42 protein-coding genes, 2 tRNA genes and 3 rRNA genes (2 of these 47 only partly in view) are annotated in these 57,671 nt (G+C 37.2%); 24 read left to right on the plus strand and 23 right to left on the minus strand.

The genetic code is table 11. The annotated features are described in order from the left end of the window. The 5 genes from BUE84_RS02610 to BUE84_RS02630 all read right to left on the minus strand — a co-directional run. Positions 1–465 carry the beginning of a vitamin K epoxide reductase family protein gene (locus BUE84_RS02610; RefSeq protein WP_079240381.1) on the minus strand. 1,050 nt of this gene lie to the left of the window's left edge, so only the first 465 of its 1,515 coding nucleotides appear in the window; it begins with the start codon at positions 463–465; its stop codon lies off the left edge, out of view. 719 nt (positions 466–1,184) lie between these two features. Beyond that, entirely contained in the window at positions 1,185–2,246 is a 1,062-nt protein-coding gene (locus tag BUE84_RS02615) for a DUF3810 domain-containing protein (protein WP_079240382.1), read from the minus strand. After that, positions 2,236–3,681 carry an MFS transporter gene (locus BUE84_RS02620; protein ID WP_079240383.1) on the minus strand — a complete coding sequence of 482 codons (1,446 nt, stop codon included), beginning with the start codon at positions 3,679–3,681 and terminating at the stop codon, positions 2,236–2,238. The genes BUE84_RS02615 and BUE84_RS02620 overlap by 11 nt, the downstream gene beginning before the upstream one ends. Positions 3,682–3,711: 30 nt before the next feature. Beyond that, on the minus strand, positions 3,712–4,449 hold the full coding sequence (locus BUE84_RS02625) for a lysophospholipid acyltransferase family protein (RefSeq protein WP_079240384.1): 738 nt from the start codon (positions 4,447–4,449) through the stop codon (positions 3,712–3,714). A 3-nt stretch (positions 4,450–4,452) separates the two neighbouring features. After that, on the minus strand, positions 4,453–4,911 hold the full coding sequence (locus BUE84_RS02630; RefSeq protein ID WP_062672481.1) for a GtrA family protein: 459 nt from the start codon (positions 4,909–4,911) through the stop codon (positions 4,453–4,455). 364 nt (positions 4,912–5,275) lie between these two features. Here BUE84_RS02630 and BUE84_RS02635 point away from each other — a divergent pair, with 364 nt between their 5' ends. The 13 genes from BUE84_RS02635 to BUE84_RS02695 all read left to right on the plus strand — a co-directional run bounded on the left by BUE84_RS02635 (position 5,276) and on the right by BUE84_RS02695 (position 24,832). Further along, positions 5,276–5,539: a hypothetical protein gene (locus BUE84_RS02635; RefSeq protein ID WP_034695874.1), complete on the plus strand. Its 264-nt coding sequence runs from the start codon at positions 5,276–5,278 to the stop codon at positions 5,537–5,539. 85 nt (positions 5,540–5,624) lie between these two features. Further along, positions 5,625–6,476 carry an ATPase gene (locus BUE84_RS02640; RefSeq protein ID WP_062672485.1) on the plus strand — a complete coding sequence of 284 codons (852 nt, stop codon included), beginning with the start codon at positions 5,625–5,627 and terminating at the stop codon, positions 6,474–6,476. 16 nt (positions 6,477–6,492) lie between these two features. Beyond that, positions 6,493–8,778: an NADP-dependent malic enzyme gene (locus BUE84_RS02645; RefSeq protein WP_079240385.1), complete on the plus strand. Its 2,286-nt coding sequence runs from the start codon at positions 6,493–6,495 to the stop codon at positions 8,776–8,778. 228 nt (positions 8,779–9,006) lie between these two features. Next, positions 9,007–9,591, plus strand: coding sequence for a Holliday junction branch migration protein RuvA (gene ruvA, locus BUE84_RS02650; RefSeq protein WP_079240386.1), 585 nt, complete (start codon positions 9,007–9,009; stop codon positions 9,589–9,591). 57 nt (positions 9,592–9,648) lie between these two features. Next, a complete protein-coding gene (gene sprA / locus BUE84_RS02655) occupies positions 9,649–16,680 on the plus strand; it encodes a cell surface protein SprA (protein WP_079240387.1) in 7,032 nt (2,343 codons plus the stop codon). 107 nt (positions 16,681–16,787) lie between these two features. Further along, the gene (gcvH, locus tag BUE84_RS02660; protein ID WP_065401025.1) at positions 16,788–17,165 is read left to right on the plus strand and encodes a glycine cleavage system protein GcvH; all 378 of its coding nucleotides are present in this window, start codon (positions 16,788–16,790) and stop codon (positions 17,163–17,165) included. Continuing rightward, positions 17,140–17,517: a VanZ family protein gene (locus tag BUE84_RS02665; protein WP_079240388.1), complete on the plus strand. Its 378-nt coding sequence runs from the start codon at positions 17,140–17,142 to the stop codon at positions 17,515–17,517. Before gcvH ends, BUE84_RS02665 begins: the two co-directional genes overlap by 26 nt. Positions 17,518–18,957: 1,440 nt before the next feature. Continuing rightward, positions 18,958–20,474 (plus strand): 16S ribosomal RNA (locus BUE84_RS02670). Positions 20,475–20,666: 192 nt separating this feature from the next. After that, positions 20,667–20,740, plus strand: a tRNA-Ile gene (locus BUE84_RS02675). A gap of 82 nt (positions 20,741–20,822) precedes the next feature. Then, positions 20,823–20,896 (plus strand) — tRNA-Ala (locus tag BUE84_RS02680). 153 nt (positions 20,897–21,049) lie between these two features. Then, positions 21,050–23,806 (plus strand): 23S ribosomal RNA (locus tag BUE84_RS02685). Between the two features lie 126 nt (positions 23,807–23,932). Next, positions 23,933–24,040: ribosomal RNA gene (gene rrf, locus BUE84_RS02690) — 5S ribosomal RNA — on the plus strand. Together the 16S, 23S and 5S rRNA genes with 2 tRNA genes alongside form the textbook arrangement of a ribosomal RNA operon. A gap of 594 nt (positions 24,041–24,634) precedes the next feature. Continuing rightward, complete coding sequence (locus BUE84_RS02695; protein ID WP_079240389.1) at positions 24,635–24,832, plus strand: hypothetical protein; 198 nt, start codon at positions 24,635–24,637, stop codon at positions 24,830–24,832. Positions 24,833–24,914: 82 nt separating this feature from the next. Here the strand turns inward: BUE84_RS02695 and BUE84_RS02700 are convergent, their stop codons facing one another. Beyond that, on the minus strand, positions 24,915–26,543 hold the full coding sequence (locus BUE84_RS02700) for an acyl-CoA carboxylase subunit beta (protein WP_079240390.1): 1,629 nt from the start codon (positions 26,541–26,543) through the stop codon (positions 24,915–24,917). Positions 26,544–26,826: 283 nt separating this feature from the next. Further along, positions 26,827–27,348 carry a GNAT family N-acetyltransferase gene (locus BUE84_RS02705; protein WP_079240391.1) on the minus strand — a complete coding sequence of 174 codons (522 nt, stop codon included), beginning with the start codon at positions 27,346–27,348 and terminating at the stop codon, positions 26,827–26,829. A 171-nt stretch (positions 27,349–27,519) separates the two neighbouring features. On the opposite strand from BUE84_RS02705, the gene BUE84_RS02710 reads away from it, so the two are divergent. Genes BUE84_RS02710 through BUE84_RS02720 form a run of 3 tightly spaced genes read left to right on the plus strand, consistent with a single transcriptional unit; the run spans position 27,520 to position 30,248 of the window. After that, entirely contained in the window at positions 27,520–28,398 is an 879-nt protein-coding gene (locus BUE84_RS02710; RefSeq protein ID WP_079240392.1) for a DMT family transporter, read from the plus strand. 13 nt (positions 28,399–28,411) lie between these two features. After that, on the plus strand, positions 28,412–29,494 hold the full coding sequence (locus BUE84_RS02715; RefSeq protein WP_079240393.1) for a PorV/PorQ family protein: 1,083 nt from the start codon (positions 28,412–28,414) through the stop codon (positions 29,492–29,494). A gap of 10 nt (positions 29,495–29,504) precedes the next feature. Further along, positions 29,505–30,248 carry a hypothetical protein gene (locus BUE84_RS02720; RefSeq protein ID WP_079240394.1) on the plus strand — a complete coding sequence of 248 codons (744 nt, stop codon included), beginning with the start codon at positions 29,505–29,507 and terminating at the stop codon, positions 30,246–30,248. A gap of 385 nt (positions 30,249–30,633) precedes the next feature. Here BUE84_RS02720 and uvrC read toward each other — a convergent pair whose 3' ends face one another. Together uvrC and BUE84_RS02730 are read right to left on the minus strand one after the other, a co-directional pair. Then, the gene (uvrC, locus tag BUE84_RS02725) at positions 30,634–32,427 is read right to left on the minus strand and encodes an excinuclease ABC subunit UvrC (RefSeq protein ID WP_079240395.1); all 1,794 of its coding nucleotides are present in this window, start codon (positions 32,425–32,427) and stop codon (positions 30,634–30,636) included. Between the two features lie 86 nt (positions 32,428–32,513). Beyond that, complete coding sequence (locus BUE84_RS02730; RefSeq protein ID WP_099049828.1) at positions 32,514–33,275, minus strand: hypothetical protein; 762 nt, start codon at positions 33,273–33,275, stop codon at positions 32,514–32,516. 130 nt (positions 33,276–33,405) lie between these two features. Here BUE84_RS02730 and hutH point away from each other — a divergent pair, with 130 nt between their 5' ends. The 3 genes from hutH to BUE84_RS02745 all read left to right on the plus strand — a co-directional run bounded on the left by hutH (position 33,406) and on the right by BUE84_RS02745 (position 37,004). Then, positions 33,406–34,893 (plus strand): histidine ammonia-lyase, encoded by a 1,488-nt coding sequence (gene hutH, locus BUE84_RS02735; protein WP_079240396.1) that lies wholly within the window; start codon positions 33,406–33,408, stop codon positions 34,891–34,893. A 91-nt stretch (positions 34,894–34,984) separates the two neighbouring features. After that, positions 34,985–35,431, plus strand: a complete 447-nt coding sequence (locus tag BUE84_RS02740) for a GNAT family N-acetyltransferase (RefSeq protein WP_079240397.1) — start codon at positions 34,985–34,987, stop codon at positions 35,429–35,431. A 91-nt stretch (positions 35,432–35,522) separates the two neighbouring features. Beyond that, a complete protein-coding gene (locus BUE84_RS02745; protein ID WP_079240398.1) occupies positions 35,523–37,004 on the plus strand; it encodes a S8 family peptidase in 1,482 nt (493 codons plus the stop codon). Positions 37,005–37,079: 75 nt separating this feature from the next. Here BUE84_RS02745 and ygiD read toward each other — a convergent pair whose 3' ends face one another. Next, positions 37,080–37,907, minus strand: a complete 828-nt coding sequence (ygiD, locus tag BUE84_RS02750) for a 4,5-DOPA dioxygenase extradiol (protein WP_079240399.1) — start codon at positions 37,905–37,907, stop codon at positions 37,080–37,082. Positions 37,908–37,988: 81 nt separating this feature from the next. Further along, entirely contained in the window at positions 37,989–38,501 is a 513-nt protein-coding gene (locus BUE84_RS02755; protein ID WP_062675631.1) for a YceI family protein, read from the minus strand. A gap of 426 nt (positions 38,502–38,927) precedes the next feature. On the opposite strand from BUE84_RS02755, the gene BUE84_RS02760 reads away from it, so the two are divergent. Beyond that, positions 38,928–41,066, plus strand: coding sequence for a S9 family peptidase (locus tag BUE84_RS02760; protein WP_079240400.1), 2,139 nt, complete (start codon positions 38,928–38,930; stop codon positions 41,064–41,066). A 144-nt stretch (positions 41,067–41,210) separates the two neighbouring features. Here the strand turns inward: BUE84_RS02760 and BUE84_RS02765 are convergent, their stop codons facing one another. Then, on the minus strand, positions 41,211–41,585 hold the full coding sequence (locus BUE84_RS02765) for a hypothetical protein (protein ID WP_079240401.1): 375 nt from the start codon (positions 41,583–41,585) through the stop codon (positions 41,211–41,213). Positions 41,586–41,877: 292 nt separating this feature from the next. Between BUE84_RS02765 and BUE84_RS02770 the strand changes: the two genes are divergently transcribed. Next, positions 41,878–42,903, plus strand: a complete 1,026-nt coding sequence (locus BUE84_RS02770; protein WP_079240402.1) for an LLM class flavin-dependent oxidoreductase — start codon at positions 41,878–41,880, stop codon at positions 42,901–42,903. Positions 42,904–42,972: 69 nt separating this feature from the next. Here the strand turns inward: BUE84_RS02770 and BUE84_RS02775 are convergent, their stop codons facing one another. The 3 genes from BUE84_RS02775 to BUE84_RS24530 all read right to left on the minus strand — a co-directional run bounded on the left by BUE84_RS02775 (position 42,973) and on the right by BUE84_RS24530 (position 47,579). Beyond that, a complete protein-coding gene (locus tag BUE84_RS02775; protein WP_079240403.1) occupies positions 42,973–46,008 on the minus strand; it encodes an AAA family ATPase in 3,036 nt (1,011 codons plus the stop codon). Positions 46,009–46,011: 3 nt separating this feature from the next. Then, the gene (locus tag BUE84_RS02780; RefSeq protein WP_079240404.1) at positions 46,012–47,217 is read right to left on the minus strand and encodes an exonuclease SbcCD subunit D; all 1,206 of its coding nucleotides are present in this window, start codon (positions 47,215–47,217) and stop codon (positions 46,012–46,014) included. A gap of 209 nt (positions 47,218–47,426) precedes the next feature. After that, a complete protein-coding gene (locus tag BUE84_RS24530; RefSeq protein ID WP_167595378.1) occupies positions 47,427–47,579 on the minus strand; it encodes a hypothetical protein in 153 nt (50 codons plus the stop codon). A gap of 123 nt (positions 47,580–47,702) precedes the next feature. Between BUE84_RS24530 and BUE84_RS02785 the strand changes: the two genes are divergently transcribed. Together BUE84_RS02785 and BUE84_RS02790 are read left to right on the plus strand one after the other, a co-directional pair. Next, positions 47,703–47,951: a VF530 family DNA-binding protein gene (locus BUE84_RS02785; protein WP_079240405.1), complete on the plus strand. Its 249-nt coding sequence runs from the start codon at positions 47,703–47,705 to the stop codon at positions 47,949–47,951. A gap of 146 nt (positions 47,952–48,097) precedes the next feature. Beyond that, on the plus strand, positions 48,098–48,598 hold the full coding sequence (locus BUE84_RS02790; RefSeq protein WP_079240406.1) for a peptidylprolyl isomerase: 501 nt from the start codon (positions 48,098–48,100) through the stop codon (positions 48,596–48,598). Between the two features lie 219 nt (positions 48,599–48,817). Here the strand turns inward: BUE84_RS02790 and BUE84_RS02795 are convergent, their stop codons facing one another. Both BUE84_RS02795 and BUE84_RS02800 read right to left on the minus strand, forming a co-directional pair. Next, positions 48,818–49,195 carry a YchJ family protein gene (locus tag BUE84_RS02795; RefSeq protein ID WP_062675623.1) on the minus strand — a complete coding sequence of 126 codons (378 nt, stop codon included), beginning with the start codon at positions 49,193–49,195 and terminating at the stop codon, positions 48,818–48,820. 97 nt (positions 49,196–49,292) lie between these two features. Further along, the gene (locus BUE84_RS02800) at positions 49,293–51,434 is read right to left on the minus strand and encodes a M3 family metallopeptidase (RefSeq protein WP_079240407.1); all 2,142 of its coding nucleotides are present in this window, start codon (positions 51,432–51,434) and stop codon (positions 49,293–49,295) included. 258 nt (positions 51,435–51,692) lie between these two features. Between BUE84_RS02800 and BUE84_RS02805 the strand changes: the two genes are divergently transcribed. Beyond that, positions 51,693–52,520 carry a GIN domain-containing protein gene (locus BUE84_RS02805; RefSeq protein ID WP_079240408.1) on the plus strand — a complete coding sequence of 276 codons (828 nt, stop codon included), beginning with the start codon at positions 51,693–51,695 and terminating at the stop codon, positions 52,518–52,520. 1 nt (position 52,521) lies between these two features. Here BUE84_RS02805 and BUE84_RS02810 read toward each other — a convergent pair whose 3' ends face one another. From BUE84_RS02810 to BUE84_RS02835, 6 genes are all read right to left on the minus strand, one after another. Beyond that, positions 52,522–54,411: a monovalent cation:proton antiporter-2 (CPA2) family protein gene (locus BUE84_RS02810; RefSeq protein WP_079240409.1), complete on the minus strand. Its 1,890-nt coding sequence runs from the start codon at positions 54,409–54,411 to the stop codon at positions 52,522–52,524. Between the two features lie 3 nt (positions 54,412–54,414). Beyond that, on the minus strand, positions 54,415–54,936 hold the full coding sequence (locus tag BUE84_RS02815) for an NAD(P)H-dependent oxidoreductase (RefSeq protein ID WP_079240410.1): 522 nt from the start codon (positions 54,934–54,936) through the stop codon (positions 54,415–54,417). A 250-nt stretch (positions 54,937–55,186) separates the two neighbouring features. Next, positions 55,187–55,765, minus strand: a complete 579-nt coding sequence (locus BUE84_RS02820) for a hypothetical protein (RefSeq protein ID WP_079240411.1) — start codon at positions 55,763–55,765, stop codon at positions 55,187–55,189. A gap of 97 nt (positions 55,766–55,862) precedes the next feature. Further along, positions 55,863–56,675 (minus strand): TPM domain-containing protein, encoded by an 813-nt coding sequence (locus tag BUE84_RS02825; RefSeq protein ID WP_079240412.1) that lies wholly within the window; start codon positions 56,673–56,675, stop codon positions 55,863–55,865. After that, positions 56,656–57,084, minus strand: coding sequence for a TPM domain-containing protein (locus BUE84_RS02830; RefSeq protein ID WP_185117008.1), 429 nt, complete (start codon positions 57,082–57,084; stop codon positions 56,656–56,658). The genes BUE84_RS02825 and BUE84_RS02830 overlap by 20 nt, the downstream gene beginning before the upstream one ends. A 2-nt stretch (positions 57,085–57,086) precedes the next feature. Continuing rightward, positions 57,087–57,671 carry the 3' portion of a LemA family protein gene (locus BUE84_RS02835; RefSeq protein ID WP_034693337.1) on the minus strand. It continues 21 nt past the right edge of the window, so only the last 585 of its 606 coding nucleotides appear in the window; the start codon falls outside the window, past its right edge — the gene reads right to left on this strand; its stop codon occupies positions 57,087–57,089.

The raw sequence follows: 57,671 nt of genomic DNA on the forward strand, positions 1-57,671 counted from the left end.
AATATAAACTCCTGCTAAGGAAAGTACATTAAATAGAGCTTCGTAAATGGTTTGGCTAATAAAAGAATAGGCAAGAACAGTTGCAAAAATGAGATAAAGAACCGGTTTGAAATTAAAAGCCAGTTTACTTTCTGCATTTTCTGTTTTCTCAAACAGCAGTACAAAATCTGTTGATTTATTATAAAGTTCTTCTTTACCGAAGGTTTTTGCTTTTTCTGAATATACGGAATAATTGCTTCCTGACTTTTTTACCAGCGAAAATGAGTTCTCAACAATGGCAATAAATTCTTCCGGAAGTTCGTCCCAATATTCTTTGTCAAGTTCGTAAGCATCATTTTTTACTCCCATAAAGTTGAGTGTGTCACTAAATGCCAGTGCAGATGGATAATTGGGATGGGAGTTGAACTGGAAAATAAATTCCTGTTTATCGAGTTTTAGATGGTTAATTAGTTTGTCAAAAATCATATTAATATTTTTATCTAAAATACACAGATGTTTTAAATATACAAAAAAAATTTTCCTTTATTAGTGAGATATAAATGGGTGTTGGTAGATTTTATTTGATCCTCAGTATTTTATTGTATTGAATTTAGAGCTTTACAATATAGTATGGTATTGATACTAATAATAGATTCTCTTTTGAAGAAACAAGTTTTGATTTCAACAATCTGGTGTTTGAACGTTTTCAGGGTGAAGTATAGATTGAGTTTCCTCATGCAGGTAAAATATACTTGTTTTTAAATTAAAAACAGAATTAATAATCGCTACAAGAATGATAGATATATTTTAAATTTTTGAATTTGAAATTGTAGAAATATCCTATAGAATATAAGAGATAACTCCAATTTTTAAAACAGTGAAAACAGGATGAAATTGAAATGGTTTTTATCTAAACAAATGTTTGGTTTTTTGATTTTTTCATAACTTATATGACTTTTATCCTTGATTTGGTTGTGTAATGTCGCTGTTTTGTGTGATTTGTGACAAGACGGGATGAACTCAAAAAAACTTAAAAAATCATAAAGTTTTCATAAAGTTTTAAAAAAGGAGGGAAATGTTTTTGTATTTATAAAATATGTCGTACTTTTACATCGCCTTGAATGAGGGAACAAGTCAAGGTAATAAATTTTTTTTCATCATTTGTGTTTTTAGAATCGTATCGCCTGATACGATTCTTTTTTTATTTATGATTCATAATTTAAGAGCAGATCAATAAAGTAAGAATAGGTAACAGAACCTTCTTGTTGATTACTTTTCAGAAACAGGTTATTGGTAAATCCAAAGAAGTCATCCAGCCATCCCTGATGCTGAAAAACAAAACTTTTTTCATAGGCACGGTCTCTTTTCATGGCAGGAGAGTACTGATGAAGAATATTCTTTACAAACTGTGGGTCTTCCTCAACAATGAACCTTAAAAGACTTTTTAAAGTGAAAAATTCAGTACTGTATCTCAGTTCAGAGTTAGTAGAGTGAATACCTATCAGATATCCCACAAAATTAGCCTCCTGTTCTCTTGCAAAACCCAATTGATGAGAGCTTTCATGGGCTGTGGTGAAAGGGATGAATGTATGAGGTAATTCACTGTTATATTGAGCTTCAGCAGTAAAAGGATTGTAGTATCCCAAAATTCCTGTAAAGTTCATTACTTTTTTGAATAAACTGGGCTTGATATCCAGAATTTGAGTTGCTTTTTTATCTGAAATATAAGAAGGTAGTTTTGCCTGTTGGTGCAAGATTTCCTTTTGTATATCCGTAAGGTTGGTAATGATAAAAACTCCATTTTTATCCTCATGAACAGACTGTCTGGTTTGCTTACATCGTTCAAGATAGACAACGGCTAATTTTTTTGCCTTATTTATATTGGGATCCTCCTGGCTGGAAAGTTTTTTAATAATCGGAGTCTGGAAATACAGCATTCCCCAAAATATCTGATAAATGAGATAAAAAATATTAATGATGATCAGAATTCTGATTAAGGAATGATTTCTTTTCTCTTTCCTGAATAAAGAGATCACATAATACAGAAGGAAAGCTCCCAGTAGAATGTATATAAGATCTCCAACAGAAAATGTAATCCAGCTGAACAGCATCTGATGAATCCCTTTTTGAAATTCAAAAAAGCTTTCAAAAAAAGAAATCATCACTTTGGATTTTGAGAATCCATAGAACAAAAGAAATTGGGCAAGTAAAACACCTGCCCAAAATCTCTTTTTCTTATATATTTTTGTTGTTATATTAATGACCATTACCTTTAGATACTTTATCCAGATCAATGCCCTGAGCTTTCAGAATCCCACTTACACGGATCGCATAGAATGCAAGATAAGCAAAACAAATAACCCCTACGATATAACTGAAATGAATATTGGTAATATCTGCAATATAACCCTGTATAAAGCTTACAATACCTCCCCCCATAATCATCATAATAAGGTATCCTGAACCTTGGTTAGTGTGCTTTCCAAGTCCGTTGATAGCCAATGCGAAAATACAAGGCCATAAAGTAGAGCAGAAAAGTCCTACGCTGGTAAATGCATACACAGATACCATTCCTGTAGTAAACATACCGATAAGCAATGCAGTGATCCCTGCCAGAGAGAAGATTAGAAGCATTCTTGCCGGATTTCCTTTGCTTAAGATGTCACAGATAATCATTGCAACGATGATGAATCCATATACATAGAAAGGAGAAAGGTCATGCTTGGCAAGTGCATTCACGAATAAAAACACTCCAAACGCAAGATAAGGGGCTAAGAATCTTAAAATCTTTTTAAAGCCGGCATTCACGTCAAATGCTTCTACAGCACCTGTCCAACGGCCAATCATTAATGATGCCCAGTATAGAGAGATATAGGGAGCTACATCTTTTGTTTCAAATCCTAGATTTTTTTCCATATAGGCAGGAAGGTTACTTGCGGTAGAAACTTCCACACCTACATAAACGAAGATGGCAATCATTCCCATTACCAATTGAGGATACTGGAAAGCCGAAGTTCTGTGTTCTCCCGGAGTTGTATCATCTGTATTCTCAGTATTCGTGGGAGTTACCGCAGGAAGGGAAGAGAATTTAAGCATTAAAGCTACCAGAGCAAAAGCTGCTCCTAGTATAAGGTAAGGTACTTTTACACTTTCTATACTCGCTTCCGTATTACCGGCACTTGCAGAACCAAAAATAGCAAATGCAACGATAAGCGGTCCGATAGTCGTTCCTAAGTTGTTGATTCCTCCAGCCATTGTTAATCTCTGAGATCCCGTTTCTGTAGGACCTACTTCAATAGCAAGCGGATTAGCAACAATCTGCTGAAGAGAAAATCCTAAACCTACAATAAATAATCCGGAGATCATTAACGGGAAAGAATGCATATTAGCCGCCGGATAAAATAATAAAGTTCCCATTGCGGAAATCAAAAGTCCCACAATAAGACCGTTTTTGTACCCGATTTTGTTGATCAAATCCTGTTTCAGGCTCTTTGATACAAGCATATAAATTAAAGAACCTACAGTGTACGCTACATAGAAGCATATCTGTACCAGCATACTCTCGGTTTGAGATAAATTGAAGGCTTTTTGAAAAACTGGGATCAGAATATCATTACTGGCTGCTACAAATCCCCAAAAGAAGAATACAGTAACCAACGGAATGAATTGGGCCCAATTGGTTTGTTTAGAATAATTTGACATATTTATTATAGATTTCACAAACAAATATAACTATTTCCTTTCAACGGAATACCTGATTAAGGTTTTTTTTATTTTCTCATAAGCCTCTGCCTTTAAGTCTTTTGGCGAATCTGTAGGCTCAATGATTCCATTAAAATATACCTTTACTCTTCCGGGGAAGCCTTTTGAGTTTTCAAAAGGGAACATTTCCTTGAGTCCCACAAAGGTATAAACAGCTATTGGAGAATGGTGTTTTGAAGACAGCATAAATGCACCGTCCTTAAAATCATCCAGGATGATAGAAGTATCGTCAGGTACACCACCTTCCGGAAAAATGGCAATACTGTTACCTTCTTCCATCTTCTCTGCACATCTGCGGTATACATCTGCACGGCTTTTTGCGCTGGCTCTGTCTACCATTACACATATCCTTTTATATATGGTTCCGAAAATCGGAATTTTTACCAGCTCTTTTTTTCCTACAAAACAGATCGGATGATCTGGAAAGAGAATGCATACAAGCATAATATCCATAATGGACGTATGATTGGAGATAAAGACGTAAGGGGTATTCTTATCTTTTTTCTGTTCCGAAAGTTTAATCAGATCATATCTGAAGCCCATTCCGTAAAACATGCCAAAGCACCAGAGTCTGACAAGTTTGTAACCGTATTTATAATGCTTTTTATTAAAGGATAAAATGTAAACTGGGATTCCAATACTGACAGTCAGAAAAAATGCCAACAGAAGCAACCAGAATCTCCAGAGATAATTTAAAATTTTTGCCACAGCTTAACCGTTAAAAATTACTTTCTTCTTAATCGAATAATTTAGAATGGAAACCAGCAATATTGCTGCAATTTTGCTGATCATTTCCGGGCTCAAGGTATAAAAAAATAAATTGATATTATCTTTAAATATGAAACTATAGAATATTTGGAAAAAGCCTAAGCTGAGTAATGTTGAAAAAAAAGAGACCACCATAAAATAAGCAAACTCTTTTCTCTTTGAATGTTTTCCTCTTTCAAATACAAACCAGATGCTCAGAAAGTAATTGGTAATAATCCCGCAGCTTGTGGAAAAAATGTTACTTAAAGGATAGTGTACCCCATAGAAGTTGGTTTCCTTTACAAAGAAGTGCGGAAGATAGGTGCTGAAAATCTTAAAGCTTCCTATTTCTACAATGGCACTCAGTCCTCCTGCAATGATGAAGAACAAAACCTGTTTCTGGCGTAAGAGTATTTCTTTCATTTAATGAATATAAAACTAAAAATGTTTGTACATATTGGATAGCATACAGAGCAGATTTATATCTCAGCAGATAAACACCTTAGCGAATCCCTTCTGTTTATAGTGGTTTTGAAATTCCAATAATTACATTGCTTCACAATATGAATATGCAAATTTATAACTATATGTTAAACACTGAAAAAAGTTGTTAAAATATTTTTTTTAATAAAAATTATTTCTAATTTTAATATTCAGAATGATGTAATTAAGACCTGATAATAAATTCATTTTCAACTCCTTGTGTTGATGGTTTTTTCTATCTTGTAGTGCGCGGTTAAGCGCATATACTCCAACATTTTATGACCCAATTTTTAATAATATTTGTATGAAACGTCAAAACAAATACAGAAAATTCCAGCTTCAACAGAAAAATATTGAGGCTCTTGAGAAAGAAAATTCCCGCTTCAAAAGAGTGTATTCAGAATATGAAAATATGTCAAACGAATTGTGGAATCTTGAAAACTCCAGTGGAGAACCGGTACCTGATGATTTTATCAATGCAATGGTATTACAGACTTCCTATCTGGAAGATGAAATAGAAGATTGGCTTATACAATTCAACGAAAAGAAAACACAAATCAAGCATTAATGATTTTAGACAGCTTCCAGGTTGTTTTTAAACGCTAATTGAAGATAAATTCATAATTTAGCACCCTTAAATTAAAATCTAAAATATGGTTGCTATTGTAGATAGTGGTTCTACTAAATCGGATTGGGTAATACTTGATGACTTTAAGAAAGTTTTTCTGAAAACAGAAACAATCGGTTTCAATCCGAATTTTATCAACAGAGAACTTATCGCTCCTGAAATACAGAAGAATAGCAATCTGATATCGGTTAAAAATTCAATTACCAAAGTCTTTTTTTATGGTTCCGGATGCGGTGTGAAGAAAAACTGCGAGACCATAGAAGAAGAGCTGAAAAAGGTTTTTGGAAAAGCAGAGATTATTGTGAAGGAAGACCTGATGGCTGCAGCCTATGCGGCATACAGTGGGAAACCTGCTATCGTGTGCATTCTTGGCACAGGATCAAATTCCTGTTTTTTTGATGGTGAAAATGTAAAGATAGAACTGCCTTCACTAGGATTCCTGATTGGGGATGAAGGAAGTGGAAGTGCTATCGGAAAGCAATTGGTACGCAGATATTTTATGAAAAAACTGCCTGCAGATCTTCATAAAGAGTTTGAAGCAGATTATCAGCTTACCGTAGAAGATGCATTGAAAAACATGTATCATACTCCAAGACCAAACGCATATCTTGCGAATTTTACCAAATTTGTAATCGAAAGAAAAGATCATCCTTATTTCAAAGACATGGTTTTTGAGGAAATGAAAAGTTTCTTCGAATATCAGGTTCTTCCTTATGAAGAAGCGCATGATGCCGAAATCAATTTTATCGGTTCCATCGCTTATTATTATGAAAATACACTACGTTCTGTAGCTACAGAACTTAATTTAAATGTGGGACATGTTGTGCAGAAACCAATTGAAAGCTTAGTAGATTACCACATTAAATATATACTTTAACAAAAAACAAAATTTTATGTCAAGTAACAACAATCGTGACGAAAAGAACTTTAGCCAGGCAGCGCTAGATTATCATAAAGCAGAACCCAAAGGAAAAATTGAAGTTATCCCATCAAAGCCACACTCTTCTCAAAGAGATTTGTCATTGGCTTATTCTCCGGGAGTAGCAGTTCCTTGTATGGAAATTCATGATAAGCCGGAAACTGTATATGATTATACAGGAAAAGGAAACCTGGTAGCAGTAATTTCTAACGGTACTGCCGTACTTGGACTGGGAGATATCGGGGCTGAGGCTTCAAAACCGGTAATGGAAGGGAAAGGACTTTTATTCAAGATCTTTGCAGATATTAACGTTTTTGATATTGAGATCGACGAAAAAGATCCGGATAAATTTATTGAAATTGTAAAAGGTATTGCTCCTACTTTTGGAGGGATCAACCTGGAAGATATTAAAGCGCCTGAAGCTTTTTATATAGAACAAAGACTGAAAGAGGAATTGAATATTCCTTTGATGCACGATGACCAGCACGGAACAGCCATTATCTCAGCTGCTGCATTGATCAACTCTCTGCAGATTGCCAACAAGGATATTGATAAAGTGAAAATGGTGGTGAATGGAGCTGGTGCTGCAGCTATTGCATGTACCAAGCTTTATATTTCATTAGGATTGAAAAAAGAAAATGTCCTGATGTGTGACAGTAAAGGAGTAATTAATCATAAAAGAGAAAACCTTACTCCTGAAAAATTAGATTTCATCGCTCAGACAGATATCGAAACATTAGAAGATGCTGTAAAAGGATCTGATGTTTTTGTAGGATTGTCAAAAGGAAATGTAATGACTCCGGAAATGTTGTTGAGCATGAATGATAACCCTATCGTATTTGCTCTTGCTAACCCTGATCCGGAAATCGCTTATGATCTTGCTCTTGAAACCCGTAAAGATGTGATCATGGCAACAGGAAGAAGTGATTATCCTAACCAGGTAAACAATGTATTAGGATTTCCTTATATCTTCCGTGGAGCATTAGATGTACAGGCTACAGGAATTAATGAAGATATGAAACTGGCTGCCGTACACGCCATTGCTGATCTTGCAAAAGAACCAGTGCCGGAAGCTGTAATTTTAGCATACAACGTTCAGAATCTTCAGTTTGGAAGAGAATATTTCATCCCGAAACCGTTTGATAACAGATTGATCACAAAAGTATCAAGCGCTGTTGCTAAAGCAGCTATTGAAAGTGGTGTTGCCAGAAAAACCATTACGGATTTTGATGAATATGAGCACCAGCTTTTAGACAGAATGGGCAGAGATGAAAGATTGGTAAGAATGATGCAGAGTCGTGCAAAATCCAATCCGAAAAGAATCACCCTTGGAAATGCTGAAGAATACAATGTATTAAAAGCAGCCCAGATTCTTTATGAAGAAGGAATTGCTTACCCAAGTCTTTTAGGAGATAAAAAATACATCAAGGAGCAAATGGAGCGTTACGGAATTACCCTGGATGTTCCAATCATTGATCCAAGTGATGATGATCAGAAAGAAAACAGAAAGAAATACAGAGAAACCCTTTGGAAACTTCGTCAGAGAAAAGGAATGAACGAGTACAAAGCGAAAAGATATGTACGTCAGAGAGACTATTTCGGACCTTTGATGCTGAAGCATGGTGATACTGATGGACTTATCGTAGGATTCTCTAAAAATTATACTTCCGTTTTACGTCCTGTTTTAGAAGTGATCGAAAAAGATAAAGGAGTAGATAAAGTAGCGGCAATGATGATGATTCTGTCTGAAAAGAAACCTATTTTCTTCGCAGATACTTCCATCAACCAGAATCCTACTGCTGAAGATCTTGTGAATATTGCTAAAATGGCAGAATTTACAGTAAAATCTTTTGCTATCGAACCAAGAATTGCAATGCTTGGATTTGAAAACTTTGCTGCCATCTCTGAAACTTCTAAAAAAGTAGCAAAAGCAGTGAGCATCCTTCATGAGAAATTCCCTAAAATGGTTGTGGATGGTGAAATTCAGCCGGATTTTGCAATGAATGCAGATCACCTGAGCGATTATCCATTCTCCAAACTAGGAACTACACCTGCCAACACATTCATCTTCCCGAATCTGGAAAGTGCAAACCTTTCTTACAAAATCCTGAGAGGAATGAAAGTAGCGCAGGTAATCGGACCTATCTTAATGGGATTAAAGCAGCCGGTACACGTACTTCAGATGCGTTCAAGCGTTGATGAGATTGTAAACCTTGCTACCATTGCTGTTCTTGATGCTCAAAGAAGAGAGAAAAAATAATACCAAGAATTGAAGGATAACTGTAAAGCAGTAATCTTTTCCTCTTATTTAAAAAATGACACTGTAAACCGTGTTCAGATAGTAAAAAGACTCCATATTTTGGAGTCTTTTGTTTTTCTGTTAATTCCTTGAATTCTTATTTGAAATTTAAGTTAAAAGTCATTCGCGCGTTAAATGAAAACATTAATTAGTTTAAATTGCTATATTTGGGAGTTTTAAAAATTAATAATGATATTTTCTTTACAAGGCAATGTTCAAGAACTTACGCCTACCTACGCTGTCATCAATGTTCAAGGAGTTGGTTACTACGTGGGAATCAGTTTGATGACCTCACAGACGCTGGTTTTGAATCAGCAGACCTTTTTATTTATTCAGCAGATCATTCGTGAAGATGCTCATCTTCTCTTTGGATTTAACACACGTTCAGAAAAAGAAATGTTCAATCTGTTAATAAGCGTTAATGGAGTAGGAGCGGTTTCAGCCCTTATTCTGTTGTCAACATTGGGTCTTGATGAGATTGCTTCTGCTATACTTTCCGGAAACAGTGCACTGATCCAAAAAGCAAAAGGAATTGGTGCAAAAACTGCCGAAAGAATTATTGTAGATCTTAAAGATAAAGTACAGAAATACAGCGATCCCAACGCGAACATTTCTGTGATGGTGGATAATAAAATCAAGGAAGAATCGTTATCTGCATTAGAAGTTTTAGGCATTCCTAAACGAACGAGCGAGAAGATTGCGGATAAAATTATAAAACAAAATCCAAGCATCTCGGTAGAAGAATTGGTTAAACAAATCTTAAAAAACATTTAACATTTGGTGGCGAATATTAAGCATCTTAACATATTTTTGTTCCTGTCGTTCCTGTGTATGTCTGTCAGTGCTTTTGCACAGGCACAGAAAGATACAGCGATCATAAGAAAACAATATGAAGTGGCTGACCCTACGAGGTATGAAGCCTATTACGACATAAAAACCGGGATGTACTATGTGTATCCCAAAATTGGAAATACCATTACAGGTCCTCCCACAGCCATGTCTCCGGAAGAGTATAAAGAATATATGCTTGCCAGCCAGACCAGAGCTTACTATAAGGAGAAATCAGACAAGTACAATCTCCTTTTCAGAAAAGATAAATCAGATGCAAGGAGAAAAGGACTTATCCCTTCTGTGATGATCAATAACAGACTTTTTGAAACCATTTTCGGAGGTAACAAAATTGAAATCATCCCTTCAGGATATGCATCCCTGGATTTCGCAGGACTTTATCAGAAAATAGATAACCCAATGATCCTGCCCCAAAACAGGACTAGTTTTACCTTTGATATTGATCAGAGAATTCAGCTTGGTTTATTAGGGAAAGTAGGGGAGAACCTTCAGTTAAAAGCCAATTATGACACCCAGAGTGGTTTTGCTTTTGAAAACAGAATGAACCTTGTATGGCAGGCAAAAGGAAGCTGGAAAGATCTTCAGAGTAAAGGTCTTGGAAATGTAGATAAACCCAACGAAGGAGGAGAAGATAAAATCATCAAAAGAGTTGAATTTGGTAACGTAAACATGCCGCTTTCAACCAGCCTTATCCGTGGATCCCAATCACTATTCGGGGTGAAAACAGAATTTCAGTTAGGAAAAACATTTGGAACAGTAGTCCTTTCCCAGCAACAGGGGGAGGCACGTAATATTGTAGTACAGGGAGGTGGTGTGATGAACAACTTTAAAGTCAACGCCATTGACTATGAAGAAAACCAACACTTCTTTTTAGGACATTATTTCCTGAACAAATATGATGATGCCTTACTTAATTACCCGCAGATCAACTCAACCATCAATATTACCAGAATGGAAGTTTGGGTACTTGATCAAGGGAACAGTAACCTGGCTTATCAGAAAAGTATTATAGGGATCAGAGACCTTGGTGAAGGCCCTGGTGGAGTTACACTACCGGATAACTCTCTGAACGGTCTTTATGATGCTGTTTCATCCGTAGCAGGAACCAGAGAAGCAGGTAAAAACTATGGGACTATTTTCCAGGGACAAGTGCTTCCTGGTGATCCTACTCCTTATGATAACGGAGAACAATTCATATACAATACAAAAGCCAGAAAGCTGAACAGTAATGAATTTACTTTCCAACCGCAGTTGGGATATATTTCATTGAATCAAAAGCTTAATGACCAGCAGCTTTTAGCCGTTTCCTACTCATATACTGTGAACGGAAGTAATAAAGTATATAAAGTGGGGGAATTTTCTGAAGAAAGCCCTGTACTGATCACCAAAGTATTGAGAGTAAACAATAAGGTGAACACGCAGTCTCCAATGTGGGATCTGATGATGAAGAACGTTTATTCTATAGATGCAGGACAGGTATCTCCTGATGGCTTTATCCTTAATGTATATTACAGAGATCCAAAAACAGGAGGTAAAGTAAATTATCTTCCGGATACTCCTGTAAAAGATCAGAACTTACTGAAATTATTCAACTGGGACCGTCTTAATATGAACGGCGATATCCAGAACAATAAAGACGGAAGTAAAGGAGACGGTATTTTCGACTTTGTCAATGGGATTACCATCAGGCCGGAAACAGGAAGAGTTATCTTTACGAAAGTACAGCCCTTCGGTAAATATCTGGAATCGAAATTAGGGACAAGTGATCCTCAATATGTTTTTCAGGATCTTTATACCAAACAAAAACAACAGGCGATCTCCAGTAACCTTGCGCAAAGGTATACCATGGAAGGACGCTACAAAGGAGTTCAGGGACAAGGTATTTCTTTAGGTGCGGTAAATGTTCCTCAGGGATCAGTAAAAGTGGCAGCAAACGGAGTTCAGCTTACAGAAGGAGTTGACTATACGGTAGACTACATGCTTGGTACGGTTACAATCATTAATGAAAATATAAAACAGTCCGGACAGGCCATCAATATTTCACTGGAAAACCAGTTGACATTTAATACCCAAAGAAAGAGATTCTTAGGATTAAACTTAGAAAGAAGATTCAGTGAGAACTTTATCTTAGGAGGAACAGTAATTAATTACTCTGAATCTCCACTGACCCAGAAAGTAAACTTCGGGCAGGAAGCGGTAAACAATACCATGGCGGGGATCAACTTGATGTATAACAATCAGGCTCCTTACCTTACAAGATTGACAAATAAACTTCCTATGGTAAAAACCGAAGCTCCATCCAACTTAAACTTCAAGATGGAGGCGGCCTACTTATTACCTGGATTGAATAAAGGAACAAACAATCAGTCTTACATTGACGACTTTGAACAGACAACTTCTAAAATATCATTAAAAGAACCGGCAGCATGGAGCCTTGCTTCAAAACCGGAAAAAAATACATTGCCGCCATTTAATACAGTACCGGCAAATGACGATATTACAAGTGGATATGGAAGAGGATTATTAACATGGTATAATATCGACCCTAGATTTTGGAATGTTGGAGGAAAAGCACCTGCAGGAATTACACCACAGTCTGTATCCAACCACGCTTCCAGAAGAGTACAATACTCAGAGATCTATAATAACAGAGATTTCGTAGCAGGAGAACAAACCTTCACGAATACTTTCGATATCTCTTATTTCCCTAAGGAAAAAGGTCCATACAACGTAAACCCATTGGCAGAACAGGCACAAAGCAGATGGGCGGGGATTATGAGATCCATCAGTGTTCCGAATTTTGTTACTTCAAATATTGAATACGTTGAATTCTGGATGATGGACCCTTATGCAGATGGTAAAACACTGGGTACTGATCCAAAACTTTTACTTCACTTAGGAAACGTTTCTGAAGATGTTCTGAAAGATGGAAAAATGCAGTATGAAAACGGACTTCCAACTCCTGGCAATCCTTCTTCTACAACGAATTCAAACTGGGGAACTCAGCCAAAACAGCCACCAATTTTATATGCATTCTCTACAGAAGGAGATGAAAGAAAAACACAAGATGCCGGATATGATGGTCTTACTTCTGACCAGGAGGCAATGAGATTCGGAAATACATTTGTAAACCCGGTAACCAATATTGCTGACCCTGCAGTAGATGACTTCGTATTCTATCTTTCTGATAAATTTACAGGAAGCCAGGCTGCCTCTGTTGTAGAACGATACAAATATTTCAGAAACCCTGAAGGAAACTCAGAAGCAAACTCTCTGAATGTAGCTTCTCAAACTCCGGATGCTGAAGATATCAATAAAGATTACAACCTTGATCAGACTGAAAATTATAACCAATATGTTATTAAGCTTGACCAGCCAAGTTTGTCACTTGGATCGAATAATATTGTAGATGTAAAAACTGTAAAAGCAACTTTCCAGAACGGGCAGACTTCAGATGTTAAATGGTACTTGTTCAGAATTCCTGTGGCGAATTATGATCCAGCTGAAGGAACACACGAAGATGCAGTATTGAATAACGTAAGATTTGCAAGATTGATGCTGGCAGGATTTGATCAGACCTCTACTCTGAGATTCGGAACAATGGATCTTGTAAGATCAGACTGGAGAAAATATACAAGTAAAATCGCCAGTGTAAATGTTCCTAATTCCGACGAAGGAACAGGAACTGTGACAGATCCTAATTTTGAAATAGGAAGTGTAAATATTGAAGAAAATGCATTGAACCAACCTCCATATGTATTGCCTCCGGGAATTGACAGACAGGTATTGAGTGGAAATGCAGGTGCGCAGAGACAGAATGAAGCTTCACTTTACATGAAAGTGAAAGACCTTAAAACAGAAGCAAGAGGAGTATTCAAAAATACAACATTGGATATGAGAAGATACAAAAAGCTGAAGCTGTTTGTACACGCTCACGATCCTTTGAACAGAGTGATTGGATTGGATGAGAATACCAAATTCTTTATTCGTTTCGGAAGCGATGCCACTGATAACTATTACGAGTATGAATCATCTTTAAGAATGACTCCTACAACAGCAACAGCTCCGATGGAGATCTGGCCAATGGAAAACGAAGTTGATTTTGATGTTCAGAACTTTGTAGATGCTAAAATCAGAAGAGACAAATCTGGTGTTGCTATTACGAATAGAACAGTTGATACCGGATATCAGGAACCTTATAAAAATATTTATATTAAAGGTAGACCAAGTTTAGGAAATATTACCACCATTATGATTGGGGTAAGAAATGCAGATCCAAGAACAAACTCTACCATAACAAGAGTTATGTGGGTTAACGAAATCCGTCTTTCTGAAATTGAGAATGATGGTGGATATGCAGGAAATGCCAGCTTGAACTTTAATATGGGAGACCTTGCAACCGTGAATGCCAATGCCTCTTATACATCAGTTGGTTTCGGAAATATTGATTCAAAACCTGCGGAAAGAACACAATCTACTCAGTCGGCATTCAGTATTAATACTGCGATCAATGTAGATAAATTCCTTCCGGAAAAGACAGGGGTGAAAATTCCTTTAAATTATTCTTACTCGCAGACTATTGAAGATCCAAAGTACAACCCTCTGGATACCGACGTAGAATTCAATAAGGCACCGAACAAAGACCAATTGAAAAAAGTAGCGAGAACCTATACTCAGCAGAGAAGTATAGGTGTAGTTAATATGCACAAAGAAAGAGTAAATCCAAATAAAAAGCCTAAGTTTTATGATATTGAAAACGTATCAGTAACTGCTGTTTATAACGATGACTATTTCAGAGACATCTATACCAAGAGAAATTACAGACAGTATCTGAGAGGATATATTGATTATAATTATACGTTTAAACCGTGGGTGCTGAAACCTTTCAACAAGATGATCAGTGATACGGCAAAATCTACGAAGTATCTGAGATGGGTGAAGGAATTCAATATTAATCCAATTCCTACAAGAATCTCATTCAGAACTGAAATCGACAGAAACTACAACGAGCTTGAGTTCAGAAATGTGGAAGCAATCCTGAACGGAGACATGAATAATAATTTCGATGCTATCAGAAACAGAAACTTTTTCTTTGGATGGCAGTATGGATTAGGATTCAATTTCACAAAATCATTAAAACTGGAAATCAACTCCGCAACCAGAACGTTGAATGACAATCTGGATGTAAATTCGATGGATAGCAAATCGATTTTCGGAAATGTATTCAGAGCCGGAAGACCGGTATTGTATAATCACAGAGCACAGCTGAATTATAAACTGCCGTTCCAGTATCTGCCTTATCTAGATTTCATTGATGCAGAAGTAGGATATGGATTTACTTACAACTGGGCTGCAAGATCTACTTCGTTGACTGGATTTGTAGATCCTAATACGAACCAGACAGCAAGTTTAGGATCTGTTGGACAGAATACCAATGTGATTCAGGCAACAGCTTCTGCAGATCTTCCGAAGTTCTTTGGCCAGTTTAACTATTTCAAAAATATTAATGCCAAACTTCAGAAACGCAGACAGGAAATGGACTCTCTGAACAATGTGTATGCGAAGCAGTGGGAGAAAAACAGATACAGATACAAGAAATATAAATTTAAGAATAAGCTTACCCCACTTCAAAGTGCAGCATTCTTACTGACTTCTTTCAAACAGTTAAACGTAAGTTATAACGAAACGAATGGAACAGTGCTTCCAGGGTTAATATCCGCGCCAAACTGGTATGGATCCGGACAGACACTGGGAGGCCCAACACTAGGATTCCTTCTGGGGTCTCAGGCAGATATCAGAAGAACCGTAATGGAAAACGGATGGGTAAGTGGTTCCAATTATATGACAGATCCATACGTAAGAATGTCTACCAAAGAATTGAGGGCAGACTTACAGGTGATGCCAATGAATGACCTGAGAGTTGATCTTAATGTGTTGCATACCTTCAACAGTAACTTCTCCCATACAGGATTTAACTATACCAATGGTGGAGTTCCTGATCCGGACTTTACATTTGCCAGTGAAATGATAACCTATTCCAATACGACAACACTTCTTAGTACATCATTTAAAGATGGGCAGGCTGTTTACCAGGCGATCAGAGAAAACGCAAGAACCCTTTCTCAGCAGTTGGGAGGTCCTGGAGCGGTATTGGATAATAATGGATTTGCCCAGCATTATAGCATAGGAAATGCTTATGTATTGATTCCTGCCTTTAGAGCAGCGATGGAAGGGAAGTCTGTGACGCCTATGGGCAACCCTAAAAAATCAGGATTCCCATTGCCAAACTGGAGAATTACCTATTCCGGATTGAAAAACATTCCAATGATCAGTGGGCAGTTCACAAAGTTTGATATCTTACATGCCTATACCGCCACCTATACAGCAACAGGAATCCAGAGCAACGTAGATTATCACGGTAATCCGGACGGATATTATCAGACAGTAGATAATGCCGGTAATGTAGTCAAAAACGCAGGAGATAAGATCAACCCATATACATTCGCGCAGGTTGGATACGTAGAATCTTTCTCACCGCTTATTGGGGTAGATGTTACCATGAGAAACAATATGCAGTTTGGGATACAGTACAACAGAACCAGAATGATGGTACTGGGATTGGTAAACCAGACGCTTACTGAAGATGCCAATACAGAATATGTAGTAAGACTTGGATATATTGTCAGAAACTTCAGATTAGGAACAGCCAATATCAGAGGTAGAGGAACAAGAGGAAAAGGTAGTGATCTTAACATCAGAGGAGATATTTCATTAAGAGACAGTAAAACATCCATTATGAATATTCTGCTGAATGATGCACAGGTTACAGGAGGACAGAGATTGATGAATATCAAACTTTCTGCAGACTATAACGTTTCCGAAAACCTGAACCTGAGAGTATTCTATGAACAGATGACCTCAAAGTATAAGATCTCCACAGCATTCCCGCTGTCTACAGTAAGAGCAGGTATTTCTGCCACATTTACATTCGGAGATTCCGGAGGTGGATTCTAAAAATAATACAAACATAAAAGTCCTTCAGTTTTGAAGGACTTTTTTTATATCCAATATTTGAAGCTACTATATTTTTGAATACATTTGTACAAAATAAAAATTTAAAAATGAACACACCATCAGAATTAAAGTACACGAAAGATCACGAATGGATCAAGATCGAAGGTAACGTTGCTACAATTGGTATTACAGACTTCGCTCAGGGAGAACTTGGAGATATCGTTTACGTTGACGTAGATACTGTAGATGATGATCTTAATGGAGGAGATGTTTTCGGAAGTGTAGAAGCAGTAAAAACTGTTTCAGATTTATTCTTACCTATCGCTGGAAAGGTTATTGAGTTCAATTCAGACTTAGAAGACCAGCCTGAACTGTTAAATACAGATCCTTATGGAGACGGATGGATCATCAAATTGGAAATTGCTGATGGGGCAGATCAGTCAGAGTTACTTTCTGCAGATGATTACAAAGCTATCATTGGATAAGATTTCAAAAATATTTAGTAAGATACTGCCCATTTATTGGGCATTTCTTACTTATATGCTTCTCAAACCAGGAGAAGAAAACCATGAATATTGGTTCATGTTCAGCGGTATCGATAAGGTATTGCACCTTAGTATATTTGCAGCTTTAGGTTTCTCTTTCATTGCTGCATTTCCCAAAATAAAATTCTCATACTTTTTTCAGATCATCCTTCTCTATGCTTTCCTTACAGAAATTCTTCAGGAAGAAATGGGACTGGGCAGATCTATGGAAACTTTAGATATTGTAGCAGATACTATTGGATGCTTATTAGGATACTATACCTATAAGCTATTGATCAAGCGTTTCTTTTAACCTTTGAATTCTACCAGAATTTCAATTCATCTAGTAGTCTGATATTTCCAGCACTCTTAACTCTTCCACGCAGAAACTCTCCAACTCTCCAATCCAATTAGGAGCTTCATCCTGCTATCCATTTCTACTCCTCGCGCCCGCGCACTCCCACACCCAAACCCACCCACACTCCAACCAAGCTGCGGGGGTAACCATTACTATCAGGGCTAGGGTAGGAGTTGTAAATGATGAATGATAAATGATGAGGTTCGGGTTATTGTGTTGCAGGTTTCGGGTTTCAAGGTATAAAAGGAACATTGGTGATGAATTTTAATCTTGCTGGTTTCTATGGAAACAGGTTATTGAGTATCCATCTCTATTCCCATCGTGTCGTTCCGAAGGAATCCCAACTTCTTTACAAGAGCACTAAAAAGGACGCAAAATGACAATATAATATCTAAGGCCTTTCAGCAGTTAGTATTAGCAATGTCATGCTGAGCAGAGTCGAAACATTTTAATTAATTACGGGTATAGGAGTTAAATCCTATTAATTATATATAATGTACTCTTTCATATTTCCTATCCTATATATAATATAAAAGCAAACATCTTATCTGTGTAAATCTGTGAGATCTGTGGGCAATCATCATCCCATACATAAAAAATCAACAATCTCCCTATGATCTTCCATCAACAGGAGAGGTCTGTAATCCTGAGCTTCGTCGAAGGAAGCCTAGTCTCATGAAAATTTTCCGCTCCTCAGGCTTCAGCCCAACCCACATCTACCCTTCATTATTATATATACCTTATTTTGATCATTCCTCCTCCAGAAACCAGCATCTCATATCCTGCATTTCGTCCCGAATCATACCCTCTTACCCTCTCCAACGCTCCAACTCTCCAACCCTCCGACACTCTCACCTGATCCTCCAAACAAATGTTTAAAATTTTTCACCCTGCTATCCAGTTGTTTAGGTCTAAATATTAATAAAAGGTAAAATTTATGTTAAATAAAGTTGCGGGGTATGGTATAAGTTTCTATCTTTGCCCCACTGAAAAACGAAATACATTCAGTAGCGCAGAAGCGCCTTTAGAAAGGCAGAAACATAAACTACTTCATAAGATAAGGACGAAAAAAAAACTTTAATTTTTTTTATAAAAAAAGTTGTCAGTTAAAAAATAGTTATTATCTTTGCAGTCCCAATTAGAGGGAGCGCAGGAGTAGATGGATTGAGGGTTTTGGAAGGATTAAGGTTACTTAAAAAACTTTAAAATTTTCTTCAAAAACATTTGGTCAATTAAAAATAAAGTTTTACTTTTGCACTCGCAAATACGGAGCAACACTGACAGAAAGATTGCTGCGTTAAAAAGCGAAAGATATAAAGATCATTGACATACAATATAACAACCAAGTAAGGAAAAACTAAAGCGTTAAAAACTTTGAGTGAGTCAGACAAACATACAATGGAGAGTTTGATCCTGGCTCAGGATGAACGCTAGCGGGAGGCCTAACACATGCAAGCCGAGCGGTAGAGATTCTTCGGAATCTTGAGAGCGGCGTACGGGTGCGGAACACGTGTGCAACCTGCCTTTATCAGGGGGATAGCCTTTCGAAAGGAAGATTAATACCCCATAATATATTGAATGGCATCATTTAATATTGAAAACTCCGGTGGATAGAGATGGGCACGCGCAAGATTAGATAGTTGGTGAGGTAACGGCTCACCAAGTCTACGATCTTTAGGGGGCCTGAGAGGGTGATCCCCCACACTGGTACTGAGACACGGACCAGACTCCTACGGGAGGCAGCAGTGAGGAATATTGGACAATGGGTGAGAGCCTGATCCAGCCATCCCGCGTGAAGGACGACGGCCCTATGGGTTGTAAACTTCTTTTGTATAGGGATAAACCTAGATACGTGTATCTAGCTGAAGGTACTATACGAATAAGCACCGGCTAACTCCGTGCCAGCAGCCGCGGTAATACGGAGGGTGCAAGCGTTATCCGGATTTATTGGGTTTAAAGGGTCCGTAGGCGGATTTGTAAGTCAGTGGTGAAATCTCACAGCTTAACTGTGAAACTGCCATTGATACTGCAAGTCTTGAGTGTTGTTGAAGTAGCTGGAATAAGTAGTGTAGCGGTGAAATGCATAGATATTACTTAGAACACCAATTGCGAAGGCAGGTTACTAAGCAACAACTGACGCTGATGGACGAAAGCGTGGGGAGCGAACAGGATTAGATACCCTGGTAGTCCACGCCGTAAACGATGCTAACTCGTTTTTGGAGCGCAAGCTTCAGAGACTAAGCGAAAGTGATAAGTTAGCCACCTGGGGAGTACGAACGCAAGTTTGAAACTCAAAGGAATTGACGGGGGCCCGCACAAGCGGTGGATTATGTGGTTTAATTCGATGATACGCGAGGAACCTTACCAAGGCTTAAATGGGAAATGACAGGTTTAGAAATAGACTTTTCTTCGGACATTTTTCAAGGTGCTGCATGGTTGTCGTCAGCTCGTGCCGTGAGGTGTTAGGTTAAGTCCTGCAACGAGCGCAACCCCTGTCACTAGTTGCCATCATTAAGTTGGGGACTCTAGTGAGACTGCCTACGCAAGTAGAGAGGAAGGTGGGGATGACGTCAAATCATCACGGCCCTTACGCCTTGGGCCACACACGTAATACAATGGCCGGTACAGAGGGCAGCTACACTGCGAAGTGATGCAAATCTCGAAAGCCGGTCTCAGTTCGGATTGGAGTCTGCAACTCGACTCTATGAAGCTGGAATCGCTAGTAATCGCGCATCAGCCATGGCGCGGTGAATACGTTCCCGGGCCTTGTACACACCGCCCGTCAAGCCATGGAAGTCTGGGGTACCTGAAGTCGGTGACCGTAACAGGAGCTGCCTAGGGTAAAACAGGTAACTAGGGCTAAGTCGTAACAAGGTAGCCGTACCGGAAGGTGCGGCTGGAACATCTCATTTTAGAGCGTCTTAAGACGTTAAACAAAATCAGTATCGTAAGATACATTATACTTACTTAAAGTATAGCTTTAGTTTTTTGTTTGGTTGATATATAAAAATACAAAACCCACTAGAAATTAGTATAGGGAAGAGATTGAGAAATGAAGAAGAGGAAAAGTATTACTTATTACTCATCACCCATTACTCATAAAAAGTCTCGTAGCTCAGCTGGTTAGAGCGCTACACTGATAATGTAGAGGTCGGCAGTTCGAGCCTGCCCGAGACTACTAATTAAAGCGGATAGCAAATAGCTTATAGCTAGAGGCATTAAGCCAAAAGCAACAAGCCAAAAGCTAGCAGCAACTAGAGGGGGAATTAGCTCAGCTGGCTAGAGCGCCTGCCTTGCACGCAGGAGGTCAAGGGTTCGACTCCCTTATTCTCCACAGTTTTGGACGACTGATTTAAAAGTTACGAATGGAGCCAAAAACAACATTTGTTCATCAGTTTGAAAGAAAGAAATTAAGATCATTGACATTAACGGTAAAGACATCACAAAGAGAAAACCGAGCGCATAAAGCGCTTGAGTAACCAATAGGAAAGAAATCGTTAAGGGCGTATGGCGGATGCCTAGGCTTTCAGAGGCGACGAAGGACGTGGTAAGCTGCGAAAAGCTGCGGGGATTGGCACACACGAATTGATCCGCAGATATCCGAATGGGGCAACCCGGCATGTTGAAGACATGTCACCTCGTAAGAGGAGCAAACCCGGAGAACTGAAACATCTAAGTACCCGGAGGAAAAGAAATCGAAGAGATTCCGTAAGTAGTGGCGAGCGAAAGCGGATTAGCCCAAAAGTCTTTTTATGTTTAATAGAATGTTCTGGAAAGAACAGCCGTAGAGGGTGATAGCCCCGTATATGAAAGGCATATTAAGATGATAAATGAGTAGGGCGGGACACGTGAAATCCTGTCTGAATATGGGGGGACCATCCTCCAAGGCTAAATACTCCTGAAAGACCGATAGTGAACAAGTACTGTGAAGGAAAGGTGAAAAGCACTTCGAATAGAAGGGTGAAATAGAACCTGAAACCGTACGCCTACAAGCGGTCGGAGCAGCATACAGCTGTGACGGCGTGCCTTTTGCATAATGAGCCTACGAGTTAATTTTACTAGCGAGGTTAAGGTATTAAGTACCGGAGCCGGAGCGAAAGCGAGTCTGAATAGGGCGCATAGTTAGTAGGATTAGACGCGAAACCTTGTGATCTACCCATGGGCAGGTTGAAGCTCTGGTAACACAGAGTGGAGGACCGAACCGGTTGACGTTGAAAAGTCTTCGGATGACCTGTGGGTAGGGGTGAAAGGCCAATCAAACTGGGAGATAGCTCGTACTCTCCGAAATGCATTTAGGTGCAGCGTCGTATATAAGTTTATTAGAGGTAGAGCTACTGATTGGATGCGGGGGTTTCATCGCCTACCAATTCCTGACAAACTCCGAATGCTAATAAATGTTCTACGGCAGTGAGGGCATGGGTGCTAAGGTCCATGTCCGAGAGGGAAAGAACCCAGACCAACAGCTAAGGTCCCAAAATATATGTTAAGTTGAAACAACGCGGTTGGACTGCATTGACAGCTAGGATGTTGGCTTGGAAGCAGCCATTCATTTAAAGAGTGCGTAACAGCTCACTAGTCGAGCGGTCCGGCATGGATAATAATCGGGCATAAACATATTACCGAAGCTATGGATTTGTATTTTAGATACATCTGGTAGGAGAGCATTCTATTTGCGCCGAAGCAGTACTGTGAGGTATTGTGGAGCGGATAGAAAAGAAAATGTAGGCATAAGTAACGATAAAGCAGGCGAGAAACCTGCTCACCGAAAGACCAAGGCTTCCTCAGCCATGCTAATCAGCTGAGGGTTAGTCGGGACCTAACGCGAACCCGAAAGGGGTAGTGGATGGACAATGGGTTAATATTCCCATACTTGCTCACGAATAAAGGGGACGGTTGGATGTAGCTGCTGGAGACTGACGGAATAGTCAAGGCCTAGCCTTCGGGCGAAGCTGCTGTAGTGTAATCTGATCCAAGAAAAGCCGAAGTGAAGCAACCCGTACCAAAACCGACACAGGTGGTCGAGGAGAGAATCCTAAGGTGCTCGAGTGAGTCGTGGCTAAGGAACTAGGCAAAATAGTCTCGTAACTTCGGAAGAAGAGACGCCAACAGCAATGTTGGCCGCAGTGAAGAGGCCCAGGCGACTGTTTATCAAAAACACAGGACTCTGCTAAATCGAAAGATGCTGTATAGGGTCTGACACCTGCCCGGTGCTGGAAGGTTAAGGAAGGTGCTTAGAGTTAAATCGAAGGCATTAACTGAAGCCCCAGTAAACGGCGGCCGTAACTATAACGGTCCTAAGGTAGCGAAATTCCTTGTCGGGTAAGTTCCGACCTGCACGAATGGTGTAACGATCTGGGCACTGTCTCAGCCACGAGCTCGGTGAAATTGTAGTATCGGTGAAGATGCCGATTACCCGCAATGGGACGAAAAGACCCTGTGAACCTTTACTATAACTTCGTATTGACTTTGAGTAAGTAATGTGTAGGATAGGTGGGAGGCTTTGAAGCAGGCACGCTAGTGTTTGTGGAGCCAACGTTGAAATACCACCCTTTACTTACTTGGAGCCTAACTTCTTTTAGAAGGACATTGCGTGGTGGGTAGTTTGACTGGGGTGGTCGCCTCCAAAAGAGTAACGGAGGCTTTCAAAGGTACCCTCAGCACGCTTGGTAACCGTGCGTAGAGTGTAATGGCATAAGGGTGCTTGACTGTGAGACCTACAAGTCGATCAGGTGCGAAAGCAGGACATAGTGATCCGGTGGTTCCGTATGGAAGGGCCATCGCTCATAGGATAAAAGGTACTCCGGGGATAACAGGCTAGTCTCCCCCAAGAGCTCACATCGACGGGGAGGTTCGGCACCTCGATGTCGGCTCGTCACATCCTGGGGCTGGAGAAGGTCCCAAGGGTTGGGCTGTTCGCCCATTAAAGTGGCACGCGAGCTGGGTTCAGAACGTCGTGAGACAGTTCGGTCTCTATCTATTGCGGGCGTTAGATGTTTGAGAGGGCTTGATTCTAGTACGAGAGGACCGAATTGAACAAACCTCTGGTGTATCAGTTGTACCGCCAGGTGCACCGCTGAGTAGCTACGTTTGGAAGAGATAAGCACTGAAAGCATATAAGTGCGAAACTCGCCTCAAGATGAGACATCTTTTAAGGGTCGTTGTAGATGACGACGTTGATAGGCTATAGGTGTAAAGACAGTAATGTCATAGCCAAGTAGTACTAATTACCCGTAGATTTATAGTCTATGGTTACTAATAAACCAAGTGCTTTATGCGCAGTGAAGGTTTTGTCTTTGTGAAAGTTTTTATCGCTTAAAAACGCAATAAGCTTCAGGCTTCAGTCCTAATGCTTAAAGCTATATACAACCTTTAGGGTGGTTTTAGCGGTGGGGCTCACCTGTTCCCATTCCGAACACAGAAGTTAAGCCCACCAGCGCCGATGGTACTGCTAACGCGGGAGAGTAGGCCGCCGCCAGTTTTTATTTTATTTTTAAAAAACCTTTATCTTTACGATAAAGGTTTTTTTGTTGTATACCTACACCAACAGACACATAAGTAATCAGCAATGAGTAATAGATAATAAGTCACCATGACTAATCTCCGTTGTCTTTATGCCTCCAGCTTCCTGCCCTCTTTTTTCCATGCTTGATCTAACAATTGGTCTTTACCTTCAATACTATTCTTTATTCCAGCCAAATCCTGTCACTCCGTAGGAGTCTAAACAAAGTTCTTCGGTAGAATTAAAATAACAGAAATATAATTTTTTCTTAATTAAGATGCTTCGACTCAGCTCTGTATGACATTGCTAATACTAACTCCTGAAAAAACTTAGACATTATCCTGCCATCTTACTTCCTTTAAACCTCTCATACATCAACCTTGATTCTTAGGGAATGACACATCTGAAATAATGGCTTCTCCATTCAATCTATAGTACCTAACGGAAAAGAATAAATTACATAAGGTCAATATCATGCATTAAATTTCACCATATGTGGAAAAATTGATATTTTAGTGAAGCGTTATCCGAAAAGCTTAAATAGAGTAGGAAACAACTAAAACTAAAATAACTATGAAAAATCTAGTGAAGATTTCAAGAGAGAGTTTAAAATCATTAAAAGGAAGTGGAGGACCTACATGTCCTGATGATCCTGCATTTGGAATGTGCTATCCTCCAGGCTGGCCAAATGGAATTTGCATGACTAAGTATCAATGCTGCATCAGACTTGGAAATCCTGTCGAATTTTGTAAAGAAGAATATCTGTCTTAAATTATAATTAAGACTTTTAAATAATAAGAACGCGGCTATCCCAAACTGAGATAGCCGCGTTTATTTTCTTATTTAGGAATCATCATACCTGTATTACACCTAAGTTGAATTTCTCAGTGATAGGAGCATTATTAGCAGCTTCAATTCCCATAGAAATCCATTTTCTGGTATCTGCAGGATTAATGATGGCATCTGTCCATAATCTTGCAGCTGCATAAGTAGATTCAGTTTGTTTCTGATATTTTTTAGAAATCGTATCCAGAATTTCATTGTGCTCTTCTTCCGAAATTTCTTTTCCTTGTTTCTTCAATGTTGATTCCTGAATCTGAGCTAATACTTTTGCAGCTTGTGCACCTCCCATTACTGCTAAGTCAGCCCATGGCCATGCCACAATTAATCTCGGATCATAAGCTTTTCCACACATTGCATAATTACCTGCTCCATAAGAGTTACCCGTAATAATCGTGAACTTAGGTACAACAGAATTGGAAACTGCATTTACCATTTTAGCTCCATCTTTGATAATTCCTCCATGTTCTGATTTGGAGCCTACCATAAATCCGGTAACATCCTGTAAGAAGATTAAAGGTATCTTTCTTTGGTTACAGTTGGCAATGAATCGGGTAGCTTTGTCTGCAGAATCAGAGTAGATTACTCCTCCAAACTGCATTTCTCCTTTTCCACTTTTAACGAGCTTTCTCTGATTGGCTACAATTCCTACAGACCAGCCATCAACTCTTGCCGTTGCACAGATAATACTTTTACCGTAGTCTGGCTTATATTCTTCATATTCGGAATTATCCACAATACACTTGATAATTTCGTAAGTATCATATTGTTCAGCTCTTGAAACCGGCATAATTCCGAATATATTTTCCGGGTTTTCTTTTGGTGGAAAACCTTCTATTCTGTCAAAGCCTGCTTTTTCAGTACTTCCAATAGATTTCATGATGTTTTTGATTCTGTTCAAAGCATCTTTATCATCTTTAGCTTTATAATCTGTTACACCTGAAATAGAGCAGTGAGTGGTAGCTCCGCCTAATGTTTCGTTATCGATACTTTCTCCGATAGCTGCTTTTACAAGATAGCTTCCGGCAAGGAAAATAGAACCTGTTTTATCCACAATCATAGCCTCGTCGCTCATAATGGGAAGATAAGCTCCTCCAGCTACACAACTCCCCATAACGGCAGAGATCTGGATGATACCCATAGAACTCATTTTAGCATTATTTCTGAAAATTCGTCCAAAATGTTCTTTATCAGGAAAGATCTCATCCTGCATAGGAAGGTAAACACCTGCAGAGTCTACCAGATAAATAATAGGAAGTTTGTTTTCCATGGCAATTTCCTGTGCTCTCAGGTTTTTCTTTCCTGTGATAGGGAACCATGCACCAGCTTTTACTGAGGCATCATTAGCAACTACAATACATTGTCTTCCGGAAACGTAGCCAATAACTACTACTACACCTCCGCTAGGACATCCTCCATGTTCCTGATACATTTCATATCCTGCAAATGCACCCACTTCTATGGAATCTGAATTTTTATCGAGAAGATAATCTATTCTTTCTCTTGCTGTCATTTTTCCTTCATCACGAAGCTTTTGAAGCCTCTTCTCACCACCTCCTTTTTTGATCTCAGTGAGTAAGCGATTTATTTCAGATAATTTTAATCTGTTCTGATCTTCTCGTTTATTGAATTCGATGTCCATAAAATTTTCAATTTTTTACGCTTAAAGATACTATTTTTATGAGGAATACGAATTGGAAGTAAAACAGATGTTTAATTATTTGGTTTTTAGTAATTTGTGAAATTTTTAACTAAAAAATATTTTCAAATAATTTATATTTTTTCTAACTTTACATAAGAGTAATGGAGGGTGATAACCTCTGAAAATTACTCTGTTCCTAGTTTATTTTTTTAATAGTTTATTATTTGAAGGCCCTGAAAGTTTAACACATTTTCAGGGTTTTTTTATGATCAAACTGTAAACACTAGTAATATTTTCTATATTCTACAATATTGAGTTCAGTGGTATCATTTTTATATTTTTTGTATTTTTTTGCAGTAATGAAGCCTAGTTTCTCCGGAATTTTTTTGCTGGCTATATTTTCTTCATCCACAGGATACAAAATATACTCAAAGGTAAAATTCTTTTCCAGGAATTCTATGAGGGTCGTTATGATTTCAGTTCCTAATCCTTTTCCTTGAGAGTTCTTTTTTAACCATAATCCAAGCTCAACAGATTCCTCTGTTATATTATGAATGCCGCAACAGCCCACAAAATCTTTATCGGAATCCAGAGCCACCATTACCAGATCTGTATTTTGTGACAAAGTTCTTTTTGATTCGTCAACAAAGTTGATTATATCCTGTCTATTCCCTTGCGGGTTAAAAGGCATATATCTGGTGACATCATTTGTGAAATGCTCTAGAATATCATCTATATGTAAGTCTTCAACAGGACTTAAAGTCAGATGTTTTGTTTTGATTTCAATGCCCGGGCTTAATATCATAATTAGTTGGTTGATCTTTTTATTAAATTAATAGAAAGTGTTCTGAATTAAGAGTAAAGTTATTAAAAACTTTATTTATTATCTTTTTATTACTGTAAATTTATCTTTTTTTATAAGATTTATAAAAGCGTATTTGTAAATTTGCACGTTAAAATAAAAAGGGGATAGGTTATGCATAAATTGGCACTTTTCAGGTTGCATTTAATAGTTTTTTTATGGGGGTTCACTGCAATTTTGGGAAAATTGATTCAGGCCAATGCTCAGATTCTTGTATTTTACAGAATGTTGTTTGCCTCTATTTTTCTTTACGTATTCATCAGGATTTTTAAAAAGGAGAGCATAAAGGTTTCCAAAAAAATATTTTTTCAACTGGCAGCAATAGGTTTTGCGATGGCACTCCATTGGTACTGCTTTTTTTACTCTATTAAAGTTTCCAATGTTTCTATTGCGCTAAGCTGCCTTTCTTTATCTACTCTTTTTGCCTCAATTTTGGAGCCTATTATTTTCAAAAGGAAAATTGATGCATCTGAAGTAATCATGGGAACTGTTATTGTGGCCTGTATACTATTGATCTTTAAGACAGAATTTCATTTTAAAGAAGGTATTATTTATGGAATTCTGTGTGCCATATTCGGGACTGTTTTTTCTGTTTTTAATGGTAAGATGTTTGGGAAAACAAGTTCGGGTAACATTATTTTTTATGAAATCTTCTGTGGTTGGTTCATTTTAATGTTATTTTATTTGCTTTCAGGGCAAATTTTTCAAATGAATGAAATAAACTACAGAGATCTGGCGTTAATATGCTTGTTAGCCAGTGTTTTTACTGCTTTTCCAATGCTGGAATCGGTGAATTTAATGAAATATATATCACCTTTTACTTTAATTTTAACAGTTAATTTAGAACCAGTCTACGGAATTATACTAGCTTTTTTTATCTTTGGGGAATCAGAACATATGAGTCCTATATTTTATATTGCGTCAGGTGTTATGATACTGGCAATCATTGCAAATGGATTAATAAAAGCCAGAAAAACTAAAAACTTAAACTAAGCATCAAATTTATATGATGAAAAAATATTTTTTACTTGCATTTTTACTGCTGTTTGGGCTTTCTCAATCTCAGATTATCAGGAAATATTCCAATGAATTCTTAAACATCGGAGCCGGAGCAAGAGGACTTGCCATGGGAGGAGCAGTAATTACCAATCAGGATGACGTATATTCTCCTATGTGGAACCCTGCAGGTTTAATGTCAATCGAAAGAGATTGGCAAGGAGCTGCAATGCATGCGGAATACTTTGAATCCATTGCAAAATATGACTATCTGGCCTATGCAAAAGTACTTGAAGAAGGTGTTTTTGGAGTTTCGGTAGTAAGGCTTGGAGTAGATAATATTTTGAATACTACCCAAATGATCGATTCTGAAGGGAATATCGATTATGATAAAATTACCAAGTTTTCCCAATCCGATTATGCTGCTATTCTTTCATATGCTTTCAGACCGGGAGGAAATCCAAAATTGGATGTTGGGGTGAATGCTAAAATTGTTTACAGAAATGTAGGTAAATTTGCGAATGGCTATGGTTTTGGTTTCGATGTGGGGGCAATTTATAAGGCAGATAACGGATGGAAATTCGGAGGTATGGTGAGAGATATTACGACTACTGTAAACTTCTGGACGATTAATCAGAAAGAACTTTCTACTGTTGTAAACGGGGAAGAATTTAACCCTGCTCCTAAAGATAAACTGGAACTTACAATGCCTAAGCTGAATGTAGGTGCCAGCAAATTATTCGAAATCAATAGCAGTGTGTATGTGTTACCGGAAGCAGGTATTAATGTTGATTTTGCTAAAACTGCATCATTAATTTCAACAGATTTTGCAAGTATCAGTCCCTATGCAGGAGCTGAATTGGGATATCAGAAAATGATTTTTGTAAGATTGGGGATCAATAGATTCCAGTCTATTACAGATATAGAAGACCTTAAAAGAAAAGTTTCTTTCCAGCCGAGTGCAGGTCTTGGAATCAGATATAGAGGACTTACACTGGATTATGCAATTACGAATTCAGGAATTGGTGGATCTAATTTCTATTCCAACTTCTTCTCATTAAAACTGGATATGGGAGCATTTAGAAACGATTAAAATTATAAAAATGAAAAAGTTATCAATATTGGTGATGGCTGTTTGTTCAACAATAGCTTTTGCACAAAAGGTTTCGGATTATAAATATGTTGCAGTTCCCGAAAAATTTCAGACTTTCAGCGGAGATTACGGATTGAAAAACTCTTTTCTTAAAGCTCTGACAGAAAGAAAGTATATAATTCTTCCTATTATTAAAGATAACTGGCCATCTGAAGCCAAAACCAATTATTGTAATGTGGTTACAGCAGATGTTCTAAATGATAAAAGTATATTTAAAAATAAACTGATATTGCAATTTAAAGATTGTAATAACAATTTGATACTGGAATCTAAAGGGAGTTCAAATATTAAAGAATTTGAAGAAGGACTTGGTGAAGCATTGAAGCAGGCTTTGATAAAAGTACCGGCCTCCAATCCCGTTGCGTTATTACCTGCATCTAATAATAGTGTTCAACATACATCTCCTGATCCTGTAGTATCTGTAGCCTCTACAACAACTCCGGAGGCGAGTAATTACTCGAACGGAAAACTGGATCTTCAGAAAATACAGATTGATCCTAACCAGTTTATTTTGGCAAAGTCTGGTAGCTCAGTACCATTTGCCGTTTTCAAAGCAACTTCAAAAAATTCTGTTTTCCTTGTAAAAATGGCTGATGGAAATACAACTATCGGATATTTTGAAAATGGGAATATTGTAATAGATGTTCCACAGACAGATGGAAAATATGTCAAAGAAGTTTTTGCAGCAAAATAATTAATAAAAATTAATAAGTATAAAAGGCTCTTGAAAAAGAGCCTTTTATAATATATATGTTGATGTGTTTTTCTTTTTTTATAGATATGGAAGTTAATCTAACCATTCATAATGCAAATAAGATGGTGGAAGTATTTATAAAATGAGTAAAATTTTCGTAGTATTATTGTTATTAGTTGACAACTCTAATTTATGAAAAAAATACATATAATAATATTTTTTAATAAAATATTTATTTATTCGTGTATTTTGTTGTTGTGTTTGTTTTGTATTAAAAGGATTTTTGGTTTTTGTCCCATTTTGATAAAATGGTAAATTCTAATGAAATTTATCAATAAACAACCTTTTATTGGTAAGAACTTAACTATTGCGCTATGTCAGATTATTAACTAGCATTAAAAAATTCCCAAATTACCTTAGCCTTACTCTTACCTAGAATTTCTTCCAGGGTTTCCAGATTAGCTTCTTTGATGCGTTTTACAGACTTCAGTTTAGACAGGAGTAATTCAATAGTTTTTTCTCCTACGCCAGGAATTTCTTCCAGCTCAGATTTTATAGTAGAATTTTTCCTTCTCGTTCTGTGATGTTTTACCCCAAATCGGTGGGCCTCATCACGTACACGCTGAAGGATTTTCAATGTTTCAGATTTTTTATCCAGATATAAAGGAATAGGATCCTCCGGGAAGAATATTTCTTCCAGCCTCTTGGCGATCCCTACAATCGTAATTTTTCCATAAAGACCTAATAACCTCAGGCTTTTTACAGCAGAAGAAAGTTGTCCTTTCCCACCATCAATCAGAATTAGCTGAGGAAGACTTTCTCCTTCGTCAAGCATTCTTTTGTAACGGCGGTAGATTACTTCTTCCATGGTTGCAAAATCATTTGGCCCTTCTACCGTTTTAGGATGGAAAATTCTGTAATCTACTTTACTTGGTTTTCCATCTTTAAAAACAACACATGCAGACACAGGATTGGTTCCTTGAATATTTGAGTTATCAAAACCTTCAATATGCCTTGGCTCTACCGGCATTCTCAGAAGTTTTTGCATTTCAGCCATGATTCTGTTGGTATGCCTTTCAGGATCTACAATCTGAACCTGCTTCAGCTTTTCCAGACGGTATTCTTTAGCATTCTTTTCAGAAAGCTCCACAATTCTTTTTTTGTCTCCTACTTTAGGAACAATCAGCTTTACATTGGGAATTTCTACAGACAAATGGAAGGGTAAGAGAACTTCTTTAGAATCTGAAGAAAATTTCTGCCGGATTTCTATTAATGCTTCTTCCATAATATCCTCATCCGTTTCTTCAAGAATCTTTTTGATTTCTGTGGTAAAACTCTGGATAATATTTCCGTTTCTTATCTTAAAGAAATTGACATATGCTGCGGTTTCATCACTTGTCATTCCGAAAACATCCACATCATCAATATTCGGATTAACAACCGTGTTTTTAGCCTGATAATCTTCAAGAATATCCAGTCTTTCCTTAATGATCTGAGCCTCTTCAAACTTCAGGTTGGAAGCAAGTTTCATCATCTGATTCACCAGATAATCTTTTGCTTTCCGGAAATCCCCTTTGATAATTCCACGGATAGCATCTATTTTTTCGTCATAATCTTCCTTACTTTCAAGATCTTCACATGGCCCTTCACAGTTTTTGATGTGGTATTCCAGGCAGACCTTATATTTTCCATCCGCAATTTTGGATGGAGAAAGATTCAGGTTACAGGTTCTAAGCTTATAAATATGTTTTATAGTATCCAGCAATATCTTTGCAGGACGTACTTTTGCATAAGGTCCATAATATTCTGATCCATCTTTTATGACATTTCTTGTCAGAAAAATTCTTGGAAAATCTTCATTTTTGATGCAGATCCATGGATAAGTTTTATCATCCTTCAGCATGACATTATAAAACGGCTGATGCTCTTTAATCAGGTTATTTTCCAATAATAGGGCATCATATTCACTGTTTACAATCGTCGTTTCCAGCCGTTGGATTTTGCTGACCATTATTTTGATCCTGTATCCGGAAAGGTTTTTGTTGAAATAAGAGAGAACCCTCTTTTTAAGATTTTTAGCTTTCCCAACATACAAAAGCTGTTCATTTTTATCGTAATAACGATAAACACCGGGTTCGGATGGTAAGGTTTTGAGCTGTAGTTCTAAAGAAGGATTCATATAACAAAATTAAGGAAACTTTCCCTATTTAAAAAAGAAAAACCTGCAGATGGCTCTACAGGTTTTATTTTATGGTTCAAAGTATTTTATCCGTTTGCCATTGCAGTATATTCACTTACAAGAAAACTGAAGTAATCCCATTCTACAGAGTTTTTAGGATATTTTTTCATGAAATCCTGATTGTCTCCAAATAGAAAATCATAATTGTCTTCAAAATCATCTTTATGCAGCCACATTACCTTGTTGCCCTTTTTTACATAATAAGATTTGATAACCCCGCCCCCAAGCTGTGGAGAGCCCATTACAGAAAATCCTGTAGTTTCTTTAGCTCTGGGATCGTGATATACTGAAATAATATCATCAAAACCAGGATTGATAACCTGCATCAGGAATTCCTTATCATCTTTTTTGTTCTTTAGAGAAACAGTCTGGTTGACAAAATAAATTCTATCATTATTGGTGTTTTTCGTCAATTTCTTAGTTCCGAAGTTTCTTATATTCCCCATGTATTTTGCCACTTTTGCAAACTTCTCAGCATTGCTTGGGTACACATACATCTCATTGATCTGATCAGCATTGAAAGTAGCGTTCTTTTTGGTGATACTGTCCTTAATTGCAACTTCGTAGATCTGTCCTTTTTTGGTTTCAATCTTATTACAGAAACCTTTGTAGGTAGTTCCGTCTTTTAAGATAATGGTAGATGTTTTCTTGGGAGATGGAGTATTAAAACCTTCATTAAAAAGGTAAGTTTCCATTTTTTTGATGTCCTCTTTAGAGTATTTTACTTTCTGCGCGAAAGCAGTTGTGCTTGCTACACATACAGCAAGTAGTAGAGTTTTCAGTCTCATGTATTATTGTTTTTAATTTTCGGGGCTAAAAATAGTAAATTATTTCGCTTGTTTTATAAAAATATAGAAGATTGAAATTTAGCTTTTCCAATTATTGTTAAATGCGTAATTTTAAGGAAATTTTTTAGAAATGATATACGGAGTAGATGTTTTTACTTTCCATGATGTTCTGGAAATATGTAAAAAACCTAATAAAGCCAAGCTAAACAAAGCTGCAAAAGAACAAATTTTAAAATCTCAGAAAAACGTACAGAAAATAGTAGAGTCAGACAGATGCGTATATGGAATCAATACAGGATTCGGACCATTGTGTGATACTAAAATTTCAGCGGACGAAACCGCTCAGTTACAATATAATCTAATCATTTCTCACGCAGTGGGAGTAGGAAAGCCTATTGATAAAGAGCTTTCCAAGATCATGATGATTGCCAAAGTGCATGCTCTTTCGAAAGGATTTTCAGGTGTTTCCCTGGAAGTTATTGAAAGAATGATTCTGATGCTTGAGAAAGATATCATTCCGGTAGTTCCTGAACAAGGATCTGTAGGAGCTTCAGGAGACCTTGCTCCATTAGCACATCTTGTACTGCCTTTATTGGGTTTAGGACAAGTTTGGGAAGGAGATCAGGTTTCTGATACGATGGAGGTTTTGAAAAAACATGACCTTGAACCATTAGCTTTAGGTCCAAAAGAAGGATTGGGATTGATCAACGGTACACAGTTTATCCTTGCTCATGCAATCAAAGGGCTGGAGAAGTTTGAGTACTTACTAGACCTTGCTGATATGACAGCTGCAATGAGTCTTGAAGCATACAGAGGTTCAGCAAGCCCGTTTAAAAAAGAACTTCACGAGATCAGACCTTTTGAAGGCAGTAAAAAAGTGGCAGCAAGAATGCTTAAGTTCTTAAAGGGGTCAGAAAATATGAAAGCTCATGAAGATTGTGAAAGAGTTCAGGATCCTTATTCCATGAGATGTGTGCCACAGGTTCACGGAGCCAGCAGAAATGCTTTTGAGCACCTTAAAGGAATGGCAGAAACAGAATTGAACTCCGTAACAGACAACCCGATTGTCCTAAGTGCTGAAGAATCTATTTCTGGTGGAAACTTTCACGGACAGCTGATGGCATTGCCTTTAGATTATGCTACATTAGCAGCTGCAGAACTAGGGAATATTTCAGACAGAAGAAGCTATTTATTATTAGAAGGAAAATATGGACTTCCAAGATTATTAACGGAAAGCTCAGGATTAAATTCCGGGTTTATGATCCCTCAGTACACTTCTGCAGCTTTGGTTACAGAGAATAAAACATTATGTTTCCCTGCATCAGCAGACTCTATTCCTACAAGTTTAGGTCAGGAGGATCATGTTTCTATGGGAAGTATTTCAGGTAGAAAATTCAATCAGGTTCTTGGAAATCTTGTGAATATTCTGTCTGTTGAGCTGATGTTTGCAGCTCAGGGACTTGAGTTCAGAAGACCAGCGAAATGCTCTAAAGTAATTGAAGAAAACTTTACGATTCTTCGTTCCAAAGTTGCCAAACTGGAAGACGACAGACTGATCGGTAAAGATATGCTGGCTATTGCAGAGCTCATCAATGAGAGAAAGTTTATTGTCAACTAATATAAAATAAAACAAAGGCTTCCGAAAGGGAGCTTTTTTTGTTTTCACAAATCTTTTAATTATTAAATTTTTAATCTTTTAATCAAACAAAATGTATATCGTCAGAACCGATTCCGCCAACACAGATTTTCAAAATCTAGTAAAATCCCTTGATGCTACTTTAGCTGAACATAATGGTGAAAATGATGACTTCTTTGCTCAGTTCAATATAATAGATACGATCAAAAACTGCGTCGTTGCTTATATAGATGATATTCCTGCAGCCTGCGGAGCATTCAAACCATTTTCAGAAGATACCGTAGAAATAAAAAGAATGTTTACCCATCCGGAATTCAGAAAGAAAGGACTAGGCTCAGCGATTGTAAAAGAACTCGAAAACTGGGCAGCAGAATTGAATTTTAAAAAAGCAGTATTGGAAACTTCTCAAGACCTTAAAAGTGCAATCTCTGTGTACGAAAAAAGTGGTTTTTACAAAATACCGAATTATGGACAATACGTTGGAATAGAGCAAAGTGTCTGCTACGGGAAAGTATTGTAATTTAATATTCGTGTAATGGTAAATTCATTTTTTAAAAGTTTGTAATTCCCGTTAAAGTGTTATATTGTGGATCCAACCAAAATTATAACATATGAAAAAAACTGTATTCCTATTGGCAATATTTTTTGCCTTAAACTCGTGTTCCAGAGAAGAACTTCAGAACGAAAATGTAAAAACAGAAATGGCTCAGAAAGATCCGTTGACTGCAAAACAGATCAACGAAAGGATTAACCAGGCTATTAAAACGGATGGTACTTTTAATTGGAAGAATGAATCCGATCATTTTGTATGGAGTGCTATTTTCCGTGGAAATAAAATGGTATCTATTGGTTTTGGAGCTTCTAAAGATGATTTTGACAGAAGTAAATCTCCAAACAGCAGTGATATGGAAAAAGAAGTTCTTTCTGTTATCAAAAAATATGAAGGAAAAGACGAAAGAAATTTCCTTCTTCTTTCAGATCAGTATCTTAATCAGATGGATGTTGTGATAGAAAATGAGGAAACTGTTTCCGCTCTCCGACAAATGAAAAACATCCGATATGTAGAACCGGCAGATTATCATTATTTTGAATTTGAAGCTCAATATAATGCAGCTGCAAAATCTTCAGGAAGTGGTTCGTCAGGATGCGGATTTTCATCATCTGTATTAAGTACAGCAGATTATACTTCAACGACGCCAAGTGCAAAAATACCTTGGGCTTTTGCTAAGCATAATATTCCTGATGCATGGAGCTACAGCACAGGTGCAGGTGTTACCATAGGACTTATTGATACAGGTGTTTCTCCTGAACAGACTTTGTTGGGAGGAAGTTTTAATAATGGAGCTTCTTCAGGAAGAACGATCAGTAAATATGGAGTATATAATTCTGATGGATCCGGAGACCAGTGTGGACACGGAACAAAAATGGCCTCTGTAATGGCAGCACCGAGAAATAATGCAGGATTACCTGTAGGAGTAGCTTATAATGCTAATCTTATTGCCTACAGAGCAGCAGAAAATGTTGTTCTTGAAACTTCCAGTGAACAAACTGCTGTAAAAACGGCTTTCACGGAATTGGGTAACAATACCAGTGTAAAAATCATCTCTATGTCAATGGGGCATATCTTCTCCGTCGGAAAAATTGAAGACGGTGTCAAATATGCTTATTCTAAAGGAAAACTGATCTTTTGTGCAGGAGGTACTTCAACCAGTTTCACTAGTTTTGTCGGAGTCATTTTCCCTGCATCAATGTCAGAAACTCAGGCGATAACAGGAGTAAAAGAAAATACTTCCAATCAGAAATGTGATGTGTGCCATTCAGGAAGCCAAATCGACTTTACCTTCCAGATGGAAAGACCTTCAGGAAATACCGTTCCTGTATTGAGCTATTATAATGGTCAGGCAGATTATGTAGGTGGTTCTTCAGTGGCTACAGCAGCTACAGCAGGAATTGCAGCTTTGGTTTGGGCTAAAAATCCATCATGGACGAGAGATCAGGTGCTTAATAAAATGAGACAGGCTGCTACCTACTATCCCAATGTGAATTCAAGCTACGGTTACGGAAATATCAATGTTCTGAAAGCGGTACAATAAATAATAATTCCATAAAAAAGAAAAGGAAATATCTCAGCTGAGGTATTTCCTTTTTTTATTGTAATATAGATTAGATTATCCTATCCTTACACTTGTCATACTCAATGATCCACCAATAAGCTCGTCATTGAATAAACTAAGCTCTTCGGACTTATCTTTAAGCCCTAAAGAGTAAAGTAGTGGAAGATAATGATCAGGCGTAGGAACAGCATACTGTAAGAAAGTTCCCTGTTTCTGATAATCAATGATATTCTGAAAATTACCATCAAGAAGCCAGTTGTTGGTTTTCTCTCTGGCTTCTACTGCCCAGTCCCAGCCAGCTCCTACCGTATTTATATTTTTCCAGTCGATGAGACGGAGGTTATGAACAATATTTCCACTTCCGATAATAAGAATACCTTTTTCACGGAGTTTGTTCAGTCTTTTGGCAAGATCATAATGATACTGTGGAGGTTTTGTATGGTCAATACTCAGCTGTATCACAGGAATATCCGCATCAGGATACATATGTTTGATAACTGACCATGCACCATGATCCAGTCCCCAGCTGTGGTCTTCTTCCACATCTACAGGAAGAAGTAATTCAGTAGTTTCTCTCGCCAGTTCCGGACTTCCGGGAGCAGGATACTGCACATCAAAAAGTGCTTTTGGAAAACCATAAAAATCGTGGATGGTTTTCGGCATATCCATGGCGGTTACAAAAGTTCCGTCTGTATACCAGTGGGCAGAAATACAAAGAATTGCATTAGGTTTTGGAATTTCTGTGGCTGCTTTCCGGAAACCCTGTACAAATTGATTCTCTTCAATGGCATTCATTGGTGAACCATGTCCAAGAAATAAAACAGGCATTCTCTGTGTGTTTTTAAAACTGTTGCTTATATTTTGAAGATCGTTGAGGTTCATAAATATTGAAGATTATAAAAAAATAAAAGGTTCAAGGCTTTTAGAAAAATCCCTGAACCTTTTATCATATATATTAATTTACTATGCCTGTTTTACAAACTGTAATTCACCAGCTACTTTTACATCATCACTTACCATTACACCTCCTGCTTCAAGAGCTGCATTCCAGTTTAAACCGAAATCTTTTCTGCTGATTTTTCCTTCAAAAGAGAAACCTGCTTTTGTATTTCCCCATGGGTCTACATTGATTCCTCCAAAGTCTACATCAAGATTTACAGGTTTTGTAATACCATTGATGGTAAGGTTTCCAACAATAGAGTTGTTTAATGCCTGAGATTCAAAAGTGATGGTAGGGTGTACTTCAGCATTGAAGAACTCTGCAGACTTTAAGTGGTTATCTCTGTCTGTATTGTTTGTGAATACAGAATCCGTTTGGATAGTAGCTGTAGTTTTTGCATTTGCAAAGAATTCGTCTTCAGATTCAATTTCAGCGGTGAAAGTTCTGAAGCTTCCTTTTACATTAGAAATCATCATGTGTTTTACTTTGAAAGTAATTTCACTATGCGTAGGGTCTAAAATCCATTTTGTTGCCATTGTATTTTGTATTTTTTGTTTGTTATTAATGATGCAAATTTAGGACAGCGTACCTATACAAGTCATTGATATAGGATAAGAAATGAGTTTTTAACATTAATTGTCAATTTTGTTCCGCTAGTGAATAGTTATCGCTTTCCAATAATTAAAAATTGACAAGCGCAGCGGATTGACCATTGACCTATTTAAAATCAATCGTTAATTTTGCTCTGCAATTGAATGGTGAATCTATTCTAAAATCAAATTGACAAGCACTGTGGATTGACTGTTCACAATTCACCTATCCTAATTCCTTTTAAAAATTCTACTATTAAGTTAAGAAATAATTCCTTTGAATGCATGAATTCCATTTTATGAATGTTTTAATTTAACATTTCTTAACGAATGGTTTTTATTTCTTATTTTTGGAGGATTCAATTTTATACAATGAAATTACATAAATTTTCTTTATTGATGCTGGTTTTAGGCAGTTCAGCATTTGCCCAGACCCAGAAGTTTACCATGGCTGAGGCTGTAAATGGGATGAGAACCAACCTTGCTGTGAAAAATATCTCCCAGTTTTCATGGGCTGCAGACGGTAAATCTTATATCCAGGCAGTGAAAGGCGGTTATCTGATTACAGAATTGAAGACCAACAAACAGGATACTCTGATCTCGTTGAGTCAACTGAACAGAAACCTTTCTAATGATAAGTTTAAAGCTGTTCCACCTATTAAATTTACAGGGAATTCCAATGGGTATTTTACGACAGGTGGTAAAATGTCGTGGATTGAAAAATCAGGAAACGACTGGAAAGTGAAAAATACAGCTACCATTGATCAGGATGCAGCCAACGTAAAGATGTTTGGTGACGGTCAGACTTTTGCTTTCACAACAAAGAATAATTTATTTGTCAACAGAAACGGGAAAACCATTGCGGTTACCAACGAAACGAATGAAAATATCATTAGCGGACAAGCCGTTCACAGAAATGAATTTGGAATTGATACCGGAATTTTCCCTGCTCCAAATTCTGAGAGTGTAGCATTCTATAAAATGGATCAGAGCATGGTTGCAGATTACCCAATCATCGATTGGGCTGTAACTCCGGCTGTAAATCATAATATCAAATATCCAATGGCTGGTCAGACTTCTCACCAGGTGACATTAGGGGTGTTTAATATTAAAACTCAAGCTACTACTTTCTTAAAAGTGGAAGGCGAAAAAGACCAATATCTAACAGCTGTAACCTGGAGTCCGGATTCAAAATACATCTTTGTAGGTGTACTGAACAGAGGTCAGAATCATATGAAAATGAATCAATATGATGCTGCGACAGGAGAATTGGTGAAAACTTTATTTGAGGAAACAGACAGTAAATATGTTGAGCCACAGCATCCACTTACATTCTTCCCGAACTCTAATACAGACTTCATTTGGCAGAGCCAGAGAACAGGATACAACCATCTGTTCCACTACAGCCTTGAAAAAGGACTGGTATCTCAAATCACAAAAGGTGACTGGCTGGTAACTGATATTTTAGGATTCAATGAAAAGAAAAAGGAAATCTATTTTACATCAACAAAAGAGACTCCTTTGGAAAGACATTTATACAGAATCAACTGGACCAACTTCAAAATGCAAAAGCTTGATAATGCAGAAGGAATGCATATCGGAACTTTGAGCAGTGATGGAAATTACCTGTATGATGCTTACAGTAATGCCAATTCACCAAGAGTTGCCAACATTATCAATACAGCGAATTTAAAAACTACCAATATCCTTACTTCTGAAAATCCACTAAAGAATTATCAGAGACCGGAAATTAAAAATGTAGAATTAAAAGCAGATGACGGAACTCCTTTGTATGGAAAAATTATTCTTCCCACCAACTTTGATCCGAATAAAAAATATCCAACTATTGTTTATCTGTACAACGGGCCACACTTGCAGCTGATCACAAACAGCTTCCCGGCTTCAGGAAACCTTTGGTATGAATATATGGCTCAGAATGGTTATATTATTTTCACTATGGACGGAAGAGGTTCTTCTAACCGTGGAATGAAGTTTGAGCAGGCTGTATTCAGAAACCTGGGAACTACAGAAATGAACGACCAGATGAAAGGAGTAGACTACTTAAAATCTCTTCCTTATGTAGACGGAAACAAAATGGGAATCCATGGATGGAGCTTTGGAGGATTTATGACAACAAGTTTTATGCTTCGTAAACCTGATGTATTCAAAGTGGGTGTAGCAGGAGGACCTGTAATCGACTGGAGCATGTACGAGATTATGTATGGAGAAAGATATATGGATACTCCGCAGGAAAATCCACAGGGGTTTGCAACTGCTAATCTTTTGGATAAAGTTCAGAACCTGAAAGGAAAATTACTGATGATCCACGGAGCTCAGGATGATGTAGTCGTATGGCAGCATTCTATTAAATTCATCAAATCAGCTGTGGATAACGGTGTTCAGTTAGATTACTTTACGTATCCGGGACATCCGCATAATGTGATCGGGAAAGACAGAGTTCACCTGATGCAGAAGATCACAGATTATTTTGATCAAAACCTTAAAAAATAAAAAAAGAAGATGTATCTCAATTAAATGATGTGGTTGAGAATCGTATATACGAAAACCTTTCATGTATAAGGTATGTAAAATTCTATAACAAAAAAGGCCGTTCTCACGAGTTGTGAGACGGCCTCTTTTGTTATTAATTTTTTCTTAGATTTTCTTATATGTCAGAGACATGTTAGCTCCGTTGTTAACAAATGAGATTGTTCTTTTAGTTTCATCAAAATAATCAACTTTAAAACGAGTTGTATTTTTTCCAATGGTTATGTTCAGGATCTGTCCATTATTGTCCTTCAGTAATTCCCATTTACCCTTGTTGGTACTTTTTCCAACTGTAGCTTCAAAACCGAAATCTTGGCTGAAGGTTTGAAATACCTTGTCACTGCCAAAAATAGATTTTATGTCTTGTGGCTGGTTATTAATAACAGTTTCTACAAGTTGCCATTTTCCTACTAATTCTTTTGCTGTTTGAGCTTTAAATATGCCTGCTAAAGAAAGGCATACCATTACAATGTACTTTTTCATTATTTGAATTTTTAATTACATGACAAATGTACAAATAAATCTCATAGATTTTATTATTAAATATTTGATAATGAATAATTTAAATGATAAAAATTGATTAGTGTGAATTAATTTTAAATGTTTTAAAAAAGATGAAATTATTTTTTTTAAAACATTATATTTTGTTGATTAATTATATTGTTGTCCAGAATTTCTTTTACCTCACCTTATAGAATCTCATGGATGGATCTTAACAAACATCAATGTTTTTGATTTTTCATAGTGGTATTTTTGTACTACTAAAATCAACAATATGGAATTAGGAATAGGAATGTTCGGGGATTTGGCTTTAGACCAGTCTACCGGAAAATATAGAGATGCAGGAATTAAGATCCGTGAGATACTGGATCAGGTAAAATTCATGGATGAGGTGGGAATTGATGTTTTCGCGATGGGAGAACATCACCGTCCGGATTATGCTGTTTCCTCCCCGGAGATTGTTTTGGCAGCAGCAGCAAGTATTACAAAAAATATAAAACTGGCGAGTGGAGTGACTGTTTTAAGTTCTTCAGAGCCGGTAAAAGTATATGAGGATTTTTCAACACTGGATTTGATTTCAGATGGTAGAGCAGAGATCTTCGTGGGACGCGGAAGTTTCATTGAATCATTTCCTTTGTATGGCTATTCATTGAATGACTATGAACAGTTATTTGACGAAAAATTAGAATTGTTATTGAAAATCAATTCTGAAGAAAACGTAAGCTGGTCAGGGAAACTTCGTGCTCCAATGCAAAACCAAACCGTCTATCCACGAGCAAAAAATGACGGAAAACTTTCAATCTGGAGAGCTGTAGGAGGAACTCCGCAGTCTGTTTTGAGCGCAGCACAGCTGGGAATGCCTTTAGTGGTCGCTATTATTGGAGGAATGCCAATTCAGTTTAGAAATCTGATCGAATTTTATAAACAGGAATACCAAAAAGCAGGACATGATGTTTCGAAAATGCAGATTGCTGTTCACTCCCATACTTTTGTGAGTGATGATCAGAAAGTGGTGGATGGATATTTCCATAATTATAAATCTCAGATGGACAGAATAGGGGCTTCCAGAGGATGGGCGCCTTACACAAAAGCACAGTATGAGGGTGGAAGAAGTAAAGACGGAGCATTATTTATCGGAAGTCCGGCAGAAGTAGCAGATAAAATTGCTTACATGAAAGAAATTTTCGGAATTACAAGATTTATCGGACACATGGATGTAGGAGATCCTGCTCATGATGTGATGATGAAATCCATCGAATTATTCGGAAAAGAAGTAAAGCCTGTTATAAAAGGGCTATAATAAGTGTATGAGGTGTAAAAGCCACAAAAGAACATATCTTTTGTGGCTTTTGTAATTTTAAATACATTATTAAACAATCTCAATCAAGCTTCCTCTCTCTTCATCCTTAATGATATTGAGGGCTGTAGGAATTTTCTCTTTCAGTTCTTCCACGTGCGAAATAATTCCCACAATTCTGTTTTCTTTCATCAGATTGGTGAGCGTTTCAAATACGATATTCACAGATTCAGTATCCTGTGTTCCGAAACCTTCATCAATAAAGAAGAAATTCTTATCTGCCTGTGCATTGGCCTGAACACTTTCTGCCAGAGCCAGAGCCAGACTTAAAGATACCTGAAACGCTTGTCCTCCGGAAAGTGTTTTTACACTTCTGCTTTTTCCTTCGTTGAGGTAATCGATGATTTCAAAATCGTTATTTTCATTAAGCTGAAGGCTCAGTTGATTTCTCGTCATGCGATGAAAACGTACATTGGCATGATCACAAAGCTGTCTCAGATAAATAGATGAAACATATTGTACAAAGCCTGCGCCTTTAAACAGGTTCATCATGATCTTCAGATTTTCGGAACGTTTCTGAAGCTTTGCCAGTTCTTTTAAAAGAGTTTCTTTTTTCACAAATTCCTTTTCCAGACGTTCTATTTCTGCAGTTTTTGTGACTACAGAATCATTGATCTGCTTTTGTTCGGTTTGTGCTTCATTAAATTGCTTTTCAGTCAGAGAAAACTGTTCATTATCGAATGAAAGTCCCTTCAGCTTTATTTCAAGCTCTCCAATGAATTTCTTTAAAGCTTCAAATTCAACTTTGAAATGCTGAACTTTAGCTCTCACCAGCTGAACATCAATTTCCTGAAGTAAAATATGCTCAACCTCTTTGAATTCTGTGAAGTTTTGATCTGTCAAAGCTTTGACAATAGCTGCTTCATTGTTTGAAATTTCCTTTTCAAATTCTGCAATCTGTTTTTCAGACTGGCTGACAATGGCTTTTTGCTCTGCCAGTTTAGGAGAAAGAATTTTTTCCTGTTCTAATGCCTTATGGTAATTTTCCTCAGTTTCCTTGTTGGATTGTACCAACTTTTGATAAGATTCTTCAATCTCAGATTTTTCCTTTTGGACATACAGATTCCAGTCCAGGATTTTAAGACCGGAACGGCTGATATTGATCTGTTCCTGTTTTGAAACTTCCTCTAAACGGAAAGCTTCCAAAGCACTCTTGTATTTTTCCAGAGTTTTGGTTTCCTTGTCAAGATTTTCTCTTTCCAAAGCGATATTCCGTTCAGTTTCCTCAATCTTTTTTTCTAAAGTGAATGAATCTGAACGTTTTTTCTCAAACTCTTCTTCATGATCAGGAGAGAATAGTTTCCATGTGAAGTTCAGGATATGTTTTTCAATATTTTCCCGAATCTGAAGAACTATTTTTTGTTCTGAAAGAAGCTGTTCCTCAAAGATTTTTTTTCGGTCCAGAATTTTGTCAATTTCAGCTTCCTGCTTTTGAAGAGTAATAGCTTCCTGTTCCACAGAAGTTATTTTCTCCTGAATTTCCTTCAACTCAGCATTCACGTCATGAAATTCAACAATGTGCGGATGTTCCTTAGATCCGCAAAGAGGGCAGTTTTCACCGTCATGAAGTTCACTGGCAAAACGGGAAAGTTCTTTTTGTATTTTAAAGTGATCCAGTTTCCGGGAAAGTTCCTTTTTTTGAGTCTCTAAGGTTTCTTTTCTGATTCTGCAATCTTCTTTATAATTTTCGTTGTAAGCAAAAGGTTTTAATTCTTCTGCAATTTCTTCGATTTGTTTTTGATGTTTCCCGATCTTTTCAGTTTGTTCCTGAAGTGATTTTTTCAAATTCTTGTTTTGAATAAACCAGTTGCCCACTTCAGAAAGCAGGGCAGAGTCAATTTTTTGTTCCTTTAAGGTTTTAATATGGGAAGAAAGTTCATCAATGGTCTTTTGAATTTTCTCTTTATGAACATCTACTTCTTTTACTTTTTCAGACCCTTTTTGAGTTCTTTCATTCAGAATTTTGATCTCCTCAGAAAACGTCAGGATCTGAATGATGAGATTCAAATCATTTTCTTGAATTCTGGATTGCTCCAATGCCTTAAACTGTGGTTCAAGAGCAGTAAGCTGTTCCTTTATGATATTGAAAGCTTTTTCAGTTTCCTGTTGGTTTTTGATCTGCTGCTCTTTCTCATTTCGCTTGTCTGAAATCTCTTTTGAAAGCTTATTTTTCTCAATAATCAATGGGTTGAAAAGTCTGAAAACAAGGTCGTATAATTCTGCCTGTGCTTCCTGAGCGTCCATTGGAGACTTTTCTTCTGAGAGTTTATTGAATTTTTCTTTATTCTGTTGTAAACTGTCAAAGTCACTTTTTAAGTTTTTCAACTGCTGATAAGTCTGGGAAATCTTTTCCAGCTTTTCATTTGATTCAGAAAGCAGTTTCTGTTCCTCTGCAAGTTGCTCTTTTTGAATCTGGATTTTTTCCTCATTAATTTCTTCAAAACCTTTTAATTGTCCTTCCAGCTGATCCAGTTCAGATCTGTTTTTGACATTGAGTGCAGAAACATTGTTCTGAAGATCAAATTTCTGAAGATTAAAAATCTCCTTCATCATATTCGTTCTTTCTGCAGCACCCAATTCAAGGAATTCTTTGAACTGTCCCTGCGGAATAATGATAGTTCTTTTGAAGTTGGAATAGCTTAACCCAATAATAGCCTCTGCATTCGAGTGATCTAAAGGAATCCATTTTCCATTGATGTTCTCATAAAAAGTAACAGCATTAGGTTTTACCTCTTCGAATTTTTTGGAATTTCGCTTAAAATCACGGGTAGCACGGAACAATTTATTCTCATAATTTATAAAATCAAACTCTATATAAGAGCTGTTTGATTTTAAATTCATCATGTTGTAAGCCCTTTTATCACGCATGTTCAGACGCTCCGTTTCTCCATATAAAGCAAATGAAATAGCCTCAAGAACTGATGATTTTCCAGAACCTACTGCCCCGAAAATACCAAACAGTCCGGCTTCGGTAAGATTTCTGAAATCTATAGTCTGGCGCTCCTGGTACGAGTAAAGTCCTTCGATTGTTAATTGAACAGGGATCATGGCTTATGCATTTAAAATTTCGTTAAACAAATTCATCAGTTCTTCATTGGCTTCCTGCCCGCTGTTTTTGGATTTAAAATAGTCTTTAAATAATATATCAATATCCTGACTTAAATTGATTTCATGGCTTTGATCTTCTGATAATTCCAGGTTTTTTACTTTGGGAATAAGATGAACAATTCCGTTGTGAGACTGATAAATTAACCTTCTTTCATCAGCTGTTAAAAAAGTCTCACTTTCCAGCGTAAGTTCTATAAATGTATACGGATTTTCACCCAACCAGCTGACTGTATCATCAATGGAGGTAAATGTTTTTCTGACTAAAGCTCTTCCTTTTGTGAGTGCTTTCTTCTCGTAAGAAACAGGTTTTCCCGGCTCTGCATCAATAATGGAAACATACTTTGTCTGTCCCGCTTCACTGAAACTGTAGCACAGAGGAGAAGAAGAATAAATAACAGGTTTTTCCTTCGTTCCGATATTCTGAAAACCATGAAGATGGCCCAATGCCGTATACTGGATCTGCTCAGGAATACTATCCGAAAAAATAAGATCTGCATTTCCGATTTTAATAGGTTTTTCTGCTTCTGGTTCTTCCAGAATTTCTGCACCTCTTTTATTCATATACAAATGAGCCGTCAGAAGATTTACTCCGGAATCATCACAAAACTGATCAGCAAGGTTTTTCCAGGTCTGCGAAAGCACTTTGTTGATTTCTTCTTCTTTATTTTCACCAAAATATTCCTTTAATCGGATTTCATTTGCGAAAGGAGTATGAAGAATTCTTACAGGAAAGTTGATCCCATCAATTTTAAGTTCTATAAAACCCTCTTTTGAATTTATAATGTTAAAATAATCTGTACCGAAAGGTGTGATTTCAGCTTTAGGATGACCTATTAAAATAATTCCGCATTCCCTTGCCAAAGGATCAGGAGCATCAATTAAGCTCGGAGAATCATGATTACCGGAAATAGCAATCACAGGGCGTTTACCATTTAATGATAAACGTTTTAATGTTTTATAAAAAAGTTCAGCAGCCTCTACACTTGGATTGAAATTATCGAATAAATCTCCGGCAATGAGAACTAAATCAACGTTTTGTTCATCGGCAATCTGAACAATTTCATTCATAACCAAAACCTGTTCTTCCAGTCTTGAAAAGCGGTCGAGGCGTTTACCCAAATGCCAGTCGGCAGTGTGGAGGATTTTCATAATTTAAGTTTGAGAATTAAAAAAGAGTATATGCAGAGAATTATTTTGCAAATATTACAATGTAAATATAGAGAATACTTAATTTTAAAAAATAAGGTTTCCCTTAATTCAGATAAAAATTTCAGACAATATTGTTTATAATCAACTATAATTGGTCATTTTAAATCTGACGGCTCTTAAATCCGGATAGATTGAGTAAAGAAAGCTTTTTATTGTTCGTTATCAGCTTCTCTTGCTTTGAAATCTTCCCGGATTTGTTTTAACCTTGCTTTCCTTTCTGCTTCTGCATTTTGGATTTTACGTTTTTTCTGATCAATTTTCTTTTTGTTTTTTTTCCTGTTCGCTTCGTTATTTTTGCTCATATTTTTTGTAACAGATCATTTTTATGGGTGAAAAATAGCTTCTTCAAAAATAAGAAACAAAAAGGGAAGAAGAGGTGTAGATTTCCGTATAAACTTATAATAAATTAATTTTGTAAAAAAAAGATGGAACAACAGTCCAAAGATCCTTTACACGGAAAAAGACTGGATGCTATCCTTGAAGAACTGGTAGAATACTATCAAGGTTTTGAAAGGCTGGGCGAACAGATCAATATAAAATGTTTTACAGATAACCCAAGTATAAGCTCTTCCTTGAAGTTTTTAAGAAAAACACCTTGGGCAAGAACAAAAGTTGAAAGTCTGTATCTCTTTGTCCTGAGACAGAAAAAAAGAGAGGAAGGTAGAAGAAAATAAAGGCGGTAAAAAGAAGATCTGTTTTTCTTTATGCCTTTCATAGCTTCCTTCTTCTATCTCCTGGCTTCCAAGCTCATTGAATCATTTCAAAAATAGTATATTTGTATTATTAATCGTGAAACAAAATCACGAAAAAAAGAAAAAATATGACAATCGAAAACAATCACGTTGTAGCTGTAAAGTATATACTTCATACTATCGAACCAGATGGAAGTAAGATTCTTGTAGAAGAAACAACAACAGAAAATCCGCTTACATTTTTGTATGGTGTAGGAATGATGATTCCTAAATTTGAACAAAATATCCTTGGTTTGAAAGCTGGAGATACAGCTGCCTTTACAATTCAGCCTGAAGAAGCTTACGGTGAAAGACAACCGGATGCTATTGCACAATTACCAGTGGAAATGTTCAAAGAATCAGGACTTCCACCTGTAGGAGCTATTCTACCTTTATCAGACAATCAAGGGAATAACTTCCAGGCTTTTGTAGTAGAAATTACTCCGGAAGTTGTAGTAGCAGATCTTAACCACCCAATGGCGGGAAAAGTTTTAGATTTCCAGGTGGAAGTTTTAAACACTCGTCCTGCAACAGAAGAAGAGTTGGCACATGGCCACGCTCACGGAATTGACGGAAACGAAGCTCACTAAAAAATAAAAAATGTCCGATTTTTTCGGATATTTTTTAGATAAAAGATAAAAAATAAGCCATAGGTAATTCTGTGGCTTATTTTTATTTATAAGGTACAATAGTTATTGAATGCTTGGCATTCCCGTCTTTCGGAGAAGGGTCAAAAATTCAAAGAATTTTTAAAGAGGTGGTTTTATACGCAAAGCATCACTCAACATTGTATTTACTCAATCTTTTTCCTAATCCAAAAACTCCCCGGAAACATAATACCAACGTTCGTGCATTTTCTGAAAAACAGAAAATTCATGATGAACTTGCGGATGACCGTCCTGATCCGTATAATAAGCCTTAAATTCTACATGATTTAAAGCCGGAGTACGGATGATTTCCAGTTTTGTCCACTGGTTGATTTCTCCCCATTCCTGAAGATCTTTCTTATTATGGTATTTTCTTTTTCCCGGAAGAGTCGTCTCCATCAGATATTCACCATTCGGAATGGCAAAAGCAGAAAATCTTGAGCGCATCAGAGCTTCAGCCGTTGGAGCATGTTTTTCTCCGGTATGATAAGGCTTGCAGCATTCTTCGTAGGATTTTCCTGAACAGCAGGGACAGTCCATATATTGTATTTTAAATGTTGAACTGCAAAAATAATGAATATTAATCGAAATGAATATAAATAAAAAGAAGCACCCTTAAAGAATGCTTCTCGTTGATTTATTTAATAAACCCTCTGTTTCTCAATAAAGGTTTGATATCCGGATCGTGTCCTGTGAAGTCTCTGAATGCCTGATTCAGATCTACAGAATTTCCTACAGAAAGAATATATTTTCTGAAACGGTCACCATTTTCTCTGGTTAAACCACCATTCTTACTGATCCATTCCCATGCATCGTTATCCAATGTTTCAGACCATAAATAAGCATAGTATCCTGCAGAATATCCGCCTCCCCAGATGTGAGCAAAATAAGGAGTGTGATATCTTGGCGGAACCGTTGCCAAATTGAATCCATGGCTGGCTAAAGATTGTTTTTCAAAATCCAGAACAGGAATAAACTGGCTGTCATTGCTTACTGTATGCCAATCCATATCCAGTTCAGCAGCAGAAACCAATTCTGTAGTCATGTAGCCTTGATTGAAAGTAGATGCTTTTTTGATCTTATCTACTAAAGCCTGTGGAATAGGCTGTTTTGTTTCATAATGTACAGCGTAATTTTTCAGAACAACCGGATCTAAAGCCCAGTGCTCATTGATCTGAGATGGGAATTCTACGAAGTCTCTCGGTACATTCGTTCCTGAAAGTGAAGGATATTTCTGGCTGGCAAACATTCCGTGAATAGAGTGACCAAATTCATGGAAGATAGTTGAAACATCATCATAACTGATTAATGAAGGTTTCCCCGGAGCCGGTTTCTGATAATTATAGCAGTTCACGATTACAGGTTTTGTTCCTAATAAGTAAGACTGTTCTACAAAATTACTCATCCATGCTCCACCGTTTTTAGAATCTCTTGTATAGAAATCCAGATAGTAGATGGCGATAGATTTTCCATCGTGATCGAAAACCTCGTATGTTACTACATCAGGGTGGTACACCGGAAGATCTGTTCTCTTTTTGAAAGTCAGTCCATAGAATTTTTCAGCGGCAAAGAAAACTCCTTTTTCAAGAACGGTTGTAATTTCAAAATACGGTTTTATTTCACTTTCATCAAGGTCGAACTTAGCTTTTCTTACCTGTTCAGCATAGAAATTCCAGTCCCAAGGTTCTACTTTGAAACCTCCTTTTTGCTGATCAATAAGATCCTGAATATCTTTTGCTTCACGTCTTGCCGTTTCTACTGCAGGAGTAGCAATTTGATTCATAAGTTTAGTAGCCGCTTCAGGGGTTTTTGCCATCTGATCCTGAAGTTTCCATTCCGCAAAGTTTTTCTTACCTAAAATCTGTGCTTTCTTTAATCTTAGTTTAGCAAGCTGTTCGATGGTAGATCTTGTATCATTGGCATCTCCTTTTTCAGCTCTGGTCCAAGAAGCTTTGAAAAGCTTTTCTCTCGTGGCTCTGTTTTTTAAATTCTGAAGAAGAGGCTGTTGTGTAGTATTTTGTAAAGCCAGAAGATATTTCCCTGGTTGTCCAGCAGTTTTGGCGTCAGCTGCAGCTGCAGCAATTTCATCTGCTGAAAGTCCGTCAAGTTCTTTTGCATCAGAGAAAAATACACCTCCCTGCTTTCTTGCTTCCAGTAACTTGTTTGCATATTGGGTAGAAAGAGAAGCCAGTTCCTGATTGAGCTGCTTTAATTTTTCTTTATCAGCTGCAGAAAGATTTGCTCCTGCGATTTCAAAATTCTGCTTATAATACTGTACCAGTCTTTTGCTTTCAGAATCAAGACCGTCTTCTTTGATGGATTGTATTCTTTTATAAAGATTTTCATTCAGGTACAGTTTATCGGAATGTGCAGCAAAGATAGGTGCATATTCTTCATCCAAAGCCTGTAAAGTAGGGTTTGTATTCGCACTGGTAAGGTTTGAAAATACAATTTGTGCTCTTCTCAGTACTTCACCACTTTTTTCCAATGCAACGATAGTATTTTCAAAAGTAGGGGCAGCCGGATTGTTGGCAATTTTTATAATTTCAGCTTCATGTTGCTTTAAACCATAGTTAAAAGCAGGTTTGAAGTGTTCGTTTTTGATTTTGTCAAACTCCGGAGCTTCGTACTGAAGCTTGCTCTTCTTCATAAAAGGATTTGAAGATAAAGAGGGATCAGGTGCAGGTAGCTCCTGTTGAATATCGGTCTGTTTCATTGTAGTACAAGATTGATTGAACGCCAAGGCAGAAATTAATAATACCGATGAAATATTCTTCATAAATATAGTTGTTATTAAAGCATAAAGATATTAAAAACTTGCATCATAGGATGTATTTTGGCGAATGTATTTATGTAACCCATTTTATGAGTGTTTTTACAATGAATCTGGTAAGTACCTATGAATCGGGAATGTCTTTTCTGAAAAATCAGTATTGCATACAGTTGCAGTATTTTCAAATGTAATGTAATATTTTTTATAAATTAGTTGTCATTTAATTAAAGAAACCAACAAAAATAATTAACAAAAGGAATAAGCATGAAAACAAGGACTTTATTTATTTTTTCAGCCTTAGCGGCATTAGCCTCATGTAATGATAAACATGAGAATCGAAACAGAGATCGAGAAGGAGACAGAAGTAATTGGGTAGAGAAAGTAGTCAGCAAAGAAAGCGGCCCAATGCAGCATAAAGAATTTAACGGAGATTTTGATGAAATTCAGGTTTCACAAGCTATTGAAGCAGAAATTATAAAATCTGAAACTGAGAAAGTTGAAATCTCAGCCCCTCAAAGTATCATTGACGAAATTCTGGTGGAAAATGATGGCGGAAAACTGCATATTCATTATAAGCCGGGGATCAGAGTGATGAACATTAGCAAAGTGACAGCTAAAATTTATACAAAAGATTTTAGTAAGCTTGTTGCTGATTCAGCAGCGAGAATTATTATAAAAGATAAATTTACTCAGGAAAAAACAGATGTTGAAGCATCAAGTGCAGGAAGTATTTCCGGAGATCTTGAGGCTAATGATATGGACATCAATGTAAGCAGCAGCAGTAGCTTCGATGGGAAAATATGGGCAGTAAACCTTGATATTGAATCTTCATCAGGATCAACTCTTGATCTTTCCGGTAAAGCAAAAAAAGTAGACGTGAGTGCTTCTTCAGGGAGCAGCGTTTCTGCAAAAGGAGTTATTGCTGACAATGTAGAAGCTGATGCTTCCAGTGGAGCAAGTATTCATATCAGTGCTGTTTCCAGTGTGAATGCAGGTGCTTCATCCGGAGGAAGTGTGGATATCTCTAAAAAAGGAGAACTTAAGAGTGTGATAAAAGAAGAAAGCAGTGGTGGAAGTGTAAACATCCAATAAACTAATCCTGGGATTCTTCCTCATCTTCTTCATCGGTGGATGAGGAACCTTCCCAATTTTTATTATCAAAATTAAGATTATCGTATGCTAATAATTCCTCCTCACGCTGGAGGATTTCTTTTGTGGTAAACAGAGTGATGTCATCATCATTTTCCTTCATCTTTGCCAGCTTTCTGACTGATGCTTTATCAATCGCCATAAATCTTTGCCCAAGACGTCTTGCTGCATATTTCCTCATTCCTGTTTCGTGAAGTACATCTACAGCCATGTCAACTGCTGTTCCTAGCGTTTCTCGGTATATGTGATTGATTCCGTTATTCAGATAATCATAAGCATCAATTCTGTTTTTGGCTCTTACGAAAATTTTTACGTTAGGATAATGTTCACGCACAAGTTCTGCAATGAATTTGTTATCATCCGGATCATCCAGACATAAAACCAGAATTTCAGCATCTTCAATTCCTGCAGCCCTTAAAATAGGAATCCTTGTTGCATCACCATAATACACTTTAAAACCATAGCTTCTGAGCAGTTTCACACGGTCAGAATCACGATCCAAAACAGTAGCGGATATTTTATTGGCTTTTAAAAGACGTCCTACAGTACTTCCGAAATGCCCAAAACCTACAATAATGATTTTCTTTTGAACAACATTGCTGTCGAGAATATTATAATCATGTTCCTCTTCGGGAATTTCTTTAATAAATTTTGGAGTAATAAACTTGTCATTAATAATCAGAAGAATAGGAGTGATACACATGGTGATTGCCGTAACAGCCATCATCTGAGCATTCATCTCAGGACCTAAAAGATAAAGATCTGAAGCATAGTTAAGTAGTACAAATGCAAATTCTCCTACCTGAGAAAGGGCAAATGCATAAAAAAGACTTTGAGGAGTATCTATCCTGAAAAACTTTCCGATTACATATAAAACCACAAATTTTACGGCCAGCACAGCAAAAACAGTACTGAAAATAAATAAGGGATCCTTCTGAATAATATTAAAATTAATGGTAGAGCCTACACTTACGAAGAAAACAGCTAACAGCAGTCCTTTGAAAGGGTCAATCTGGGCTTCCAGTTCATGACGGAATTCACTGTTGGCAAGCATGACTCCTGCAAGGAAAGCTCCCAGTGCCGGAGAAAGCCCGATAACAACCATCAGTTCAGAAACTCCAATAACGAGGAATAGGGAAGAAGCTGTCAATAATTCTGCCATTCCAGATTTTGAAACATAGCGCAAAAAAGGAACAAAGACATATCTGCCCAGTAAAATAAGCAAAGCTACACCGAAAATTACGGTTCCGGCCTGAAGCCATTCCGGTAGTTTTTGAATCAGAATCTGAATTTCATTATCATGATGCTTGGCTTTATAATTGGCAAGAATAGGGAGTATTGCCAAAATAGGAATCACTGAAATATCCTGAAACAACAAGGTAGAGAATGAAGCTTCTCCTGCTGTAGTCTTAAGATTATTCTTTTCCTGCAAGGTCTGGAGGACAATTGCGGTAGACGATAAAGCAAAACACATCGCAATAGCTATAGCTTTGTCTACTCTCCAGCCTACACTTGTAAATACTAAGAAAAGCAAAAGAATGGTGAGTACCATTTGAGAAAGTCCCAGACCCATTATTTTTTTTCGCATTTCCCAGAATTTGCGCGGTTCCAGTTCTAAGCCCACCAAAAATAAAAGCATGATGACTCCAAACTCGCTGGCATGCATAATGTCATTTACATTATTTCCTGTAAGTTTAAGTACATATGGTCCTATAATGATTCCTCCTAAAATATAACCGATTACAGAACTCAATCCTAATTTCCTGGCCAATGGAACCATAATAATGGCTACACCAAGAAAAATTAATGTGTTCATCGCTAAGCTGGATTCCATATGCTATTGATTGAGGAGTTCTGTAAATTCTTTTTTATGTAAAATAATTTCTTTTTTAGAGAGCTTGTTGGCTTCGTATACGATTTTGAGATGCTTAATATCTGCTTTGAAGACCTTTAATGAAACAATAAGCCCGCTGATGAGTTCATCTATGGTATATTGATAGGTTCCGGTTTTGCTGAAAGATCTTTCTTTTCCACCTGTGGTGACCAGAATATATACTTCTTTTCCTTCCAGAGGATTATGTTCATCTTCTTTCAACCAGTCTCTGTCGAAAACTTCATCAATCCATAATCTGAGAAGAGGAGGCATTCCGAACCATATCAGAGGAAACTGGAAAACAAATCGTTCATAGTTTTTTAGGCGTTTTCTTTCCCGAAAAGCTGCAATGTGAAAGTCAGGATATTCTTCGTAAAGATCTCTTAGGGTATAATGCTGGTGGCGAACGTAGAAATTGATGAGCTCTACATTCGAATTGGAGTGCTCCAGATAAGGGTGTGCAAATACTACCAGCGTCTTCTTCATAATCCTGTTTTCAGTAAATATAATAAAAAATATTGAATAAAAGGTGATTTTTTAACGCTTTTGTTAATTTTTTAATATAGAAAATTGAATTTAATGTTAAGATTAAATAAATAAAGGGAGTATTTTTGTCATTTAGATAAAAAACAAGTATTAGTTGGTGGGAGTGAAAACAGGAATGAATAGAATAATTGGTTGAAAATCTATTTATTCATTCTTTAATCCGGATATGAGCCTTGTAAAAAGATATTGTTTATTTTTTGAAGCTGCTTAATGTTTTACGTATGTCTTCACGAAGAATAGTAATCATATCCTGTTTGGTGACTAAATATTTATCATCTTCAGGATTCTCAGTACGTTGATACCAATAGATATCTTCTTTTATGATTTGTAAATTAGAAGGAAGATCTTTTATTTTAACAAATTTAGAATCTCCATTGATACTTACTATTTTTTCTGAATAATCATTTCCGGTATCTTGTTTATATAAACTTTTTATGGTTCTGTTTTCCTTCTTAGGGATCGCAAAATGAGATGATTCATACACAAAGCCAAACTTAGACTTTTCCGAATAACAAAGAGCTATAACGAATTCTTCATCATTAATTTTGACAATTCTAAAATCACTAAGCCATTCAAAACCTGCATTTTTCATTTCTTCTTTTAAGATGATGCTGGCTTCTGTTTTATTCAGCCATACCGTATATAATCTTTTACTTTTTAAATTTTCTTTATTGTTGTTATAAAAATTATAATAGTTTTCTGAATTTATTTTCTGAGAAAATGTACTGATTGAGAAGAGTAAAAAGAAAAGATTAAATAAGAATTTCATGGGTTGAGTTGAAAAAAATTGTAATGAATTCGAAAAAGAATTTAAAATGATAATGTAAAAAAGATGAGGGAGATGTACATTCTTTTAATGGTAAATTTTACCATCCTCCGGATGCACCACCGCCTCCAAAACTTCCGCCACCGCCGAAGCCTCCAAAGCCGCCGCTGCCACCGGAACTTCCTCCGCCAAAGCCACCGCCTCCGAAACTGCCTGGGAATGGGAAGAAACCGCCAGGATAATTTCTGCGTCCTTTTCTTGTGATAATCACATCATCGTCGTCGTCATTATTTCCGCCACGTCCGCCGCCTCTGTTTCCAAAAAGGATCGCAATAATGATGAAAATAACAAAAGCAATAATAAGGACTTTAAAAGCACTTCCGTTACCGGAAGGAGCTGTGGTTGCTACAGGTTTGAATTTTCCCTCAACAGCCTCCATAATGGCTGAGGTCCCACCGTTGATTCCTTCATACCAAAGGCCTTTTCTGAAATTTGGGGTGACAATATAATCTAAGATCTGTCCTGCTACGGATGCTGTAAGATATTGTTCCACGGCACGCCCCTGCTGGATAGACATTGTTCTGTCTTCTGTGGCAACAAGGAAAACCACTCCGTTATCCACCCCTTTTTTTCCGATTTTCCATTTCTCTCCGAACATGGTTGCCAGAAAATTCACATCTTCTCCTTTGGTGGAGCGGATGATGACTACTTCAATTTCTGTTGAGGTAGAATCTGCAAACTTAATCAGTTTATTATTAAGGGCATCTTTTTCCTGCTGAGAAAGCAACCCGGCTTCATCAAAAACAGGATAGAGAACTGCTGGCTTTTCAGGAATGGTGTATTGTGCTGATACAAAAGTGTAAAAGCAGAGTAGTAAAAATGAAAATACTATTTTAAGAGAATGTAATTTCATTTGGGAGTTGGTTTGGATTTTCTCCTTCTACAGGAAAATGTTTTTTGAGTTCAAGTCCTGTTTCCAGGATGGCACTTTTCAGCGCCTGATAATAATTTCCTTTGGCAAATTCAGCAGTGATATAATCGTGAAGATGATCCCAGTAAGACTGTCTTACCTTTTCATGAATCCCGATATCTCCAATAATGGTAAGATATTTTTGTTCGAAATTGACATGGAAAAGCACAGCATTTCGGTCAGCGGTTTTATCCATATCGAGTTTTTTGAAAACATCAAATGCCGTTTTAGCATCACGGTTTTCTGTATTGGAATCAATATGTACCCTGATCTCTCCCGTAGAATGATCTTCTGCAGACTGAATCGCTTCCACGAGGGAAGCGATCTGTTGATTTGTTAGGAAGTTACCCATTATTATTTAAATACTTCAGGGGCTTTCTGAGCTCCTGCATCAGCTTTGAAATAAGGTTTTTCTTTAAAGTTGGTGAAATTCGCCAGAATATTATTCGGGAAAGTCTTGATTGAAGTATTGTAATCCTTTGCAGCATCGTTATAGTAAACCGTTTCAGTTCTGATACTATTTTCGATAGCGGTATATTCTCTCTGGAAGTTGATATACTGCTGGTCTGCTTTTAAGTTAGGATAAGACTCTACTACGGCCATCAATCGGCTTAATGCACCCGATAATTCTCCTTGTGCAGCCTGGAATTTGGCAAGATCAGCTTCGGTCATATTCGTAGGATCAATATTGATAGAAGTCGCTTTGGAACGAGCTTCCACAACTTGTGTTAAAGTTTCCTGCTCAAATTTTGAATACGATTTTACCGTTCTTTCCAGGTTAGGAATAAGGTTCGCTCTTTTCTGATATACGGTCTCTACATTAGACCATTTTGCGTTCACAGTCTGTTCTTTGTTGACAAAGCTGTTATATCCGCTTTTTCCCCAAAAGAATAGAATAGCAACAATAATAAGAAGGGCAATACCAATGGTTCCTGCACC

It is taken from the genome of Chryseobacterium indologenes (assembly GCF_002025665.1).
Classification (GTDB): domain Bacteria; phylum Bacteroidota; class Bacteroidia; order Flavobacteriales; family Weeksellaceae; genus Chryseobacterium; species Chryseobacterium metallicongregator.

Excerpts from the sequence above, each read along its gene's own strand:
- BUE84_RS02695 (WP_079240389.1), top strand. The coding sequence starts at position 24,635 with ATGAAAAATCTAGTGAAGATTTCAAGAGAGAGTTTAAAATCATTAAAA.
- BUE84_RS02790 (WP_079240406.1), top strand. The coding sequence starts at position 48,098 with ATGACAATCGAAAACAATCACGTTGTAGCTGTAAAGTATATACTTCAT.
- BUE84_RS02770 (WP_079240402.1), top strand. The coding sequence starts at position 41,878 with ATGGAATTAGGAATAGGAATGTTCGGGGATTTGGCTTTAGACCAGTCT.
- BUE84_RS02715 (WP_079240393.1), top strand. The coding sequence starts at position 28,412 with ATGATGAAAAAATATTTTTTACTTGCATTTTTACTGCTGTTTGGGCTT.
- BUE84_RS02730 (WP_099049828.1), bottom strand. The coding sequence starts at position 33,275 with ATGAGACTGAAAACTCTACTACTTGCTGTATGTGTAGCAAGCACAACT.
- BUE84_RS02760 (WP_079240400.1), top strand. The coding sequence starts at position 38,928 with ATGAAATTACATAAATTTTCTTTATTGATGCTGGTTTTAGGCAGTTCA.
- BUE84_RS02630 (WP_062672481.1), bottom strand. The coding sequence starts at position 4,911 with ATGAAAGAAATACTCTTACGCCAGAAACAGGTTTTGTTCTTCATCATT.
- ruvA (WP_079240386.1), top strand. The coding sequence starts at position 9,007 with ATGATATTTTCTTTACAAGGCAATGTTCAAGAACTTACGCCTACCTAC.
- BUE84_RS02640 (WP_062672485.1), top strand. The coding sequence starts at position 5,625 with ATGGTTGCTATTGTAGATAGTGGTTCTACTAAATCGGATTGGGTAATA.
- BUE84_RS02720 (WP_079240394.1), top strand. The coding sequence starts at position 29,505 with ATGAAAAAGTTATCAATATTGGTGATGGCTGTTTGTTCAACAATAGCT.
- BUE84_RS02740 (WP_079240397.1), top strand. The coding sequence starts at position 34,985 with ATGTATATCGTCAGAACCGATTCCGCCAACACAGATTTTCAAAATCTA.
- hutH (WP_079240396.1), top strand. The coding sequence starts at position 33,406 with ATGATATACGGAGTAGATGTTTTTACTTTCCATGATGTTCTGGAAATA.
- ygiD (WP_079240399.1), bottom strand. The coding sequence starts at position 37,907 with ATGAACCTCAACGATCTTCAAAATATAAGCAACAGTTTTAAAAACACA.
- BUE84_RS02775 (WP_079240403.1), bottom strand. The coding sequence starts at position 46,008 with ATGATCCCTGTTCAATTAACAATCGAAGGACTTTACTCGTACCAGGAG.
- BUE84_RS02830 (WP_185117008.1), bottom strand. The coding sequence starts at position 57,084 with ATGGGTAACTTCCTAACAAATCAACAGATCGCTTCCCTCGTGGAAGCG.
- BUE84_RS02805 (WP_079240408.1), top strand. The coding sequence starts at position 51,693 with ATGAAAACAAGGACTTTATTTATTTTTTCAGCCTTAGCGGCATTAGCC.
- BUE84_RS02810 (WP_079240409.1), bottom strand. The coding sequence starts at position 54,411 with ATGGAATCCAGCTTAGCGATGAACACATTAATTTTTCTTGGTGTAGCC.
- BUE84_RS02795 (WP_062675623.1), bottom strand. The coding sequence starts at position 49,195 with ATGGACTGTCCCTGCTGTTCAGGAAAATCCTACGAAGAATGCTGCAAG.
- BUE84_RS02745 (WP_079240398.1), top strand. The coding sequence starts at position 35,523 with ATGAAAAAAACTGTATTCCTATTGGCAATATTTTTTGCCTTAAACTCG.
- BUE84_RS02765 (WP_079240401.1), bottom strand. The coding sequence starts at position 41,585 with ATGAAAAAGTACATTGTAATGGTATGCCTTTCTTTAGCAGGCATATTT.
- BUE84_RS02820 (WP_079240411.1), bottom strand. The coding sequence starts at position 55,765 with ATGAAATTCTTATTTAATCTTTTCTTTTTACTCTTCTCAATCAGTACA.
- BUE84_RS02700 (WP_079240390.1), bottom strand. The coding sequence starts at position 26,543 with ATGGACATCGAATTCAATAAACGAGAAGATCAGAACAGATTAAAATTA.
- BUE84_RS02825 (WP_079240412.1), bottom strand. The coding sequence starts at position 56,675 with ATGAAATTACATTCTCTTAAAATAGTATTTTCATTTTTACTACTCTGC.
- BUE84_RS02705 (WP_079240391.1), bottom strand. The coding sequence starts at position 27,348 with ATGATATTAAGCCCGGGCATTGAAATCAAAACAAAACATCTGACTTTA.
- sprA (WP_079240387.1), top strand. The coding sequence starts at position 9,649 with ATGTCTGTCAGTGCTTTTGCACAGGCACAGAAAGATACAGCGATCATA.
- BUE84_RS02645 (WP_079240385.1), top strand. The coding sequence starts at position 6,493 with ATGTCAAGTAACAACAATCGTGACGAAAAGAACTTTAGCCAGGCAGCG.
- BUE84_RS02815 (WP_079240410.1), bottom strand. The coding sequence starts at position 54,936 with ATGAAGAAGACGCTGGTAGTATTTGCACACCCTTATCTGGAGCACTCC.
- BUE84_RS02665 (WP_079240388.1), top strand. The coding sequence starts at position 17,140 with ATGATTACAAAGCTATCATTGGATAAGATTTCAAAAATATTTAGTAAG.
- BUE84_RS02800 (WP_079240407.1), bottom strand. The coding sequence starts at position 51,434 with ATGAAGAATATTTCATCGGTATTATTAATTTCTGCCTTGGCGTTCAAT.
- BUE84_RS24530 (WP_167595378.1), bottom strand. The coding sequence starts at position 47,579 with ATGAGCAAAAATAACGAAGCGAACAGGAAAAAAAACAAAAAGAAAATT.
- BUE84_RS02615 (WP_079240382.1), bottom strand. The coding sequence starts at position 2,246 with ATGGTCATTAATATAACAACAAAAATATATAAGAAAAAGAGATTTTGG.
- BUE84_RS02785 (WP_079240405.1), top strand. The coding sequence starts at position 47,703 with ATGGAACAACAGTCCAAAGATCCTTTACACGGAAAAAGACTGGATGCT.
- gcvH (WP_065401025.1), top strand. The coding sequence starts at position 16,788 with ATGAACACACCATCAGAATTAAAGTACACGAAAGATCACGAATGGATC.
- BUE84_RS02620 (WP_079240383.1), bottom strand. The coding sequence starts at position 3,681 with ATGTCAAATTATTCTAAACAAACCAATTGGGCCCAATTCATTCCGTTG.
- BUE84_RS02635 (WP_034695874.1), top strand. The coding sequence starts at position 5,276 with ATGAAACGTCAAAACAAATACAGAAAATTCCAGCTTCAACAGAAAAAT.
- BUE84_RS02755 (WP_062675631.1), bottom strand. The coding sequence starts at position 38,501 with ATGGCAACAAAATGGATTTTAGACCCTACGCATAGTGAAATTACTTTC.
- BUE84_RS02710 (WP_079240392.1), top strand. The coding sequence starts at position 27,520 with ATGCATAAATTGGCACTTTTCAGGTTGCATTTAATAGTTTTTTTATGG.
- BUE84_RS02780 (WP_079240404.1), bottom strand. The coding sequence starts at position 47,217 with ATGAAAATCCTCCACACTGCCGACTGGCATTTGGGTAAACGCCTCGAC.
- uvrC (WP_079240395.1), bottom strand. The coding sequence starts at position 32,427 with ATGAATCCTTCTTTAGAACTACAGCTCAAAACCTTACCATCCGAACCC.